Here is a 52,654-nt window from a genome sequence, read left to right on the forward strand (position 1 = left end):
CGGCCAGGCTAGTGCCGTGAGCCGCGAGCACCGCCCGCGTAGACTCGCGGCCGTGAGCGCATCCCACGGTACGAAGGCGGTCGTCGCGGCGTTCCTCGCGAACACGGGCATCGCCATCACGAAGTTCGTCGCCTGGTTCTTCTCCGGATCGGCGTCGATGCTCGCCGAGGCGATCCACTCGGTCGCCGACGCCGGCAACCAGCTGCTGCTCCTGCTCGGCGGCCGCCTCGCGAAGCGGAAGGCCGACGCCGAGCACCCGTTCGGCTACGGCCGCGAGCGCTACGTGTGGGCGTTCATCGTCGCGCTCGTGCTCTTCTCGGTCGGCGGCCTCTTCTCGATCTCTGAGGGCATCTCGAAGCTCCAGCACCCGCACGAGCTCGACATCATCTGGCTGCCGCTCGTCGTGCTCGGCATCGCGATCGTGCTCGAGAGCCTCTCGTTCCGCACCGCCATCAAGGAGTCGAACAAGGTGCGCGGCAAGGCCCGCTGGGTCGACTTCATCCGCAAGGCGAAGAGCCCCGAGCTGCCGGTCATCCTGCTCGAGGACCTCGCGGCGCTCCTCGGCCTCATCTTCGCGTTCATCGCGGTCGGCCTCACGGCCATCACCGGCAACCCGCTCTTCGACGCGATCGGCACGATCGTGATCGGCGCGCTGCTCGTCGTCGTCGCGGCCGTGCTCGCCGTCGAGATGAAGTCGCTGCTCATCGGCGAGGGCGCGACGAAGGAGGACACGGCGCGCATCGCGGGCGTGCTGAACGCGGCGCCCGGCGTCGAGTCGGTCATCCACATGAAGACGCTCTACCTCGGCCCCGACGAGCTCATGATCGCCGCGAAGGTCGCGTTCCCGCCCAAGAGCGACATCGAGCACGTCGCGACGACGATCAACGAGCTCGAGTCGCGGCTGCGCGCCGAGATCCCGCACGCGCGCGTCATCTACATCGAGCCCGACCTCTACCTCCACCGGCCCGAGATCGCGCCGTCGACCGATCACATCGTGATCCAGTCGGGCAACTGACGAGCCGGATGCGTTTGTGTAGGCTGTCTGCATGGACTTCCTGCACTCGCTGCTGCTCGCCGGCCACTTCATCGGCCTCGCCCTGCTCGTCGGCACGTTCTTCGTGCAGATGCGCGCGAAGGCCGGCCACAACTTCACGCTGCTGCTGATCGGCGGCGCGCTCCAGCTCGTCACGGGCGTCTCGCTCTACGGGCTCGCCATGGCGAACGACACCGACGTCAACCACATGAAGCTCGGCATCAAGGGCGTCATCGCGCTCGTCGTCTTCGTCGCCGCGCTCGTCGGCTTCCTCCGCCAGCGCTCGATGCGCGCCGAGAAGTCGCGCCTTGCCGCCGGCGGCGCCGTCGCGGCGGCCGACGTGGCGCTCGAGCGGAAGCTCATGCCGTTCTTCCACGCGGCCGGCGGGCTCGCGCTCGTGAACCTGCTCATCGCGGTCTTCTGGCGCTGAGGTGACCGGAGGGGGTGGGTCGAGCTCGTCGCCCTCCTCACCATCCTGGGCGTGACGATCGCGCTCGTGCTCGCAGGTCCCCGCTCGTGGCACAGCCCCTCGACGCAGCGAGCCCGCCGCATGGGCGGCGGGCTCGGCGTCATGGACGAGATCTGGCGCCCGCACGCCTATGAGCAGCGCATCGCCGACGAGCGGCGCGAGGAGGCTGGCGACCAGGTCGAGGACCTCGACCCGGAGGACCCGCGCCGCCCTCCCGGCGACTGAGGGTCGACTCGATCGCTTCCCGCCGACTCGACCGGCTGTCGCCGCGGCCGCGCCGCGCCGTCAGCGGCGCTCGGCGAAGAAGGCGCGCAGCTGCGCCTCCGCCTCGGCGGCGAGCACGCCCGAGACCACTTCGACGCGGTGCGGCAGCCGCCGCTCGCGCAGCAGGTCGACGACGCTCCCGGCCGCTCCCGCCTTCTCGTCCCAGGCGCCGAACACGACGCGCTCGACGCGGCTCGCGAGGATCGCGCCCGCGCACATGACGCACGGCTCGAGCGTGACGACGAGCGCGCATCCGTCGAGCCGCCACGCGCCTCGCCGCTCGGCCGCCTCGCGGAGCGCGACGACCTCGGCGTGCGCCGTCGGGTCGTGCCGCAGCTCGCGCTCGTTGCGCCCCGTGCCGATGACGGCGCCGGTTGCGTCGACCACGACCGCGCCGACCGGCACGTCGGCGGTGCGCTCGGCCGCCGCCGCCTCGTCGAGCGCGAGGCGCATGAGCGCCTCGTCGCGTGCCGCCGGCCGCATCCGCCCTCCTCGTCGGGGCGCACCGCAAGCAGGCGGCCCACTACCCTGAACCCTATGCGAGTCCACGTCGCCGACCACCCGCTCATCACCCACAAGCTCACCGTGCTGCGGGATGCGCGCACGCCGTCGCCGACCTTCCGGTCGCTCGTCGGCGAGCTGATGACGCTGCTCGCGTACGAGGCGACGCGCAACGTGCGCGTGACCCCGAAGGAGATCGAGACGCCGGTGACGGTCACGACGGGCGTCGAGATCGCCGAGCCGCGACCGCTCGTCGTGCCGATCCTGCGCGCGGGCCTCGGCATGCTCGAGGGCATGACGGCGCTCGTGCCGACCGCCGAGGTCGGCTTCCTCGGCATGGCGCGCAACGAGGCGACGCTCGAGCCGACGACCTACGCCGAGCGGCTGCCCGACGACCTGTCGGACCGCCAGTGCTTCGTGCTCGACCCGATGCTCGCCACCGGCGGCTCGCTCTCGGGCGCGATGCAGTTCCTCTTCGACCGCGGCGCCGTCGACGTCACCGCCATCTGCCTGCTCGGCACGCCTGAGGGGCTCGAGCGCGTCGAGCGCGACATGGACGGGCACGACGTGACGATCGTGCTCGGCGCCCTCGACGAGGGGCTCGACGAGCGCGGCTTCATCGTGCCGGGGCTGGGCGACGCGGGCGACCGGCTCTACGGCACCGTCGGCGACTGACGCTCGCGCCCGAGCGTTCGCGGCTCCCGCGCCGCTTTCCGTCATAGTTCGTCACATCGTTGCGTCGTTTGACTTCCGACGCTCGAAGCCGCGATACTGACAGGCATGACGACCACCTTCGGCCCCCAGTCCGTCCTCGCGACGAACGGGACGAACGGCATGATGATGCCGATGGTCGACATGCGTCGAATGTGTGCTTGAGCCCAGCTCGCACCAGCCCGACCGCTCCGCATCGGAGTCGCTGACGCATACCCGTCGCACCCCGTGAGGCCCTGAGCAGGCCCTCGAGCGGTCCCCGGACCCGTCGGTCCGCGCACCACCCCTCGACTCCTCGAGTCGGCAGCATGCATCGCCCCTCCTCGCGGGCGCTGCCGACCGCACGCCGGAAGGCCCACCCATGACCATCACCGCTCTCCCCACCCGCACTGCCCTTCGCCGTCAGCTCGGCCGCCCCTCGCTCGCCCAGCCCCGCACGAGCGGCTCGAGCGCCCTCAAGCCGCAGCCCACCGCATCCGCCCCGAGTCCGACGGCCGCGCCGCGCACCGCCGTCCGCGCCGTCCCCGAGGGCACCGAGGCCCGCGGCTTCGTGCTCTACGTCGGCCTCGGCGAGGACGCCGCCGCCGAGGACCGCGTCGAGCTCGCGCGACTCGTCACCGAACTGCGCGCGCTCACCTCGAAGCTCGCCCCGAGCGCCCAGACCCACGCCGCCGTCGCCCTCGCCCCGGCCGGCGCCGGCGGACGCGACGTCGACGTCGTGCGGCGCGCGCTCGGCGACCCCGCGGTGCAGCAGCCCGCCGCCGAGACCGACCCGGGCATCGTCATCGACCTGACCCGCAAGCGCGTCGCGATCGGCGACGAGATCGCGCCGCTCACCTACCGCGAGTTCGAGCTGCTGCAGCACATCGTGCTGCGCGAGGGCTCGACGGTCGGCCGCTGCGACATCATCGACGCGCTGTGGGACGCCGACGCCGACGACCGTCCCAACGAGCGCACGATCGACGTGCACGTGCGGCGCCTGCGCGCGAAGCTCGGCGCTTACGCCGAGATCATCCGCACCGTGCGCGGCGCGGGCTACCGCTTCGACGGGCACGCCGACGTCACGGTGCTCGCCTCCGGGCCGAGCCCCGACCGCTTCTGACCAGCGCCCACAGCCCATTCACAGGTAGAACTGGGTCGGTTCGTTACCCATCCGTTATACGTTCGTCGCACGTCGATCGTAGTGCTGTGGCGATCGGCGGAAGCGGAGGCAGCAGCCTCACTTGGTGCAAGGGACTGGGGCCGGTCGGGAGAACCCGATCGGCCCTCTTGCACGCCCGGGCAGGTCAGCCGAGGTGCTCGGCGAGGAACGCGGATGCGCTGCGCCGGAAGGCGCCCGAGGTCGGCGCATTCACGTGGTCGCGACCGGGGATCTCCTCGAAGCGGCCATCGGCCAGCAGCGGCAGCAGCTCGCGGGTGTCGTCCGCGCGGGTGTCCTTCGCGCCCGTCATGAGCAGCGTCGGCACGGCCGGCGGCGCTTGGGCCGGGTCGAAGAGCGTGCGCGAGACCTCGCCCGCGAGCGTGACGAGCGTCGCGGGGTCGTGCTCGGGGAACACCGCCACGAGGTCGACGATGAACGACTCCATGGGGCCGGGCTCCGCCTCCCCCGCGAGCGCTCGGCGCGCGAGGTCGAGGTCGAAGCGCTCGAACGGGTCGCTCGCCGGCAGCCCGCCGAGCACGAGCGCGCGGAACGCGTGCGGCCGGGTGCCGGCATGGCGCCACAGCAGCCGCGCCCCCATCGAGTAGCCGATCGCGCCGGGCGGCTCGTCGAGCGCGAGCTGCTCGAGCACCGCGTCGACGTCGGCGACGAAGCGCGGCACGTCGTAGCCGGTCGAGGGCCGGTCGCTCTCGCCGTGGCCGCGGAGGTCCATCGCGATGCCGCGCAGCCCCGCCTCGGCGAGCGCCGCACCCCAGCCGCTGCCGATCCAGTTGCGCCTCGCGTTCGACGAGAAGCCGTGGATCATCAGCACCGGTGCGCCGTCCGGGTCGCCGAGCTCGTGCAGGGCGATCCGCACGCCGTCGGGCGCCATCGCGAACACGGTCATGCTGCTCCTCGGTCGGGGGCGGATGCGGTGCGTCGGGTGACGAGGGGCGGTGCCCGTCGAGCCCTAGGCTAGCGACGAGAGAAGGGTGCTGCGTTGGCGCGTTCCGTCCTGTTCATCAAGCACATCGAGTACGAGACGGGCGGGCATGCGACGACGCTGCTGAGCCACCTGCCGACGCGCGAAGCGGTGCTCGAGACCGCGCTGCCGCCGCTCGACGAGATCGCCGGCATCGTGATCACGGGCGGGCAGATGAGCGCCGCCGAGGTCGACCGCTACCCCTCGCTGCAGGCGACGGCCGATCTCGCGCTGCGGGCGATCGACGCCGAGATCCCGGTGCTCGGCATCTGCCTGGGCCACCAGATCATCGGTCGCGCGCTCGGCGGCGTGCACCGCGAGGGCGTCGTCAACGCCGTCGGCATCCTCGACATCGAGCTCCTCGAGCCCGATCCGTGGCTCGGCGACCACGTCGGCCCGCTCGGCGCCATGCGCTGGAACAGCGACATCGTCTCCCTCCCGCCCGGCGCGCAGCTGCTCGCGCGCAGCGCGACCGTCGACAACGACGCCTTCCGCTACGGCTCGGCGCTCGGCATGCAGTTCCACCTCGAGGCGGACGACCGGGTCATGCGGCTGTGGGACTCCGTCGCGTCGCCGACGCTCTCGGAGCTGCGCGCCCCGGCTGCGGTGGCCGAGTGGCGCGCGCACCTCGCGACCGACGAGACCCTGCTCGGCGTCGTCGAGCGGGGCTTCGGCGCCTTCGCGGAGGCGTGCGCGGCCCGACTCTAGCTCCACGGCCGCCGGCGCTCACGCGTCGAGCGACTGCGGCGCGGGCGCGGCGGTCGCGGCCCCGGACGGCGACCGATGCCAGCCCCATGCGGCGGCGCCGACCCCGGCGAGCACGGCCGCGCCGAGCAGTCCGAGCGGACCGCCCAACGCCGGCACGGCATCCGGTGCCGCGATCAGCAGCATCGGCGCGAGCGCGTTGAAGATGCCGTGTGCCGCGGCGACCGGCAGCACGCTCGCCGTCGCCTCCCGGATCGCCGAGAGCACGAACGACATCGCGATGCAGAACAGCACCATCGCGGGCACGCCGAGCAACGGGTCGCCGTAGTTGTAGCCCTGCAGGATCACCGGCGCGTGCCAGAGGCCCCAGACCGTGCCGATGACGAGGTTCGCCCGCACGGCCCCGAGGTGCCGCAGCGCATCCCACAGCAGGCCGCGCCATCCGTACTCCTCGCCGAGCCCGACGAGGCCGTTGACCGTCCAGCCGGCGAGGATCGCGCCGAGCACGCTCACGAGCAGCAGCGCGGCCAGCGGCGGCGGCGTGCCCGCGGCGTCGGCTGCGGCCTGGCCGAGGAGGCGTTCGGCGCCCGCGACGAGCTCGGCATCGGTCGTCGCGAGCCCGCCGACACCAGGGATGCCGAAGGCGTTGCCGAGGAGCAGCTGGATGCCCGCGTAGAGGACGACGAAGGCCAGCACGGCGACGACCGGCGCGAGCAGGAAGACCAGCACCGGCCGAGTGCTCCGCCGCGGGAGGCGCAGCCGCTCGCGCCGGATGCCGCGCTCAGCGATGACCGCGGCGACGAGCGGCGAGGGCATGAGCAGCGCGCCCAGGACGACGATGCCCGTGACGGAGTCGAGCGGTGTGCGCGTGAGGTGGAGCCCGGCGCCGACGACCATCGACCAGCCGAAGACGATGAGGAGGAAGGTCGCGACGACGCGTGCGGGGGCGGGACGCTCCTGCCGGATCGGCGCGGCGAACGAGATGGGGTCGGAGGAGGAGGGACGGTGCATGTCTGGCTCTCTGCTGGCGGCGGCACCCGCGGCGGGCGGCGAGGAAGCATCATTCTCGCGATTGAGAACATAACGTGATGCTGCTAGCGTTCTCAACTGTGAGAAAGAAGTCACCCTCGCGGGCCGAGGTCGTGCTGCACCCGCAGCGGCTGGCGATCGTCCGAGCCCTCGCGACGTCGCCCGCGACGCCCCAGGAGCTGCTCGCGCAGCTGCCCAGCGTCTCGCAGGCGAGCATCTACCGCCACCTCGCCCTCCTGCATGAGAAGGGCATCCTCGAGGTCGTCTCGGAGCGCCAGCAGCGCGGTGCGGTCGAGCGCACGTACGGTCTCGCACGTGACGCGGTCGTGAGCGCGGAGGAGCTCGCGCACGCGAGCCGAGACGACCACTTCCGCTACTTCGCGACCTTTGCCGCCGGGCTGCTCGGCGAGTACGGCACCTACCTCGAGCGCGACGAGGTCGACCTCGAGCGCGACGGCGTCGGGTACCGCGAGCACGTGCTGCAGCTCTCGCGCGACGAGCTCGTGGAGATGCTCGCCGAGCTGCGCGCCGTGCTCGCCGCTCGGGCCGACAACGCACCGGGCCCTGATCGCGAGCCGCGCCTCATCGCCACCGTCACCATGCCCATCACCCGCAAGGGAGAGACCCGCCATGACCATGACCGCTGACGCCCGCCTGGCGGCCACGATGCGCCGCAACGCGCTCCTCGTGCTGCCTGTGCCGGTCGTGCTCGCGCTCGCCGCCCTCGCGCTCGTCGGACCGCCGCCGGTGCTGCCGCTGCTGCTGGGTGCCGCCGGCTGGATGCTCGCGCTCGTCGTGCGGCAGCCGGTGGCGCTGATCGCGACGCGCACGACGACGACCGAGCGCGCCGCCACGATCGTCGGCTGGTTCTCCGGGCCCGCCGAGGAGCTCGTGCGGCTCGGCCTCGTGCTCCTGGCGCTGCGCTCGTTCGAGGATGCCGTCTGGGCGGGCTTCGGCTGGGCGACCATCGAGGTGCTGCTCATCGTGGTGAACGGGATCGCGGTCGCGGGGCTCATGACGAAGGATGACCCGAAGTCTCGGGAGGCTCGCGAGCTGCTCGAGGCGCAGGGCATGCTTGGCGCGCGGCACTCCGTCTGGGGCGTGCTGGAGCGCGTCAGCGCCACCGCACTCCACGTCGCCTTCACGCTGCTGCTCTTCGCCGACCCGTGGTTCGTGCTGCTGACGCTCCCCGCGCACTCGGCGATCAACATGGTGATGTCGCGGTTCGCCAAGGACCGGCTCGCGGCGACCGAAGCGGTGTTCGCGGCGGTGAGCGCGGTCGCGCTCGTCGTGGGCGCGATGCTCGCGACCGCCTGAGCAGTTGCTCAAGCGGGCTGCGCCGAGCCGCGGGCCCTGGTAGGCACGGCCTCGTGACCATTCGCGAGCGCGCCCCGGGACGCGCGGAGCCCACGCTTCGGGCGACGCGGTCGGCGCGGCTGTGGCTCGCGGGCCTCGGCGGCGCGTGGTCGCTCTTCAGCACTCCGCTCGTCGCCGGCGATTGGGGCGCGACGTGGGTCGAGGCGCTGAGCGTGAGCGAGCCGTGGCGCGGCCTGCGGGCGAGCGTCGACGACCCGTACATCGTGTACGGCGCACTCGGCGGGCTGTCGTTCCTCGCCATCGGGCTCGCCCTGCTGCCCGATCTGCGACGGGCTGGCTGGGGAGGCAGTCTGCTGTGCTGGCTCGTGCTCGCCGGGGCGGTCGTCACGCCGATCAGCTACCTGAGCACCCCGGCCGACGCGCCCACCCACGCGCTGTGGGGCAGCGAAGGACCGCTGCTCGTGGCCGTCGGGCTCGCGGGGGTGCTCGCCGCGATCACGGCGGGGTGCCGCTGGCCGACCTGGACGCGGATCCTGCTCGGCTGCTCGCTGCCCGTGCTCATCGTGGGTGTGCTCGTCACCGGCTACTACCCGCACGGCCCGCTCGCGGCGCTCGCGATCGAGGCGGTCGCGCTCATCCTCGGGGCGCCCGGCGCAGGAGCCCGCCACCGACCGCCGCCGGCGCGCTAGACCACGGGGCGCAGCAGCCCCACGGGCTCGTCGGCGCTGCGCTGCACGAGGCCGAGCGGCTCCGCGAGGCGCTCGAGCGTGCCGGCGGGCAGCGCGCCGGCCCGCTCGAGCATCGCGAGGGCGACCGGTGCGCCAGCTCGCCGCGCGCCGTCGGCGCTCTTCACGACCGCGGTCGTGCCGTCGGGGGCGACCATCGCCTGCGTGCCCTCCGCGCCGAACTTCGTCGCGCATCCGGTGCCCTCGATCACGACCGCGTCGGGCCGGCCCGCGCCGTCGATGAGCGTGGGATGCGCCCGCATGGCGTCGCCGACGAAGCGGTGCCCGCCCGCGCCGTCGGGCGCGAGGCGCCGGAAGGCTCGCGCGAGCCCGACCGGGGTGGTCGCGAAGACGAGCGCCCCGCAGCCGTCGCGCGCGATGCCCGGCACGCGCTCGCCCGTGGCGCCGTCGATCCCCTCGCGGAGCACCGAGGTCAGCGGATGCGACTCCTCCCAGTACCCGTCGGGCACGCCGAGCGCGCGCGCCGCGGCCGCGAACGCGATGTGCTTGCCGACGCACATGTGCGCGAACCGCCGCTGCGTGCCGTCGGGCGCCTGCATCGGCGGGCAGCGCAGCGATTCCTCGTCGACCGCGAGGGCGGCCGCCATCGCCTGGGCGGTCGCGACGTGCTCCTCGTCGGCCCAGTGGCTCGCGCTCGCGAGCGCGGCGTGCGCCGGCTCGAGCGCGACGAGGCCCCGCTCGAGCAGCGTCGCCGCGAAGAGCGGCTTGAGCGCGCTGCGCGCGAGGAACGGGCGCTCGACCGGCCCGTGGGCCTCGATGACGCGCCCCTCAGGGTCGATGAGCACAGCGACACCGCGGTGCTCCGACTCGACGAATCCGTCGCGCTCGACGACGGCGAGGAGCTCGGTGGCTGGCATTCGCCCAGGCTAGTGCGCGACGCCTGCGCCTTCGATGCGGAGCAGCCGCTGCTTCGCCTCGACGCCGCCGACGTACTGCCCGAGCGCACCGTCGCTGCGCACCACCCGGTGGCACGGGATCGCCACCGGGAGCGGGTTGCGGCGGCACGCCGTGCCGACCGCCCGCACGGCTCGCGGCGAGCCCGCGGCCGCCGCGACCTGCGCATAGCTGCGCGTCTCGCCGTAGGGGATCTCGCGCAGCCGCTCGATCACGTCGCGACCGAAGCCGCGCGCGAGCGAGAGGTCGAGGGGCCCGACGAAGGCGCGAGCACGACCCGCGATGAGGTCGTCGATCGCGCGCGCCGCTGCGTCGAGCCGGTCGGGCGCCTCGAGGATGCGCGGGCTGAGCGAGGTCGCGAGCCGCTCGAGGGTGGCGTCGGGCGCTGCGCCGTCGAAGGTCACCGAGACGAGGCCCGCCGGCGTGCTCGCGAGCAGCAGCGCGCCGAGCTCGGTGTCGAGCGAGCGGTAGGCGACGTCGAGCAGCCCGCGCTCGGCGGCGCGATCCGCGAGCCTCGCGCGCAGCTCGGCGACCCGATCGGCGGAGGGCTCGAGCGGCGCGGCGGGGAACGGCACGCCCGACGAGAGCGGCTCGGTCATCGCTCCTCCCCCATGAGCACCCGCAGCCGCCGCACGCCGTCGGACGACGCGCGACGCACCGCATCCGTCGAGGACTGCAGCTGCGCCGCGACCTCGGCGAACGGCAGCCCGCCGAGGTGGTGCAGCACGACCGCCTCGCGCTGGCGCTGCGGCAGCTGCGCGAGTGCGCGGGCGAGGTCGAGGTCGCGGGCGCGATCGGGGGCGATGCGCTCGGGCAACTCGCCGACGACGAGCCGCGAGCGCCGACGCAGCACGTCGATCGCCTTCCGGTGCGCGATCGTCACGAGCCAGCCCTCGATGCGGGCGTCGTGCGCGAGCGTCGGGTAGGCCTCGAGCGCGGCGAGGAACGTCTCGCTCCAGGCGTCGTCGGCGTCGGCCTCGTCGAGCAGCGCCCGGCACACCCGCCAGACGCGAGCGCCGTGCCGCTCGACGATCCTCTCGAACGGGGCACGGCTCACGCGACCGAATCTAGCCGCGCGCGCCGCTCGTGATCGAGCAGGAAGCGCTTGCGCTCGACGCCGCCGGCGTAGCCGGTGAGCGCGCCGGTCGAGCCGACCACGCGGTGGCACGGCACGACGATCGAGAGCGGGTTGCGGCTGTTCGCGAGCCCGACGGCGCGCACGGCGGTCGGCTGGCCGATCCGGGCGGCGATCCAGCCGTAGGTGCGCGTCTCGCCGTAGGGGATCTCGCGCAGCGCATCCCAGACGCGCAGCTGGAACGCGCTGCCGGCCGGGTCGAGCGGCAGCTCGAACGACTCGCGGTCGCCCGCCCAGTACTCGGCGAGCTGGCGCACGGCATCCGCGAACACCGCGTCGTCGCGGTCGCCGAAGCCGGCCGGGTCGGGCGCGGGCCGGTGCTCGGGCATGTAGACGCCCGAGAGCGCGCCGTCGCGAGCGACGAGCGTCAGCTCGCCGATCGGGCTGTCGATGGTGGTGTGGGTCATGGCCGCATTCCTCTCACACCTTGCCAACGCGCGAGCGGCCGGGAATGTGAGGTTGTGGATAGGGACGGATGCGCGGGCCGCGCTCGCGCGCCGCCTAGGCTCGAAGCATGGAGATCGCGCTCGTCCGGCACGGCCAGACGGACTGGAACCTCGCCGGCCGACTGCAGGGCACGAGCGACATCCCGCTCAACGAGACGGGCATCGCCCAGGCGCACACCGCCGCGCGGCTGCTCGCCGCCGAGACGCCCGGCGACGGCCGTTGGGATGCCGTGGTCTCGTCGACGCTCGAGCGCGCGGCGGTGACGGCCGACATCATCGCCGCGGAGCTCGACCTCGAGGTCGGCGGCCGCTTCGCGAGCCTCATCGAGCGCGCCTACGGCGAGGCCGAGGGGCTCACGAAGGACGAGGCGATCGAGCGCTTCGGCACGGACTGGCCGGGCGAGGAGGACTTCGACGACCTGCAGCGGCGCGCGGTCGCGGCGATCGACGACGTCGCGGCACGCAATCCCGTCGGAGCGCTCGTGATCGTCTCGCACGGCACGTTCATCCGCGCCTTCGCCGACCACGTCACCGGGCTCGAGACCCGCACGCCCGACAACGCGCACTCCGTCCGGTTCCGCGGCACGCCCGGCGCGTGGACGCTCGTCGACGGGCTGGTGCTCGCGTGAGCCTCGACGCGCTGCGCGCGGCGCTGCCGGCCCACGTGCTCGTCACCGACCCGATCGCGCTCGACGTCGCGCGCGCCGACAAGTCGGGCCATCGCGCCCTCGCGGCGCCGATCGCGATCGTCGAGGCAGAGGCGGTGGAGCACGTGCAGGCAGCGCTCCGCTGGGCGAGCGAGCACCGCGTGCCGGTCGTGCCTCGCGCCGCGGGCACGGGCCTCGCGGGCGGCGCGATCGCCGGCGAGGGCGAGCTCGTCGTCTCGGTCGACCGCATGCGGCGCCTGCTCGACGTCTCGCTCGTCGACCAGTCCTGCGTGGTCGAGCCGGGCATCCGGAACGCCGAGCTCAACGAGCTGCTCGCGGCTGACGGCCTGTGGTGGCCGCCCGACCCGGCGAGCCGCGCGATCTCGACCGTGGGCGGCAACATCGCCACGAACGCCGGCGGGCTGCTGTGCGCGAAGTACGGCGTGACGCGCGAGTGGGTGCTCGCGCTCGACGTCGTGCTCGCCGACGGCAGCCTCATCTCGACCGGCCACCGCACCGTCAAGGGCGTCACCGGGCTCGACCTCACGGCGCTCATGATCGGCTCGGAGGGGACGCTCGGCATCGTCGTCGGCGCGACGCTCAAGCTGCGTCCGCTCGTCGAGGGCGGCATCTGGACGGTCGGCGCGTTCTTCGACGACGAGGCCATCGCCGCCGCCGCGTGCACCGCGGTGACGGCCGCGCGCATCCGCCCCGCCATCATGGAGCTCGTCGGTCGCGATGCCGTCTCGATGCTCGCCGCCTACACCGGCCAGCCGATGGAGGGCGCGTTCGTGCTCGTGCAGACCGACGACCTCGGCGCCGCCGCGACGTCGGAGGCGGTCGCCGGCATCCTCGCCGCGCACGGCGGGCGGGTCGAGCGCACCGACGACGCAGCGAGGTCGGATGTGCTGGTGCAGGTGCGCAGGCAGGTGCACTTCGCGCTCGAGTCCTTCGGCACGGTGCTCGTCGAGGACGTCTCGGTGCCGAGGTCGCGGCTCGCGGACATGTTCCGCGCGTGCGACGAGGCGTCCGCTCGGCACGGCGTGCGGCTCGCGACGACGGCGCACGCCGGCGACGGCAACCTGCACCCGACCTTCGTCTTCGACGGCACCGAGCCGAGCGACGAGATCTGGGCGTGCGCGAACGAGGTCTTCGAGGCGGCGATCGCGATGGGCGGCACGCTCACGGGCGAGCACGGGGTCGGGATCCTGAAGCGCCGCTGGCTCGTCGACGAGCTCGGCGAGCGGCAGCTCGAGCTGCAGCGCGCGGTGCGCGCGGCGTTCGATCCGCTCGGCATCCTGAATCCGGGCAAGGCCGTCTGAGACGAGTCGAGGGTCCGCGTCCGAGCGGACGCGAACCCTCGACAGCCGAAGCGGTGGGTCAGCGGACGGCGACCAGGTCGCACACGAAGATGAGCGCCTCGTTCGGGCCGATCACGCCGCCCGCGCCGCGCTCGCCGTAGGCGAGGTGGGGCGGGATGACGAGCTTGCGGCGGCCGCCGACGCGCATGCCGAGGATCCCCTGCTCCCAGCCCTTGATGACCATGCCCACCCCGAGCGGGAACTCGAGCGGGGCGCCGCGGTTGTAGGAGGCGTCGAACTCCTCGCCGGTCGAGTGCGTCACGCCGACGTAGTGCACGCTCACCTGCTTGCCGTTCACCGCCTCCTCGCCGTCGCCGACGGTGATGTCGGTGATCTCGAGGTCAGCGGGCGCGGGGCCCTCAGGGGCGTCGATCTCGGGCTTCTCAGTCATGCGCCCATCCTCGCACGCGCCCGCCCGAGTGCCTCCGCGCATCCGACCACCCGACCTCCAGCCTGCGCGCGTAGCCTGGGGCCACTCGCCCGTCGACGGAGGGCGCGACGCGAACTCAAGGAGGACTCCATGGCCATCACCTCGAACGCGAGCACCAGCTGGAACGGGCCGCTCAGCAGCGGCTCCGGCACGACCACGCTCGGCACCGGCTCGAGCTTCGACCTCACGTGGAAGGCGCGCGCCGAGGAGGGCGGCGCCTCGACGCCCGAGGAGTTCATCGCCGCTGCGCACGCCTCCTGCTACGCGATGGCCCTCTCGCACGCGCTCGAGGAGGCCGGCCACGCGCCCGAGTCGCTCAGCACGAGCGCGAAGGTCTCGTTCGAGCCCGGCAAGGGCATCACGACGAGCGTGCTGACGGTGAGCGGGAAGGTGCCCGGTATCGACCAGGAGCAGTTCGCGAAGCATGCCGAGGAGGCCAAGGCCGGCTGCCCGGTCTCGCAGGCCCTCGCGGGCATCGAGATCCAGCTCGAGAGCGCCACGCTCGAGGGCTGAGAAAGCCATCGCGGAAGTGGGTGCGATGCCTTACATTCAGCAGTAGACCCGCGCAGGGGCCTCGACGGACCGGCGAGGGAACCACCCACCACCACTCGCAAAGGAACGCCAATGGGCTTCAAGCAGCTTCCCACCCACCTCCTCCTCTCGCCGCTGGGCGAGGATGACTTCATCATCATGGGCGGAGAGGACGACTTCATCATCATGGGCGGCGGCAGCTCCAAGTAGCCTCGCCCCGACCCCCGCGGCCGCGGTGCTGACAGCGATGTCGGCCCGCGGCCGCGCTGCGTCCGGGGGGGCTGCCCGCTCAGCGCGACGGCGGCGGGATGAGCGCGAGCAGCTCCCACACGGTGTGCGCGGCGGCGAGCCCGGTGATGCCCGCGTGGTCGTGGGCGGGCAGCACCTCGACGACGTCGCCGCCGACGATGTCGAGCCCGCGCAGCTCGCGCAGCACGCCGAAGAGCTCGCGGGTGCTGATGCCGGCGACCTCCGGCGTGCCGGTGCCGGGCGCGTGCGCCGGATCCAGCACGTCGATGTCGATCGACACATACACCGGCCCGGTGCCGAGGCGGTCCCCGATGCGCTCGGCGAGCTGCTCGGGCGAGTGACGGGCGAAGTCGTCGCTCCGGATGATCGCGAACCCGGCTCGCACGTCGTCGTCGAGCTCGATCGGGTCGTAGATGCCGCCGCGGATGCCGACGTGCTGGCAGTGCTCGAGGTCGAGCAGCCCCTCCTCCGCGGCGCGGCGGAACGGCGAGCCGTGCCAGATGCTCGCGCCGTGCAGCGTGTCCCACGTGTCGAGGTGCGCGTCGAAGTGGAGCACCGCGAGCGGCCCGTGGCGCTCGGCGGCCGCCCGCAGCAGCGGCAGCGCGATCGTGTGATCGCCGCCGATCGCCACGACCGTCGTGCCGCCCTGCACGAGCGCCCGCGCCTGCTCATGGATCGCCTCGACCGCGGCCTCGATGTCGTAGGGGCCCACCCGGAGGTCGCCGCCGTCGACCACCTGCCGGTCGCGGAACGGGAACCACTCGTGCACCTGGTGGTACGGATGCAGCTGGCGCGAGTGCTCGCGCACGTGCGCTGGCCCGAAGCGCGCGCCCGGGCGGAAGCTCGTGCCGGAGTCGAACGGGATGCCGACGACGGCGACATCCGCGTGCTCGACCTCGTGCAGCTGCGGCAGCAGCGCGAAGGTGGCGATGCCCGCGTAGCGCGGCAGCCCCGGGTCGTCCCGCTGACCGATCATGTCGTCTCCCTGTCCGGCCCGGTCGAGGCCGCGACCGTGCCGGATGCGGTCGCTCTCGTCGCGATTCTGGCACGCGGCAGTCGCCCTCGTGCCACCGAGCGACCCGGCTGCGAGCACAGCGAGGAGCACGAGAGAATGGTGGAGGAGGTGCGGCAGTGGACCACCAGGGCACGCAGGGCGACGGATCGGCGATCGACGCGATCGAGCGCTATGCGCGCCGGGCTGCGCGCATCGGCAGGATCGCCGCCGAGGAGCGCACCTCGCACGAGGAGGCGCACGAGATCGCTCGAGCGACGGCGGTGCTCGCGGCGCGCGACTACGGGCGCGACGCCGCGCGGGCGCGGCTCCGCCGCTCGCCGCTCCTGCACGGCCTCCTCGCGGTCGTCGTGCTCATCCCGGTGGCGAGCGCCTTCATGCCCGACGGCCGCGGGCTCACGCTCTTCTCCCTGCTCTCGCTCGTGTACGTCGCCGTGCACGTGGCCGAGCTCACCGTCGGCAGCCCCCTGCACCGCTTCGCCGGCCGGCTGCCCGCCGCGGTGCAGCAGTTCCTCTCGCCGCACCAGGTGCTCTTCGAGCAGGCGGTGCTGCACGCCTACACCGAGCGGAGCCGCGAGCTCGGCGCGGTCGGCTGCTCGTGCGGCGTGCACGACGACGCCCCCTGACATCATCCGCAGGGACGACGCGCGATCCGTCGCCGGTGCGATGTGGCGCCACGCTCGCGTCGGCTGTGATGGAGGAATGAAGAGACGCCTCCCCGCCATCGCCGCGCTCGCCGCGGCCTCGCTCGCCACGGCCGCCCTGACCGGCTGCACGAGCTTCACCGACACGCTCGAGCGCGTCCACAGCGAGTCGTTCGACACGCGCGCCGCGGCGTCCGAGGGCTGGGTCGGCGTGACGATGCCGGAGTGGCTCCCGGAAGATGCGTCGAGCATCCGCACCACGGCGACCACGGACGAGAGCAGCGCGGTCATCGCGTTCACCGGTGGTGAGCCGAGCGGATGCGCGGAGGGCACGCGCTCGACGCTCCCGTTCGACGGGCGCTACGGCGGGTTCGCGGACGCGAGCGAGCTGCCCGAGACGGTGCTCTGGTGCGGACCGTACGAGGTGCACGAGACGACCGAGGGGTGGCTCGCCTGGTTCAACGCCACCGAGGAGGGGCAGACGCCCGAGTCCTGAGCGCCGGTGCCAGGCTCAGCCCCTCGGGTGGCGCTCCCGCTCGAACGTCAGGTCGAGCGACCACGAGGGTCGCTCGCCGTCGGCGTGCAGCCGCTGCGAGTGCGGCTCGAGGCTGCGCCGGGACACCGCGCCCCGGAACACCGCGGGCACCGTGAAGTCGTCACCGCTCGCGAGCAGCCGTCCCCGTGCGTCGAGGAGGAGTGCGTGGCGCACCACGCCTTCGTCATCCGGGGCGCTCGTCCACCGCAGCTCAGTCGCCGACGGCCACCGCTCGAGCAGCCGCGCTCGCAGCCGGTTCACCGCGTCCGCCGCGAGACCCTCGGCCATCCGCTCGTATGCGGCTCGAGCGACCTCCGGGTCGGGCGTCAGCTCGCTGTAGTCGAAGTCCATGGTGCTCGCGATCCTGGCACCGCGCTGAGCAGTGCCCGTCCCGACGCGCGAGCGATCGCATCCGCGACCTGACGGAGGCCGCCCGTGTGACGCGGGCGGCCTCCGTCGGGCTCTGCGCGGCGATCGTGGTCGCTGACTCCGCTAGGGCCGGCTCGGCGGCATGCCGGGGCCGCCGGCGCCGCCGCGCCCGCCACCCGCGCCACCGCCCATCCCTCCACCGGTCGCGGTGCCGAGCGCGACCTCGGTCGGGGTCTGATCGACCACGACTGTCGCGCGGTCGCCCGACAGGTCGCCACTCGAGAACACGACGTTCGAGAAGGCGCTCTCGGCCACGAAGCTCGCGATCGAGGAGCCGTCGGCGTCCTGGATCTCGATCGTGGATCCCGCTTCGCCGCTCGCCTGCGCCTGCAGCCAGTCCTGAGCGGACCCGGCGTCTGGCGACTTTGCCATGCCTGCCGAGCCGACGGCGAGGAGCGTGCCGCCCGAGACCGTGAGGCCTCCGTTCGCGTCGAGCGCGCCGTTGCCGTCGCTCGTCGGACCCCAGACGACCACCGTGCCGCCCGAGATATCGATCGAGCCGTTGGAGTCGAGGCCGTCGCCGCCGGAGCGGAGCGTCACCTCACCACCCGTGATGGCCACGAGCTCGCCCGAATCCGCCATGCCGCCCATGCCGCCTCCGGCTGCGTCGGTGCTGGATGAGCCTGCAGACCCGTTGATCGCGTCGTCGGCGGCGGTGACGTCGATCGCACCCCCGTCGATCTGCACGAGCGCAGACTCGAGACCCTCGTCCGAGCCCTCGACGGTCACCGAGCCGCCCGCGATCGCGAGCGCGACGTCGGCGTGCAGACCGTCGCCCGTCACGTCGACTGTGACCGTGCCGCCCGCGATGAGGATGTCGCTCACGGCGTTGAGGCCGTCGTCGCCGGCCGCGGCGGTGATCGTGCCGCCCTCGATGCGGATCCAGCCCCGCCCTGCCTCGTGGGCGTTGTCGCTCTGCAGCGCATCACCGCCGGCCTCGAGCCGCAGCGCGCCCTCCTCGATCTGGATCGAGTCCTTGCCGCGCAGCGCTTCGTCGCCAGCGGTCACCTCGATCGAGCCGCCGACCACCGCGAGGTCGTCCTCGCTCGTGATGCCGTCGCCCGACGCATCCACGACGAGCGACCCGGCGCCCGAGAGGGTCAGATCTGCCTCCGAGAAGATCGCCGCGTTCGCGTCGACGTCCTCGGCATAGGCGGTCGAGTCGGCGATCGCGTTCCCGCTGCCCGCCGCGAGGTGGATCGCGACGTCATCGGCCGTCTGCACCTCGATCGCCGGGCCGTCGGCCGTCGTGATGCTCGCGCCCTCGAGCACGAGCACGACCTGCGCCTCCTCGGGCGCCGCGACGACGACCCGGCCGGCGAGCTCGCCCGAGAGCCGGTAGACCCCGCCCTCAGTGATCGTCACGACGCCGTCGGCGCTCGTGACCCCGGTCGCGGCCTGCGCGCCCGAGCCGGTGAGGACGACGTCGATCGCGTCGTCGATGCTCCACTCGTCCTCGCGCACGACGGTGCCGTCCTCGTTGGCCGCCGAGAGCTCGTCGAGCGTGGCGCTGACGACCGAGGCGGTGGTCGCGGAGGTGGTGGCCGACTGACCGGATGCCGTCGTGGTGAGCCCCGCCTCGGCGGCGGTGCAGCCAGCGAGCAGGATGCCGCTCGCGACGATCGCGAGCGCCGGCGCGAGGCGCCGCTGGAGTCTGGTGTGCATGGTTCTCTCTCTTCTGGTGATCGATGGCCTACGCGGCGGACCGCTCGGCGTCGGTGAAGCAGCGGCGCAGGACGCCGTGCCAGCGGTTGGAGGGCAGGTCGGGGCGCAGCGCGGCGAGGCCGGTGGCGAACTTGCTGACGCGGTCGGGCCGATGCCCCGCGCGCCAGAGCAGCCGGTCGACCGGTCCTGGGCCACCCGCGGCCTTCGTCTCCACGATCACGAGACCGGGCGTGCGCAGCGTCGTGCCGTCGTCGAGCTGCCAGGCGAGCGCGGTGTCGACGGTCGCGCGAGTGAGCCGGTCGGGCAGCAGCAGCGTCGTGCGCCGATAGGTGGTCCGGATCACGGGGGCGAGCGGCGGTGCGGGGAGCCCGACCGCAGCGAGCCCCTCCTCCGCGTACTCGCGGCCGTCGTCGGTCAGCACGTCGCGATTCTCCGGCGCATACTCGATGCGCTCCTTGACGGTGGCGCCTCGGCCGCCGCGGGTCTTGAGCTCGAGGAACGCTCGGTTCGAGTCGACGTACGTGCGGGTGCGCAGCTTGAAGCGGCGGCGCCGGCCGTGCGCAGCCAGGCGGTACGCGAGCAGATCGTCCGAGTCGAAGTAGCACGAGGCGTAGGCGAGCGAGCGCTCCCCCTCGATCTCGAGTGCGAGCGTGCCAGCAGGCAGCAGGTCGAGCATCCGGGCGGCGTCGTCGGCGTCGAGCGCGTACTTGCGGTCGACCCGGGTCAGCAGTGCCGCGGATGCGGTGAGCTCGTCGAGCGACACTGGGTCGAGTCGCGCTATGGCGCGGTCGACGCCGCTCACGCTGCGACCGCCAGGCGTGCCGCGGACGTGGGGCTCCAGCGCACGTCGACGAGGGTCGAGTCGTCGATCAGGTCGAGCTCGACGACGGTCGCGCGGTGCACTCGGCCGCCGAGGATCTCCTCGAGGTGCGCGACGAGCTCCGTCTCGGCGACGATCGCGCGGTCGATGCGCACCATCTGCTGACGGTGCGCGGCGAGCAGGCCTGGATGATCGATGACCGCCATCGCGGCGACAACCAGGGCGATGAGCCCGCACGCGACGGGCAGGTTCGCGCCGCCGAGCCCCGCGACGAGCCCGATCGCGAGCGAGGCGAAGTAGTAGGCGACTTCGCGCTGCGATATCTCGGTCGACCGAAGCCGGATGATCGACAGCACGCCGAAGAGGCCGAGCCCGACGCCGATCGAGGCGGTGGCGCTCGCGAGCACGAGGCTGACGGCGAGCACGCCGATGTTGACGCCCACGAAGGCGACGAGCAGGTCGCGCCGTCGGTGTCGGCGGAAGTAGATGCCGAAGGCCAGCAGGGCGATCGCGATGGCGTCGATGCCGATGAGGATGAGGTCGTTCACGAGTGCTCCAAGCGGGGAAGGGTCGGTTCGGTCGAGTGGATCGGGGTGGTCGGGGCGTCGGCCGCTGCTCGGCTCGGCGGCGCTCGGCGCGCGCGGACGAAGACCCCGAAGCGCAGGGCGAGGTAGGTGAGCACGGCGAGCGCGGCGTCGATGCCGAGCTTCGCGAGCAGCAGGGATGCTCCGGCCGAGACCGCGAGCTGCAGGGCGAGCGCGCCGACCGCGATGGTGCCCGCAGCGAGCAGCGCGTAGCGGCGCGCCTGGCAGCGCACCGAGCCGTCGGCGGCGAACATCCAGCGACGTCCGGCCGAGAAGTGCACCGTGCCGCTCACGATGCGTGCGAGCGCAGCGGCCGGTCCGGCGGCGCCTAGGATCGCGGTCAAGGCCACGACGAGCAGCGCGTCGAGCGCGAAGCAGCCGAGACCGATGGCGGCGAAGCGCGCGATCGGCGCGAGCAGCGGAGCGGCGACCCGCACCGAGTCGCGCAGCGGCCGGAAGTGCGACGACGCATTGCGGTCGAGGTAGACGGTCGCGATCGGCACGCCGCGGATGGCCACCCCGCGGCGTGCGGCGGCGAGCAGCACCCGCTGCTCGTGCTCGAAGCGATCGCCGGGCACAGCGCCGATCCAGTGCAGGGCACCGCAGGGAAGCCCTCGCAGGCCCGTCTGCGCATCCATCACCGGCACGCCCGAGGCGAGGGCGAACATCCGCCGCGCGACCGCGTTGCCGGCACGGCTCCGCGCCGGCACGGCGCCGGTGAAGCGTCGCTCCCCCAGCACGAGGCTGCTCCCGTCGAGCGCCGACTCGACGGCGGCGACGTCCTGCGGGCGGTGCTGGCCGTCGCAATCGGCCGTGACGATGTGCCGACCGGGGTGCGCGGCGCGCACGTGCGCGATGCCGGTGCGCAGCGCCGCGCCCTTGCCGCGATTCGTGGCGTGCACGAGCACCGTGGCGCCCCGTGCTCGCACGGCGTCGAAGATCGCAGCGGCTGCCGCACCGCTGCCGTCGTCGACGACGACGATCGTCCGAGGGGCGAGCGCCTCGACGAGCCGCACGAGCCGCTCGTCGGGATCGAGCGCGCAGATGAGGATGACGGCCACGGTCAGCTCACGTAGAGGATGTCGCTCGTGGCGCGCTCGCCGCCGTTCGACGGGGCGGTGACGACCTCGCCGTCGACGACCATGGTGGATGAGCCGCCGCCGTCGAGGTTGTAGGCGGTGACGGCGCCGAGCGCCTGCAGGTGCGCTGCCAGCTCGGTGAGCGTCATGCCCGCGCTGACGTCGCTGCGTCCGTCGACCACGACGAAGGCGATGCTGCCGTCCGCGAGCACGGCGACGGCGGTGCGCGGCTGGTCGCCCTGGATCGAGTGGTTGCCGAAGTTCGTGTCGACCTCGACCGCGTCGATGCCGTCGACGACGGCGCCGTCCTCCACGAGCACGGGTCCGAACGAGAGCGTCTGCCAGGCGCCGTCCGCGAGCAGCTGCGCTCCCGTGGTGGTGGTCTCGTCGACGACCGCGGCGGTGCCGTCCCGGTAGAGCACGAGCGCCTCGCGCACGCCCTCGTCGCGGTAGAGCACGCCGTTGCGGATCACGATGCCGGTGTCGCGGAAGCCGTAGTAGTCGCCGTTGATCGCGAGGCTCGCGCCCACCTGCTCGGCGATCACGCTCGGCAGCTCGGTGATGTTCTCGCCGTAGGCGTCGTCAGCGAAGGCGCTCCGCAGCTGCGTGACGTCGTCGAGCTCGATGATCGCGGTGGTGACGGTCGCGGCATCCGAACCGGTGCCCACGGTCTCGACGGTGACCGTGAACGCAGCGCTCCCCGCGCTCTCAGCGGCCGCGACCGCCTCCTCGGCGGACGATGCGCTCACGACCTCGACGTGCTCGATGACGAAGCGGTCGAGCGCCCAGGCGACGCCGCCGACGGCGGTCATGCACGTGACGACCCCTGCGGCGATCGCGAGGCGGAAGCGCGTAGAGCGGGGACGCCGCAGGGCGGGGGTGGAAGGCGGTGCGGGGTGCATGCCTCCAGGTCTACGGATCCATCCCTGGCCGATGCAGAACCGATCCTTGGTCGTTCATGAGTGCCCTCAGGGGGCGTCGCTCGTCAGGCGAGCGGCAGCCGCACACTGAACGCGGTGCGGCCCGCCTCGCTGTCGACGGAGATCGTGCCGCCATGCGCTGCCACGATCGCGTGCGAGATCGAGAGCCCGAGCCCGGTGCTGCCCGAAGCGCGGTGCCGTGCTTCGTCGCCGCGCACGAACCGCTCGAAGAGGCGCGACTGCAACTCGCGATCGATGCCGGGCCCATCATCGACCACGCGGACCTCGGCGTGGGTGGCATCGCGCGTGAGCGACGCGGTGACGGTCGTGCCGGCGGGCGTGTGCGCGCGGGCGTTGCCGAGCAGGTTCACCATCACCTGCCGGATGCGGCCCTCGTCTCCGAGCACCTCGACCGTCTCGTCGACGTCGAGGATCCACTCGTGGTCGGGCGCGGCGACGTGCGCGTCGCTCACCGCATCCATGAGCACGAGTGCCAGGTCGACCGGCGCACGACGCAGCGGCTGGCCCGCGTCGAGGCGCGCGAGCAGCAGCAGGTTGTCGACGAGCGAGCTCATGCGCACCGCCTCCGCGCCGATCCGCTCGAGCGAGCGCTCCTGCGTCGGCGTCATCGGCGCGCCCTCCCCTTGCGACAGCTGCGCGTACCCGCGGATCGACGCGAGCGGGGTCCGCAGCTCGTGGCTCGCGTCGGCGATGAAGCGGCGCAGCTGCTGCTCGCTGCGCTCGCGCGCGGCGAGCGAGGTCTCGACGTGCGAGAGCAGCGTGTTGAGCGCTTGCCCGACGCGGCCGACCTCCGTGCGCGGGTCGGTGTCTGCCGCTCCCACCCGATCCGGCAGCTCGACCGCGCCGGCGGCGAGCGGCCGCTCGGCGACTCGCTGCGCGGTGCCGGCGACCCGCTCGAGCGGACGGAGCGCGCGCGTGACGACGACGGCGAGGCCCACCACGAGGAGCACGAGGGCCGTGCCCATCACGGCGGCGAGGATCCCGGCGATCGCGCGAGTCGTCGCATCCACGTCATCGAGCGAGCTGCCCGAGATGATGGTGCGCCCGCCCCGCGACTCGGCCGCCACGCGCACGCTCCCCAGCTCGCCGCCGAGGTCGACCGTCGTCGGCGTGCGCTCGCCGAGGTCGGCTGCGACGAGGGCGTCGAGCTGCGATGACGCGAGCGGCACCTCCTGGCCGTCGACGCCCGCGTACGTCGCGCTCGTGGCCGCGCCGGTGCCGTCGAGCACCACCTGCAGCGTACCGATCCGTGCGGCCGGCTCGAAGCCGCCGCCAGGTCCGTCCGGCCCGCCGCCGGGGTCGCCGGGACGACCGGCGGCGAACTCGAGCCCCGCGATCACCTGCTCGTCGAGCCGCTCGATCTCCGCCGAGCGCAGCGCCGACATCGTGATGATGCTCGTGATGACGAGCGCGAGCGCGACGAGGACGCTCGCGCCGGTCACGATGGTGCGGCGCAGCGTCCACGCGTGGCCGGGCTTCACGCGGGCTTGATGGTGTAGCCCACGCCGCGGACGGTGTGGATCATGGGCTCGCCGAGCGTGTCGATCTTCTTGCGCAAGTAGGAGATGTAGATCTCGACGATGCTCGACTTGCCCCCGAAGTCGTAGCTCCAGACGCCCTCGAGGATCTGCGCCTTGCTCAGCACCCGGCGCGGGTTGCGCATCAGGAATCGGAGCAGCTCGAACTCCTTGGCCGTGAGGGCCACCGGAGTGCCCGCCCGTTCGACCTCGTAGCTCTCCTCGTCGAGCACGAGGTCGCCGACCCGCAGGCGCGGATCGTCGTCCGCGATGGCGATGTGCCGGCGTGCCATGCGTCGGAGCCGCGCGATGACCTCCTCGAGGTTGAACGGCTTCGTGACGTAGTCGTCGCCGCCCTCCTCGATGCCTGCGATGCGGTCCTCGACCGCATCCTTGGCGGTGAGGAACAGCACGGGCACATCGTTGCCCGCGGCGCGGATCCGTCGCAGCACCTCCATCCCGTCGATGCTCGGCATCATGATGTCGAGCACCACGATGTCGGGGTGGAACTCCCGCACCGCGTTGAGCGCCTCCTGGCCGTTGGCGGCCGTGCGCGCCTCCCAGCCGTCGTTGGCGAGCGCCATCCGGAGCAGCTCGCTGAGGTTCGCCTCGTCGTCGACGACGAGCGCGCGCACCGGCATCCCGTCGGGGCGCACGAGGGGCGTGCGCGAGCTCTGCAGTGCCATGGACATAGTCAACCCGAATCCCGAGCGGAGACGTAGAGGAAGTGGACCGCTCCCGCACATGGTCCAAGCGGCTTGTGAGCGGAGCATTGACGATTGCTTGGCGGGGGCCAAGAGACGGTCCATCAACCACGAAGGCCACCTGCTCTCGCAGGTGGCCTTCTACTGTCTCAACACAGTGCGCGCCCGGAGGGACTCGAACCCCCAACCTTCTGTTCCGGAGCCGCCCCGACGCCGCTCGCCGCGCCTGAGCACTCACCGCACCCCGGCGTCGGCATGGTGGTGCTCGCCGGGCTGATCACCGCCCACGTCGAGCAGGTGAACGCCCGATGAGCGCGATTGACGGCCGTGACAAGCAGGGAGCCTGGCTCGAGTGTCCGGTCTGCGACGGGCGAGTCCACTGGGTCGTCGGGCTCGGCGAGGCCCGATGCGGAAGCTGCAACTCGATCTGGAATAGCGCGGGGACACCTGAGCCTGCGCCGCGCCTTGAGCGCGTCGGTGCGCTCATCGCGGACGCCGGTACGCGCCATCCAGCGCGCCCCGAGGGACTCGAACCCCCAACCTACTGATCCGGAGTAAGACGCGCTCGGAGGGTGCTCGCACGTGCCGCATGGATGCTCCTGAGTCCCTGATCCCTCGACCTCCGGAGCGCCATGACGTCACGAGTCATCCACCCCGACTGGCCCGACACCATCGCCGCCTACCTGCACGCGCAGGCCGCCGCCGGTCGCCCGCCGTCCACCCGCGAGACGCGCCGGCAGCACCTCACGCACCTCGCCAGGCGCGTCGAGAGCGGCCCGTGGGCGCTCACGTCCGCGCAGCTGGCCGCCTACCTCGGCGCGCAGGGCTGGGCGCGCGAGACGCTCCGCGGGCGCCGGATCACGCTGCAGTCGTTCTACCGGTGGGCCATCGCGAGCGGCTGCACCGAGCACGACCCGACCGAGCCGCTCGAGCGGATCGCGCCCGGGCGGCCGAACCCGCGCCCGGTGCCGGACGACGTGTACCTCGAGGCGCTGTGGCGCGCCGACGACACCGAGCGGCTGTGGATCGACCTCGCCGCCGAGCACGGCCTGCGGCGAGCGGAGATCGCCGGCATCCACGCCCGCGACCTCGTGCCGACCCTGCTCGGCTACGACCTGCGCGTGCACGGCAAGGGCGGCAAGCCGCGCATCGTCCCGCTCACCTCCCCCATGGCCTCCGCGCTGCTTGCGCTCGCCGAGCACGGCGGGTGGCTGTGGCCGGGCGAGGAGATGGGGCACGTCTCGGCGCGCTGGCTCGGCAAGCGCGTGAACCGGCTGCTGCCGGGTGACTGGACCATCCACAAGCTGCGGCATCGCGCCGCGACGCGCTTCTGGGTGCACTCGGGCGGCGACCCGTACGTGGTCGCGGATCTGATGGGCTGGGCGAACCTCGCGATGGTGCGCACCTACGTCGCGCTGCCCTCGGATCGGCTGCGCAGCGTCGTCGAGCGCGCCAGCCGGGCAGGTGAGAGGCAGCGCGTAGGGTGAGCCGCATGAAGCGCCTCGCCCTCGTCGCCGCCGTCCTGCTGCTCACCGGCTGCGCCGCCGCCGAGCCCGCGCCCGACCCGCGCGCCGAGGTGCAGCGCGCGGTGCTCGAGGAGCTGATCCCGCCCGGGGTCGCGACGAGCGCGGCCGAGGGCGACGAGGCCGCGCTCGAGTTCGTCGACGGCATGCACGGGCTCGCCGAGCAGCTCACGACGTCCATCGTCGACGACGGCATGTGCGGGTCGGCAGCGTACGTGACCGGGCTCGGGGGCAGCCCTGAGCTCGAGGCCGCCCACGAGCGCGGCTGCGCGGTCGCCGCCGAGCACGGGATCGAGTAGCCGGCTAGTCGAGCGCGTGGCGGCCCTTCGGGACGTTGAAGCGCGCCAGCACGGTCGAGCCGAGCCCGATGAGTGCAGCGGCGAGGTTCAGCCACAGCTGCAGCTCGTCGTCGGTGAGGAAGCCCATCGCGACGAGGATGCCGCCGATCGCGAGGGCGGTGACGTACAGGTGGGCGCGGAGGTCGGGGCTCTCGACGATGCGCCCCTCTCCCGGTCGGTTCTCGGTCATGGTGTTGCTCCGATCTGGTTGGCGAAGGTGAGGATGGCGGTGCCGATCGACGCGAGGCCGACGACGATGGAGACGATGAGCGCCGCGTTCGCGCGCGTCTGGTCGCCGGCCTGCGCGAGGCGGGTGGCGTGCTGCGAGGTGATGTTCTCGACCACGGCCAGGCGTGCCGCGTGCGCGGCGAGCGCCTTGTCGTGCTCGGTGTGGACGGCGCGCGACTCGTCGATGTCGGCTTCGACGGCGCGGATGCGCTCGTCGTGGGCGGCGAGGGTGCCGGCGAGCATGCCCTTGATCTCCGCCACGTCGCGCATCAGCTGCATCTGGTCGGCTGACGAGAGCTCCATCAGGTCAGCAACCGCCGGGCGTGCTCGTCCACGATGCGGCGGGTGAGGTCGTCGACGTCGATCTCGCCGAGCTCGGCCGGCTCGATCGCGTGCACGGCCGCGAGGGTCGCGACCACGTGCGACTTCACGACGTCGGCGAACGTCCAGCCGTTGCGGTCCCGCTCGGCGTAGAGGGCGTGCACGGCCGCGAGCTGGTCGCGCATGCCCGGCAGCGCCTCGAGCGCGCGCTGCACGGTGGTGAGCACCTCGGAGTGGGCGGCGGTGCGGTTGTTGATGTCGACGACCGCGTTGCGCACGAGTTCCTGGTCGTAGTCGCTGAGAGCCATGAGCAGGCCTTCCGGTTCGGGATTCGGGACGTGGAGGGCGGCCTTGTCGCGCGAGGGCGCGAGCGAGGCCTTGGAGCCGGTGGGATCGGGCGCGTCGCGCAGCAGCGGCCACGGGTCGATCTCCTGGTTGATACCGGGGTAGTGCAGCTCGAGGTGCGCGTGCACGCCGTCCGCGTTGCCGGTCATGCCGACGCGGCCGAGCAGGCTGCGGCCGGCGGTGACCTGCGCGCCGACCTTCACGCTCATCGAGTCGAGGTGCCCGACCCACCAGCGCCGCCCGGACGGGGCGAGCACCATCACGTTCCGGCCCGCGGTCTTCGAGACGCCGGCGATCACCACGCGGCCCGACTCGGGCGCCCAGAACTCCTCGTTGGCGCCCTTCGCGATCGGGGTGAGGTCGATGCCGCCGTGCGTGGGCCGCTTGGCGGTGCGGAACATCGCCGCCGGGTACATAAAGACCCGGTCGCGGCGCATCGGGAAGACGATGCTCATACCAGCAGCGCCTCCGCGAAGACGATGGTGAGGTCGGCGTTCACGGTCGTCGGCGCCCACGAGAGCTGCACGTCGCCGTTGGTCTTGATGACGCCGCGGGTGATGTCCGACTGCAGGTTGAACATGTAGAGGATCGGGGTGTCCTCGATCGGGCGGAAACCGCTCGGGAGGGTGCCGAGGACGGTCCAGTTCGGCGGCACGGCCTTGGCGTTGACGGTGCCGATCAGGTGCAGCCGGTCCCCCGCGCGCCGATAGCGCAGCGGCGTCGAGGCGACGCCGGCGATCGAGTCGGTGTTCGCGACCTCGAAGTAGGTGCTGTTGAGCGGCAGGTTCGCCCACGGGGTCGCGGCGTTGAAGCCGCCCAGCCACAGCTCGAGCTGGTCGAGGCGGGAGCGGGTCTGCTGCGACTCGGTCGCCGCCGCCTGCTGGCCGAGGTTGAGGACGTCGTGCATCGGCTGGCGCGGGTCGTCGCTGCCGTAGATGTACTGCCCGGAGTCGGGGTCGATGTAGCCGGCGGGCATGGTCACTCCTCGGTGATGATGGTGAAGGTCACGGTGGGCTCCTCGTCGATGGCGAAGTGGATGGCCTGCGCCGTCGCGCCGCGGTCGGTGAGGAGGTCGACGAGGGTGGACTCGTCCAGCGGCGTCATGACGGTGGCGAGGTTCTTCCAGCGCGCGAGCCGGTTGACGTAGAGCCGTGCGAGGCCGGTCTGCGGCTGCCCGGAGTACTCGAACGTGCGGGGCCGGGTCGCGTCACGCCAGTCGGTGATGCCGGGCGCGAGCGCGACCTCGGCGTGGGTGCGCTCCTCGCCGCTGACGCGATCGGTCCACGTCCACACGATGCGCACGGCGTCGGCGTAGCGGTTGAAGTCCTGCTCCCCCGCGCCGCCGAGCTCTTCCACCCAGTCGAGCCAGTCGGTGGAGACCTCGCCGACGGCGCCCTCGGCCCAGCCGCGCAGCAGCATGGTGTTGGTGGTCGCGTCGTAGCGGTAGGACATCTCGGCGGCGACGCGCAGCTGGTTCCACCACTCCCAGGCGGTCTCGCCCGGCTCCCAGGGGCGCATCGCGGCGGCGGGGATGAGCGCGGAGTGCGCGGTGACGCCCAGCGGCAGGCGCACGTAGCGGGACAGTTCGAGCAGCACGTCGGAGAGCCGGTGGCGGGCGGGCGCGACGGTCGGGGCGGGTAGCCACGGCTCGCCGAGGTTCTCGATCTCGGTCAGCAGTCCCTCGATCGTGAGCAGCTCGACGGTGAGGGTGCGGGCGCGGCGGTCGCGGCGCACCCGGCCGGGCCAGCAGTGCCAGGCGGCGCGCTTGTGGGTGATGCGGTTGCCGTCGGGGTCGAGCATGTTGCCGGGGTACTCGACGAGCGTCTCGAGCGGCCAGGCGGCGTCGCCGAGCTTCGTGCCGGCCATCGCGCCGGTGCCGAGCGTGCCCGGCGGGCTGGTGTGCCACAGGTCGCACACGATCCGCAGCGGCTCGCGCGAATTCTCGGCGATCGCGGCCGTGGCTGGATCGTCCAGCGCGAGGATCGCCTCGCCCGCGCCCTGCGGCGACCAGGACCGGTCGAAGCCCCACGAGGAGCCGAGCATGAGCGGCGCGCGGCCGGCGGGCGTGTGGAGGCTCCACTCCTTGCGCAGCACGCTCATGTCGGCACCACCGTGCGGTGGAAGTCGAACTCGACGGTCCACGCGCCGTCGGAGCGCGCCTCGCGGGTCCGACGGATCGCGCCTGCGGGCACGAGCTGCAGTGGCGTGCCGAGCCCGCCGTGCGAGTCGCGCATCTGCAGGGTGTGCGGGGCGCCGGATGAGAGCGAGCGGTAGGCGGCCTCGGCGCGGTCGCCGGGCCGTCCCTTGCCGGTCTCGCGCACGAAGTGCATGGTGAGGGTTCCGCGCGCGTCGCGGCCGGGTCGGACGGTGACGTAGGGTGCGCGGGCGGGGTCGGCGGTGACCTGCACGACGGTGCCGGCGGCGGCGGCCTCCTCGTAGCCGGGCACGAGGTCGATCCAGTCGACCGCGGTGCCTGCGCGCAGCAGCTGCGCTTCGGGCGTGTAGATCCCGTCCGGCCCGAGCGAAGCGGAGGCGTGCGGGGCGCCGTCCCACACCCAGCCGGGGCTGTCGCCGTCGAAGTAGGCGGGCGCCTCGGGCAGCTGCGCGACGATCACCGCGTCGAGGTCGAGAGTCGCGTCGGCGGGCACGGTGAGCGGGAAACCCGTCGAGGCGACGAGCTGCGCGACCAGCCGCATCGACGCGGAGCCCGCCGGGGCGGTGACGGTCGCCACCTCGCGGTTCATGGGGCCGACCTGCAGCGGTGTGCCGCCGTGCGCGTACAGGTAGGCGCCGATGAGCGAGCCGCCGGCGTCGCGGAACTCGAAGCGGGTGCGCACGTAGGCGCCGACCTGGTTGCTGCGCGCGCGGTAGGCGACTGTGACGGGACCGGCCGACAGCGGCATGCTGTCGAAGGCGATGCCGAAGTTCGACTGCGAGGCGGTGGCGCGGGCGCGCAGCAGGCAGTTGCCCTGCGGCGCGTCTGCGGGGATCGCGATGCGGGTGAGCGTGCCGCTGCCGGTCCACAGCGAGTAGCCCGCTGCGTTGAGCTCGATCGACGGGTTGGGAGCGATGTTGCGGATGATCGGCATGGCTCAGCCCTCGTCGATGACGTTGATGCCGCGGCGGGTGGCAATGTTCACGTACGCGGTGCGGTTGAGGTTGCGGTTGAGGTAGTTGCGCAGCGGGTCGTCGAGCACGCGCACGTGCACGTTCGCCGTGGCGTCGGGGATGCCGTAGAGGCGGCGCTCGATCGCGTCGACGTTGGCGGTCGCGCGGCCGGTCTCGGCGTCGACGTAGACGGTGGTGCCGTCGGGGAGCGTGTAGACGGAGTCGCCGAACTCGTCGACCTCGCGGGTGGCGCCCTCGGTGGTCTCGGCGAGGTTGCGGAGGTAGTCGGACATGATGCCGGCGCGCTCGGCGCCCGCGTCCATCTCGCCGGTGATGCCGTTGAGCGCCCGCTGCGCCTCGGCGGCCTCGCTGGTCATGTTCGCGAGGTTCGTGCCGACGTCGTCGTAGGGCACGCCCTCCATCGCCGCCGCCTCCGCCTCGGCCGCCGCGGTGACGTTGCGCTGCGCCTCCTCGAGCGCCCAGTGCTGCCCCGTCATCGCGGCCACGGCCGTCTGCACCGAGACGCCCCACAGCTCGGCGTTGCGAGTGGCGGTCTTGTACTGCTCGCCGTCGGTGAGGATCGCGTTGGCGGCGGCGACGTACTGCTGCGAGTCGAGCACGCGCGAGCCCGCCTCGATGTAGGCCGAGGCCCACTCGTCGATGCGCGCCTCGGACTCCTCCTGTGCGGCCGCGATGTCGTCGAAGCCCGCCATGGCGAGGCCGATGCCCGCGGCGGCGGCGAGGCCGGCGACGGCGCCCGCGGGGCCGAACCCGGCGAAGGCGTTGGCTGCGACCTCCTGGAAGGCGTCGCCGATCGACTCCGCCGAGCCGTCGAACGATGCGGCGGCCTCGCGGGCGGTGGAGTTCGCCTCGTCCTTGAAGTCGTCGACGCCCGCCTTCGCGCGGTCCATCCCGTCTTCGTAGTCGCGGCCTGCGCGGCGGCCGGCGTCGCCGAAGTCGCGCGACTTCTTGGCCGCGTCGTCGATGCGGTCCTTGAGGGTGCGCATCTCGTCGGAGAGCTGGTCGGTGTCGCGCTGCGAGTCGCGCATCGCGTCCTCGAGCTTGCGGCCGGCGTCGTCGCCGGAGTCGCCGACCTCGTCGAGCACCTTGGCGACGTCCTCGAGCGGGTCGAGCATGCCCGTCTTGACGTTGCGCTGGAAGTCGCGCGTCTCGGAGGCGATCGCGATGCTGATGCCCTTGGCCATGGTCTACCTCCTCTCGAATGCTTCGTAGATGCCGCGCGTGATGGTCTGCACCCACAGGGACGCGATGCGCGGGATGATCTCGGCCGCCGCCGGGTAGACGGTCCAGCCCTCCCTGTTCGGCGGCGGGAACGCGCGCCCGATGGTGCGGGTCACCTTGTGGGTGCCGCCCTTCTTCGAGCGGCGCGTGTAGGTCTTGCGGATGAGGGGCGAGCCGAACTCGACCGGCCCGAAGTGCTCGGAGGGCTTGAGGCCGCCCGAGAGCGACCGGCCGATGTGGGCCGAGCGCAGCATCACGTTCTGGTCGGAGACCTGCGCTCGGGCGGTGGAGGCGAGCACGCGCTGCGCGAGCCGGGTGTCGGCCCGCTCGGCGACGGCGCGCCGCCACTCCGGATCGACCATCGCCTTCGTCTCGCGGCGGATGTGCCGCTTGACGTCCCGGTCGAGCACCCGCAGGGCGCTCAGGGCCGCGCGGAGCTCCGGGGAGCGCCAGACGCTGATCCTGAGCGCCACGGCGGCTACGCGCCCTCGATGACCGCGGGCGTCGGGTCGGGCAGCAGCTCGGGCTTCGCGCACTGCAGCGTCACCGACGAGGTCGCGACCTCGCGCGTGGTGCCGCCGATGCCCGGGGCGTTGATCGTGACGACGGTGCGGAAGCCGACGCCGCCGGCGTGCGGCCAGAACTCGACCGTCGCCTGCTCGCCGTCGTTCTCCCAGAGCTTCCGCCACAGGCTCGTAGCGGTCTCGTAATCGTCGGCGAACTCGAACGTGATCTGCCAGCCGCCGGCCTCGGAGTAGACCGCCGACGGCTTCATGCCGTAGAAGGTCGAGCCGGACCCCTGCGACTCGGCGCGGATCGAGCGGCACGAGCCCGCGTAGTCGTCGCCGCCGGTGCTGGCGCCGTCGAAGCGGATGATGAACTTCGCGTTCTTCAGGTAGTTGAGCCGCGCGGGTGCGATCTCAGGCATGGTCTGCCTCCTCGGGGATGGTCGTGGTGATCTCGGTCGTGATGTCGTACGCGAGGTAGCGGTCGTCGGGGCCGGTGGTGACCTTCTCGGCCAGCGACCAGTTGAGCCAGCCGATCGAGTCGAGCGCCGCGAGCACCTCGACCACGTCGTCGTCGAGGTCGTCCTCGGCGGCCTGCGGGTTGCTCTTCGGGCTCGCCATGGTCAGCACCATCTCGACTTTCAGCTGACCGGTGCCGGCCTCCTCGGCCGGGCGGATGCGCAGCTGCTTGATCTGCAGCACCGGGGTCGTGATGGTCTCGAGCGCGAGCCCATTGGGGCGCAGCTTGTACTCGGCGGGGATGACCGGGCGGAGCCGGTCGCGGAGTTCGTTGCGGAGCGTGCTCATGCGTGCGACGGCACCCCCTGGATCGGACGCAGCAGCTGCTTGATCTGCCAGTCGAGCGGGAACACGGTCATGCCGAAGCCCTCGAGCCCAGGCTCGCCGCTCGCCGGGTTCGCCAGGCCGGCGTTGTGACGGTTGCGGGCCTGCATGAGCTGCGCGGCCTTGTAGCGCTCCGGCACCGGCGCGTCGAGCGGCAGCGCGGGGGCGTAGGCGAGCACGTCCACCTTCGCCGTTTCGAGCAGCCGGTGCAGCTCGAGGTCGCTCATGTCGACGGCGTCGGCCCAGCCGGAGGCGCGCGCGGTGTCGAGGGTGTGCCAGCCGGTCGTCTCCTCCTGCACGACGATCGGGATCGGCGCGAGGCGGCGGCGGCCACCGGCGGCGTTCGTGACGGTGACGTGCACGTGCCAGACGCCGGGCACGTCGAATTCGACGCCCGCGAGCGACAGGTCGATCGAGTCGTGATCGATCGCGGCCGTGACGCCGCCGACGCTCGTGCCGTCGGGGCGCACCGCGTGCCCGGTCGCGGCGTCGTACTTCTCGAGGTCGAGCAGGGGCGTGACCTCGAGCGTCTCGGCCGGCTGATCGCCGGCGTAGTAGCTCTGCTGCATGCTCACGCCCCTGCCCTCCTCTCTGTGGTGTCGTGCCGGTCGCGGGCTACGCCGCGGCGGTGGTGACGAGCTGCAGCGCCTCGGGCCGGCGGGCACGGACGCCCACGTAGCCGAAGAGCGCCTCGTCGACGCCGCCGCGGGCGATGTCGAGCGCGTTCACGCGGATGGGCGAGCCCGGCAGGGTGAGCACCTGCGCGGCGCGCCGGGCGCCGACGAGCACGGAGCCCGCGGCGAGCGTCTCGTCGGGCACGATCGCGAAGTTGTCGAGCGTGCCTCCCGTGAGGCCGAGCGACGTCTGCAGGTACTCCAGGCCCGAGTCCTTGCCGGCGAAGAGCATCTCGTCGTAGAGGTCGTCGGCGACGAACGCGACGGTCGGGAGCGTCTTGCCCTGGCGGATCACGGCGAGCGCGCCGCGCACGAGCTTCCAGTGCGCCTCGCCGATGTCGGCGGGGCGGTCGGCCGCGGGCAGCGCGAGCGGCGTCGCCATGGCGAGCAGCTCGTCGCCGACGTAGCGCTCGGAGTTCTCGCGGTACGACTCGCCCATGAGCTGCAGGATGAACGCGACGTCCTCGACCTTGTTGAAGTCGTAGTGCTCGCGGGCGATGTCGAGGCCACCGGCGAAGCGCTGCGCGCTCTTCTCGGTGGTCGTGATCGCGGCCTTGCGCGACGGGATCTCCGTCTTGTTGCCGCTCCACTTGTCGACCAGCGGCCGCTGCGTGACGGTGCGCTGCTTGAAGGTGAGCTCGGTGAGCGCGCCGGAGTCGAAGTACTGCGAGTACGTGAGCCCGCTGGCGAGGTCACCCTCCCAGATGTCGGTCAGGTACTGCGGCACCCGGTTCGTGGCGCTGGCGATGTCGCCCGCGTTGTCGTAGGTCTGGTCGGCGAGCGCGAAGAGGCCGATGCGCTCGGCCTGCTCGACGACCTGCTGCAGGGGCCGGTCGTTGCCGGTGCGGCGCGCCTGCACGATCGCGTTGGCGAGTGCGAAGAGGCCCACGGCGGGCTCCTGCACGGTGGTGGCGGGCTGCGCAGCTGCGAAGCCCTCGGCGGTGGCAGTGGCCACGTCGTCCTCCTCGGGGTCTGCCGGCGCGGCCGGCTCGGTGTCCTCCGGCGCGGGCGCGTCGGGGGTGGTCTCGGTGACGGCCTGCTCGGGCTCGTCGGGCTGCTCCTCGGCCGGCTCGTCGCTCTCGACCGTGTCGGGTGCGGAGTCATCGGTGTCGGCGGCTGCGAAGAGCGCGGCCGAGGGGAATGCGGGCTGGGCGACGAGCGCTGCGCCGAAGAGCTTGGCGCTGAGCGCCTTGCCGCCCTTGATGCGCAGGCCGGTGACCTCAGCGGAGAGGTGCTTGCGGGTGCCGGCCTCGATGTCGGCGAGCGCGGCGTCGCCCTCGGGGCCGTCGGCGATGCGGAAGGTGCCGACGAGGCCCTGCGGGGTCTCGGCGATCGCGACGGCGCGGCCGATGGGCTGGTCGCGCTGGTGCTCGAGGTTGAAGCCGACGATGCCGGGCACGTCCTGCGGGACGGTGACGGTGCCGGCGTCGAAGGTGAAGCGGCCGACGCTCGAGCGGCACTCCTCGCCGAACGGCAGCACGAGGCCGACGGCGGTGCGCTCGTCGCGGTTGAAGCCGACGACTCCGGCGTCGATGATGACGGGATCGGTCATGGTTCAGTCCTCCACGGTGGGGCCGGTCGAGGTGGCGGCCGGGTGCGGGGTCGGGTTGAAGTCGAAGCGCACGCGCTGGCCGTGGGGCACGATGTCGTCCTGCGAGAGGCGGTCCTCGAGCGGCGCGGTCCAGTAGGAGAGGCGCTGCGTGAACTCCTGCCGGGTGCCCTCCTGCGTCTCGTAGTTGAGCGACGCCTTGGGCAGCGCCGCGCCGAGCATGGCGGGGTTGAGGTTCGTGAAGTTCGCGATGTCGAGCTTGATCGCGTTGCGGCCCTCGACGAGCAGCTTCGGCTCGCTGGAGGGGGCGAAGGTGGCGGTGATGCGCTTGGGCAGGCCCATGACCGCGCCGTCGTCCTTGCGGCGCTGCGCGGCGACGGCGGAGACCCACTGCTGCATCTCGTCGGGCGTCATGCCGTTGTCCTCGGTCTCCTGCAGGAGCAGGCCGGGCAGCGGTGTGCGGGCCTGGATGCGCCAGGCGCGCTCGATGTCGAGGGCTCCGCGGATCGTGTCGGAGGCGACGGCGAGCAGGCCCTCGAACGGGCCGGGGAGGTAGACGACCTCGAGCGCGTCGGCCTTGCGCCACCGCTCCGGCGAGCGGGACTCGAGCAGCTCGATCTCGAAGGCGTCGTTGAGGCGCCACAGGTCGCGGGCGACGTACTGGGCGTCGAGCGGGAAGCCGTCCGCGCCGCGCGTGGTCGCCCACAGCGCGTCGCCGTAGAAGAGCCAGTCGTCGAGCGTGCGGGCCATGCGCGACCAGGGGCCGGCGATCGAGTTCGTGCGCGCGAGCCACTGTGGCTGCGGCTCGACCATCTCCTCGCCGCGCAGCGCGCGCAGCGGCACGTGCGCGAGTTCGCCGAGGATGATCGAGCGGGCCGCGACGACGGCGGGAACGGTCATCGCCTGCGCCCGCGTGACCGGGCCGGTGGTGCCCCAGATGTCCTCGTAGACGAAGGGCTGCAGCGCCACGTCCTGCGGCGCCCACGGGGAGGCGATGCCGCTCACCGCACGGGTCGTCGTCTCGAGCACGCCGAGCGAGGCCGCCGCGTACGCGGTGCCGCCGCCGAGGAGACGCTCGAGCCATGCCATGTCGACGATGTTCCGGAGGATCGCCGACAGTAGCCGCGGGCGTGTACAGCGTCAGCGTGTCGCGCGAGCGAGCGCGCGCGCTCGGGCTTCGCCGGCGGCGGCCGGTGCGATGTCGTGCACCTGCTCGAGGTGCCGCTCACCGGAGGCGCGGGCGGCGTCCTCGGAGAAGTGCAGCGACTGCCAGGCGGGGCCGCAGGCGGCGCAGCTCGTGACGACGCTCTCGCCGTCGTTGTAGCCGCGCCAGGCGCGGTCGTGCTTGATGCGGGGAGTGCTCATGCGACGGCGATCACAATCTGCTCGGTGTCGGCCTCGGTGCCGGTGGAGCGGGCGTAGTGCTGGTCGAAGTTGCGCAGCGCGCGCGTGGCGGCCACGAGCGGGGTGATGTCGGCGCCCGCGGTGGCGGCGTTCCACAGCCAGACGCCGCGGTCGCCGCGCGTCTCGCGCTTGGATGCCTGCTCGATCGCGTTCTGCAGCGGCTGCTGACCGGTGTGCCGGAGCATGCCGCGCTCGATGTCGCGCAGGAACTGCACGCATCCGGCGGCCGTCTCACGGTAGAGCTGCACGCGCAGTCGCGGGCGCGGCCGCAGCCGCTCCGCCTCCGTCGCGGTCGCCAGGCCGTCGCCGATCGGGTCGTAGGCGCAGGTCGTCTGGTACTTGAGCGTAAGGCGCTGCAGCTCGGCGGGCAGCCACTTCGTGCCGAGGCGGTGCTCGACGACCTCGACGTAGGCGTGCCCGTCGCGGTCGCGCCAGGCGGCGGCGATCGCGGCGACGGAGCCGCCGGGCTTCACGTCGAAGCCGAGCGCGAGGCGGGCGGGGCGGGCGGGGAACGCGGGCAGCTTGCCGGCGTCCCACAGGTCGGGGTCGATCACGACCTCGCCGATGGTCTCGGGCCACATCGAGAGGTACTCGCGCGCCCACTGCGGCCGGCTCATCTCGCGCCAGCGCTCGCGCATCTTGTCGAGCGTGGTGAGGGTGCCGACGCCGGGGTGGTTGTCGAGCACGAGCTGCATCGCGCTCTCCTCGTCGTCGATGAGATCCCAGGGCGTGTCGGGGTCGGCGGCCCAGTCGAGGCCGCCCATGGCGTCGGAGCCGTTGCGCAGCTGCTGCAGGAACGTCCACATGGGGCCGATGCGCGCCTCGCCCGCGGTGCCGGAGACGACGACCATCGAGTCGGGGCGCGTGTCCTGCAGCGGCAGGATGCCCGCGAGCAGCTCGTCGCCCTCGAGCGGGTCGATCTCCTGCGCCTCGTCGATCCACGAGACGTCGGCCGCCTCGCCGCGGTAGGCGTTCGCGTCGGGCTTGAGCACGAGCAGCTGCGAGCCGTTGTCGAAGTAGATGCCCTTGCCGACCTCGCCGCGCATGATCTTGAAGCCGCGCCCGGACGTGGGACGCTCGGGCTCGATCTCCTCGAGCAGCTCGTCGCCGAAGAGCGCGACGTGCCGGCGCACGGCGGCGGGCTGGTACTGCTGGCCGCGCAGCCACGGCGGCAGGTGCAGGTCGTCGGGCGGGTTGATGCGGTCGAGCGTCGAGGCCCACTCGCGCAGGCGCCGCGAGCCCGCGACGCCGTTCTGCGCGCTGAACGTGGCCATGTAGCCGGGGCGCGCGGCCAGGCGGCCGAGCAGCCACAGGAAGATGCTCGTCGTCTTGGACGCGCGGCGGGCGACCTCGATCGAGACCTTCTCGTAGCCGGCGTTGAGCGCGTCAGCGATGAGCAGCTGCTGCGGCTGCAGCGCTCGACGCGGCGGCTTCATCGCCGCGAGGCCGCGCATCGCCTCCTCGTCGTCGAGGTCGACGAGCTCGAAGCCCATGAGCCGCGCTCCCCCCAGGAACTCGAGGCGCAGCTCGGCCGTGTCGTCGAGGCGTCCGGCCCACCTCGGCGCGATCGCGCGCGATCGCACCTTCTCCCATAGATCGAGAGAGAATTCCGTGCTGCCTCCGGGCGGGGGTAGTGGCGACATCTCAAAAAGCCTTCGCTTCGGCCTCGGCGACGCGCGCCGCGGAGTCGGCGAGCATGATCCAGGCGTGCGCGAGCGCATCCTTCTCGTCGGCGTCCGCCCTCTCCTCGGCCTCGATCAGCAGACGGTTCGCGCGCTCGAGCGCGAGCTGACCGAGCACGAGCGCGGGGCTCTTCGGGTCGGTCATGTGCCCGGCATCGAACAGCGCCATCACAGCACCTCGGCTCGGTCGGCGACGACGAGGCCGGCGCAGCCCCATGCGTGCATCGCCCTCACCAGCGCCGGAGCCCCCGCGAGGCTCGGCTCGTGGCGGCGCGCTGCGAGTTCGTCCGCCGCGCGCCGAGCGCTCCCCCGGCTGACTGGTTGCAGGCTCGCTCGCACCATGGGCACCACGTGTGCGAGGGGCCGCAGTTCGCGATCGTGGTCTGCCCGCCCTGCGAGGCTGGCACTCGGTGCCCGACCTGCCAGCGCATCGCGGTCGTGACCGGGTGCGGGCAGTCGACGCAGCGCTGCGGGAGCATCGCGTAGATCTGCTCGCGCACCTTCGGCGCCTTCGTGGTGTGCTTCGCGGTGCGGTGATGCCGACTCACGGCGGCTCCTCTCGATGCTGGATGCGATGCCGACGCCGACCATCCCGGCGACGAACGCGGCGCACGGGATCACGATCCACAGCGCGAGCCACTGGTCGAACGTCATGCCCACGGGTCGGCCACCTCTGCGTCGCCGGGCTCGTCGTCGGCGAGCAGCTCGTCGTCGGTGGGCTCGGTGGGTGCGAGGCCGAGGTCGCGCTCGAGGTCGACGAGGCGGGCGCTGACCGAGCCGAGGCGCTCGAGCACGCTGTTGAGCTCGGACTCGAGGCGGCCTCGGGCGGCGTCGAGCTGCGTCTGCTCGGTGATCGCCTCGACGCGGTACTGCTCGAGGATGGTGCGGGTGGTGGCGGTGATGGTCATCGGGTCTCCTGTCGGGTGCCGGCAGCGGCGTGTACCTGCTGCGCGAGGTGGTGGATGCGGGCCGCGGTGCTGCGGAGGATGGGCGCCTGCACGCCGGAGGTCGCGGCGGCGCGGTGGATGCGCACGGCTCGCTCCTCGAGGGCCTCGGCGAGCATGAGCGCGTCGCGAGGCGTGAGCGTGACGTCGACCGTCGAGGGGCTGCGGCGCACCTTCGGCTCGACGCGGCGCTGCACGGCGGCGGCGCGCTTCGTGCGGGTCGCGTAGTAGGCGTCCCGGTCGGCGACGTAGAGCGCGCGCCCGTCGCGGCAGCGCTGGCACCTGCAGCCGTGGGTCGTGTAGCAGGTGGTCGAGTCGTCGTGCCGGTGGCTCTTCGGGCAGGTCTTGACGCTCATGCTGCTCGACGCTCCTGGCCGCAGTCGGCGCACCATCCGTAGGTGCGGTTCCACCGGTGCGGCTGCCCGGTCGTGTCGCACAGCGCCTCGCGCGCGATTGCTTGAGTAGGCGAAGGAATATCTTGTGAAGGGTTAGTGGATGGTTCGGGCGTCGCTGGCGACACCCCCCCCACGTCGCTGGCGACACCCCCTGTCGCTGGCGACACCCCCTCGATCGGCAGCGGCTCCTGTCCGTTGCGCATGCGGTGGTTGCGCGATCCGTCGCACCCCACCGGGCATGTCAGCAGGAAGTGGTAGAGGTTCGGCCGCATGTGCGAGGCCGTCTGCCGGTCGCCGCCGGCGTTGATCTCGCGCTTGATCTCGCGCAGCTCCTCGAGCCGGGCGAGCGCCTTCTGCACGTTGCGCGGCGAGATGTGCGCGTAGCGGGCCAGGCGCGCGACCGAGGGCCAGGCTCCGCCGTCGCCGTCGTGGTTCGCGATGCCGAGCAGCACGAGCTTCGCCGCGCCCTCGGCCTTGGAGTGGTTGAGCGCGATCGCCATGGCCTCGACGCTCATGCTGCGCGCCGCTCTGCGAGGGCCTCCACGTCGGCGCGGTGGTAGAGCACGGCACCGGTCGTGCCGGGCAGCTGCATCGCGGGCTCGAGGGGCAGGCGGGCCAGGTGGCGGCGGCTGACGCCGAGGATCGCGGCGGCTTCGGCGCGGCCGATGAGATCGGGAGTATCGGGCATATGCACAGCCTACGCCCATGTCTAGACATATGCCTAGAACTACGCGTTGCCGCGTGTCCTGAGGGCACGCTGAGACTGGGCGAGTGGCGGCTGTGGGCGCTATGTCCTATCTTGGACGACATGACAGACACCTTCGTTCCGTCGCTCGCCCCGATCACCGGTGGCGGCAGCATCCCCACGTGGTCGGTCGCCGACCGCCTGCGCAAGGCCCGGGAGTACGCGGGACTCGAGCAGACCGAGCTCGCGCGCTTCACGGCGCTGAGCCGCGCCACGATCTCGGCGGCCGAGAACGGCCGCACGCACCTGCGCTCGTCCAGCCTGCGGCTGTGGGCGATCTCCACCGGCGTCTCGCTCGAGTGGCTGGAGACGGGAGAAGCCCCGCCGGCGACTGCCGACGGGGCTCCTGAGACTGCTGCGCGCCCGGAGGGACTCGAACCCCCAACCTTCTGATCCGTAGTCAGATGCTCTATCCGTTGAGCTACGGGCGCTTGGCCGAACGGCCAGGGATCAGACTACCTGATCCCCGGCCGTCAGCGCGAATCGAGCCGCGTCAGGAGGACGCGACCAGGCTCACAGGGGGCGGATGTTCGCAGCCTGCGGGCCCTTGTTGCCCTCGACGATCTCGAACTCGACTGCCTGAGCCTCCTCGAGGGTCTTGAAGCCGCTGGACTGGATCTGGCTGTAGTGAGCGAACAGATCCTTGCCGCCGTCATCCGGAGCGATGAAGCCGAAGCCCTTGCCGGAGTCGAACCACTTGACGGTGCCGGTTGCCATATTTCCTTCAATCATGCTGTGCGGCCGGAGCCGCATTCAAAAGCGCCGAGCAAGATCTGCCCTGCGCCGCTCTCAGCGTAGCGTCGATGGCCGTCGCCGCGCTGAGAACTTTTCCGCCGGCTCGCGCCGGAGGACGAGCGAGGCCCCGCATTCCAGAAGGAAGCGGGGCCTCAGTCCGTGGAGACGGAGGGATTTGAACCCTCGGTCCCCTATTGGGGACTCCACCTTAGCAGGGTGGTGCACTAGGCCGGACTATGCGACGTCTCCGTGGCCCGCGGTGGGCAGGCCGACGGCAAGTCTAGCAAAGCGGGGGATGGTCTCGATACGCGGGCTGCGCGCGCTGCTCGACCGACGGCGGTCAGCCGCCGAAGGGCACGACGCACGACTCCTGCGACGCATCCTGACCGATGACGCCGTCGAGCTCGTCCGTCGGGGTCGGCGTCGGCGTCGTCCCCGGAGCCGCGCTCTCGGTCGGCTCGGGCGTCGCGGTCGGCTCCGGGGTCGCGGTTGCGGTGGGCCCGGTCGTCGGCGCGGGCGTCTCGTCGGTCGATCCCACACCGAGCGAGTCCTCGCCGAGCTCGATCGGCAGGTCGAGCCGGATGCGCCGCATGAGCTCCTCGGCGCGCTCCTCGTCGGGCACGACGCGCGCCCCCTGGTAGACGTTCGGGTAGAGCACGAACTGCATCGTCTCGAGCGGGATGTCGGCGAGCACGCGCGCCATCGACACCATCGTGCCGATGTCACCCAGGCCCGACGAGAGCGTCATGTTCTCGATCGCGACCTGCGAGATGGCGTAGAGCCGCGTGAAGTCGGTGAGCACCGCGTCCGACTGCAGCGTGCGCACGAGCGACGAGAGGAACACCTGCTGCGACGAGATGCGCGCGAGGTCGGAGCCGTCGCCGACGCCGTGCCGGGAGCGGAGGAACTGCAGCGCCCGCTCCCCCTCGAGCTCGTGCACGCCGGCCTCCTCGATCTGGAGGCCCGTCCACGGATCGTCGATCGGGCCGGCGAAGCAGACCGGCACGCCGCCGACCGCGGTCGACATGTTGATGACGCCCTGGAAGGTGATCATCGCCGCGTACGGCACGTCCATGCCCGTGAGGCTCTCGACGACGGTCGCGACGCACGCGAGGCCGCCGCGGCCGAGCGCCTGGTTGAACTGCACGTTCCGCGCGGCGGGCACCGTCTCGCCCGTCTCCGGGTCCTCGCACGCCGGGAAGTCGACGAGCAGGTCGCGCGGGAAGGAGACCACCCGCGCGCGGCTGTGGTCCTCGTTGACGTGCAGGAGCATCGTGACGTCGTTGAGCTTGCCGCCGTCGTAGGCCGACTCGCCGAACTCCTCGCCCTGCCCCTCGCGCTGGTCGGAGCCGACCATGAGGATCGTGAACCCGCCCTCGTAGGGCGCGAACCCGGCCTGCGCGGGCGGCACGTCGGCCGCGAGGTCGACGGTCGTGATGCCTGTCGTGACCCGCAGCACCGAGATGCCGACGACGCCGACGACCGCGGTGAGCACGACGGCCATGCCGAGCGCGATCCAGCGGAAGACGTGCGCCACCCCGGAGTGGCGGCGCAGCCGCCCGTGGCGCGGCGTCATCGACGAGGTGTCGACGACGGTCGTCGCGCGCTCGGCTGCCATGGGGCGCCCTCCAGGTCTCGGTCTCGTGCGGAGGGCGTGGGATTCGAACCCACGAGGCATCGCTGCCCACCGGTTTTCAAGACCGGCTCCATCGGCCGCTCGGACAGCCCTCCAGGCGCCTCGCGCGGGCTGGGAGCGCGGCGGGGGCCTCGGGTGATTGTACGGCGCGAGGGGATGCGTCGACTACGAGCGGACGAGCAGCCCCTCGAGCACCTCGGCGAGGCCGTCGTCGTGCACGTCGGAGGTCGACTCGTTCGCGGCAGCCCTGACCTCGTCGGGCGCCTGCCCCATCGCGACCGCGCGGCCGCCGCCCGCGGCCACCCACTCGAACATCTCGATGTCGTTGCGCCCGTCGCCGACGGCGACGATGCGCTCGCGCGGGATCTCGAGCAGGCTCGCGACCCGCTCGAGACCCGTCGCCTTCGTCACCCCGTCGGGCGCGATGTCGAGCCACGACGAGTAGCCGATCGCGTAGGAGACCTTGTGGAGGCCCATCCGCTCGACGATCTCGAGGAACTCGTCGACCTCGTGGTCGGGGCTCATCACCACGACGCGCATCGCGGGCTGCTGGAAGAGGTCGTCGAACTCGACCTGCTCGGCCTCGTCGAGGTTCCAGTCGTGCATGCCGTTCGTGTAGCGACGGTGGCCGGTCGCGTCCTCGACCATGTAGGCGCCGCTCGGCAGCCCCTGCGAGATGGTTCGGAGCGCCTCCTCGGGGTCGAAGGTCTCGACGTGCAGCGGCTCGTAGCGGCCGTCCTTGCGCTCGAGCACGAGCGCGCCGTTCGCCGAGACGAGGTGGCTCGGCTCGATGCCGAGCCGCTCGGCGGTCGACTCGGTCGTCGACTGCGAGCGGCCGGTGGCGAGCACCACGACGTGACCGGCGTCGACGACCGCGCGGATCGCATCCGCCACTCGGGGCGAGAGCGAGTCGTCCTCGTGCACGACGGTGCCGTCGATGTCGAGCGCGATGAGCAGCGGCTCCATCAGGCACCCACCGCCGCGGTCTCGACCGGCTCGATGACCGAGAGTCCGCCGAGGTAGGGCTGCAGCGCCGCGGGCACGCGCACCGAGCCGTCGGCCTGCTGGTGCGTCTCGAGGATCGCGACGAGCCAGCGGGTCGTGGCGGCGGTGCCGTTCAGCGTCGCGACCGGGGCGGTCTTGCCGCTCTCGGTGCGGTAGCGCGTGCCGAGCCGACGCGACTGGAAGGTCGTGCAGTTCGAGGTCGAGGTGAGCTCGCGGTACTGCTGCTGGCTCGGGATCCACGCCTCGATGTCGAACTTCCGCGCGGCGGAGGAGCCGAGGTCGCCCGCGGCGACGTCGATCACCCGGTAGTCCAGCTCGCACGCCTGCAGCATGCGCTCCTGCAGGGCGCGCATCCGGTCGTGCTCCGCCTCGGCCTCGTCGGGGCTGACGTACGAGAACATCTCGAGCTTGTTGAACTGGTGCACGCGCAGGATGCCGCGGGTGTCGCGGCCCGCGGAGCCCGCCTCGCGGCGGTAGCACGTCGACCAGCCGGCGTAGCGCTTGGGCTCGTCGACGTCGATGATCTCGTCGGCGTGGAAGCCCGCGAGCGCGACCTCGGAGGTGCCGGTGAGGTAGAGGTCGTCGGCCGGCAGGTGGTAGACCTCGTCGGCGTGCTCGCCGAGGAAGCCCGTGCCGCGCATGATCTCGGGGCGCACGAGCGTGGGCGTCGTGAGCGGCGTGAAGCCGTCGGCGAGCACCTGGTCGAGGCCGAGCAGCATGAGCGCGAGCTCGAGCCGCATGCCGATGCCGGTGAGGTAGTAGAAGCGGGAGCCGGCGACCTTCGCGCCGCGGGCGATGTCGAATGCCTTCAGGCTCTCCCCGAGCTCGACGTGGTCGCGCGGCTCGAAGTCGAACGAGCGCTCCTCGCCGTGGGTCGCGAGGGTGACGAAGTTCGCCTCCTCGCCGGCGGGCACGTCGGGGTGCACGAGGTTGCCGAGCCGCGAGACGGCGGTGTCGAAGGCGGCCTCAGCCTCGGTGACCCGCGCCTGCGCCTCCTTCACGCCCGCGGCGAGCGCCTTGCCCTGCTCGATGAGCGCTGGGCGGTCCTCCTTGGCGGCCTGGCCGACGAGCTTGCCGTGCGCGTTCTGCTCGGCGCGCAGCCGCTCGAACTCGGTGATGGCGGCGCGGCGGGCGGCCTCGGCGGTCAGCGCCTCGTCGACGTGCGAGACGGGGTCGCCGCGGCGCTCCTGGCTATCGCGCACGAGGTCGGGCTGGTCGCGCAGCAGCTGGGGATCGATCACCCCTCCAGTCTAGGAGCCGCAGGTGAACGGACCGTCGGAGGCGACGACGGGCCTCGGCGACCGCCCCGGATGCACGGGGTACTGTGCCGACATGCGCGCAGGCATCGTCTACAACCCGGTGAAGGTCGATCGCGACACCCTCGCCCGGCAGGTCGAGACCGCCGAGCCGATCGAGTGGTCGGAGCCGCTCTGGTTCGAGACGGATGCGGACGACTCCGGCCGCGCGGCCGTCAGGGCGGCGCTCGCCGAGGACATCGACCTGCTCATCGTCGCCGGCGGCGACGGCACGGTGCGGGTCGCGGCCGACGAGATCACGAGCACCGACGTGCCGCTCGCGATCGTGCCCGCAGGCACGGGCAACCTGCTGGCCCGGAACCTCGGCATCGACGTGACCGACGTGGTCGAGGCCCTCCGGACCGCGTTCGGCGGCGCTGAGCGCGAGATCGACCTCGGCGAGCTCGAGATCCAGGCGCCCGACGGCACGCGCTCGAAGCACGCCTTCGCGGTCATGGTCGGCTTCGGCCTCGACGCCGAGATGATCGACAAGACCGACGAGGGACTCAAGAAGAAGGTCGGCTGGCTCGCCTACGTGGATGCGGCCGGTCGCGTCATCTCGTCGCTCGACAAGGTGCGGGTGGCGGTGCGGCTCGACGGCGGCCGCACGACCCGCTCGACGGTCAACACGATGCTCATCGGCAACTGCGGCACGGTGACGAACGGCATCATCATCCTCCCCGACGCCGCGATCGACGACGGCATGCTCGACATCGCGCTCGTGCGCCCGCGCGGCGTGCGCGGTTGGGCGCAGGTCGCCGGCTACATCGCCCGCAACAACCTCATCGTCACGAAGCTGCTGCGCCGCCGCGGCCACCTCGGGCGGCAGCGCACCGGCGCGGCGCTCGGCTACGGGCAGGCGAAGGAGACGCAGGCGCGGCTCGACGAGCCGCGCGCGGTGCAGGTCGACGGCGACGTCGTGGGCGAGGCGATCGCGCTGCGCGCGGGCATCCGCGAGGACGCCCTGCGCGTGCGGGTGCCGGCCGAGCACGCGCGCGACGAGGGCCCAGCGGTCTGACGCCCCATCCGTTCGTCGAGCAGCCCGGCCCCTTCCTCTCCGTTGGTCGAGCAGCCCGGCCGCAGGCCGGGCGTATCGAGACCGGGTCGACCGCGGCGACCGGCGTGGTCTCGATGCGCGCCCTTCGAGCGCACTCGACCAGCGGGTTGAGGGCGGCGGCTGCTCGACCAGCGGGTTGAGGGCGGCGCTCCTCGACCATCGGAGGGGCGGGCGCTCCTCGAAGCGCGGGAGAGGCGGAGGTCAGGCGTCGGGCTCGCCCGCCACCAGGCCGCGCAGCCAGTCGCGCGCCTCGACGAACGAGCGGTCGGTGTAGCGGCGCTCGACGTGGATCCGCTGCCCGTCGGCCCGCGGGTACGAGCCCAGGAACGCCACCGACGGGGAGAAGCGCTTGAGGCCGAGCAGAGCATCCGCCACCCGCTCGTCGCGGATGTGCCCGTCGGCGTCGATGACGAAGCGGTAGCGGCCGAGCCGGTCGCCGATCGGCCGCGACTGGATGAGCGAGAGGTTCACGCCGCGGGTCGCGAACTGCTCGAGCATGTCGAGCAGCATGCCCGGCTCCTCGCTCGGCAGCTCGACGACGAGGCTCGTCTTGTCGGCGCCGGTCGGCTCCCCCGGAGCGCCCGCGCGACCGACGAACAGGAAGCGCGTCACCGCATCCGGGTTGTCGCCGATCCGGTCGGCGAGCACCTCGAGCCCCTCGACCCAGTCCCGGATCGTGGGCGTCGAGAGCGCCGCCTGCGAGCCGCTCACGCCGAGGTCGGCGGCGGCCGAGACGTTCGACGCGGCCGGCAGGTGCGCGCGGCCGGGCAGCTCGCGCTGCAGCCAGCCGGAGCACTGCGCCCATGCGACGGGGTGCGCCGCGACGACGCGGATGTCGTCGAGGTGCGTGCCGGGCAGCGCGACGAGCGAGAAGTTCACGCTCACGACGTGCTCCGAGAGGATGCGCAGCCCTGGCGTGGCGGCGAGCGCGTCCTGCGCTGCGGTGACGCCGCCCTCGATGGAGTTCTCGATCGCGATCATGGCCGCGTCGGAGCGGCCTTCCGCGACGGCCGCGAGCGCCTCGGCGACGTTCGCGACCGGCACGCGCTCGGTCTGCTCGAGGCCGGGCACCTGGTCGAGCGCCGCCTCGGTGAACGTGCCGCGGGGTCCGAGGAACGTGACGGCGCGAGGGTGGTTCATGGCTCAAGCCTAGGTCGGGCCCGCATGCGCGCCGCGCTCACGCGGCGGCGAGCGACCGGATCGCGGCGAGCGTCCGCTCGATGTCGGCGGGCGTCGTCGCCCACGACGACATCGCGCAGCGGAGCGCCGCGCGGCCCCGCCACTGGGCGCCGGTGACGACCGCGGTGCCCTCGGCGAGGATCGCGGCGCCGAGCGCCGTCGTCTGCTCGTCGGAGGGCATCCGGAACATCACCTGGGTGTAGCCGACCTCGTGCAGCAGCTCGATGCCGCCGATCTGCGCGAGGCCCTCGGCCATCGCGACCGCGTTGTCGTGAAGGCGCTCGATGAGCTCGGCGACGCCCGCGCGGCCGAGGCTGCGCAGCGCCGCCCACGCGGGCACGCCGCGGGCGCGGCGCGAGAGCTCGGGCGTGACGTCCCACGGGTCGAGGCCGGTGTAGACGAGGTAGTCGCCGCCCGTGCGGAGCGCCGCGATCGAGTCGGCCGGGTCGCGCACGATCGCCATGCCGCAGTCGTACGGCACGTTGAGGGTCTTGTGCGCATCCGTCGCCCACGAGTCGGCGGCCTGCATCCCGGCGGTCAGGTGCGCCAGCCGCGGGCTCGTCGCCGCCCACAGCCCGAAGGCGCCGTCGACGTGCACCCACGCGCCGCGGTCGTGCGCGATCGGGATGAGCGCGGCGAAGTCGTCGAAGGCGCCGGTGTGCACCTCGCCCGCTTGCAGGCAGACGATGAGCGGCTCCTCGCTCTCGCCGAGCGCCGGCTCGAGCTGGTCGGGCAGCATGCGGCCCTCGTCGTCGGCGGCCACGACGACGATGTCGGCGCGGCCGAGCCCCAAGAAGCGCACCGCGCGGTCGATCGAGCCGTGCCGGTCGGCGCCCACGACGACGCGCACGCGCGGTGCGCCGCGGAGGCCCTGCTCGCCGAGGTCCCAGCCCGCGCGGGTGAGCACGGCGCTGCGCGCGGCCATGAGGCACGCGAGGTTCGCGACCTGGCCGCCGGTGACGAAGCCGACGCTCGCGCCCTCGGGAAGCCCGAAGAGGTCGAGCATCCACTCCCCCGCGACGCGCTCGAGCGCGACGGTCGTGGGCGTGAGCATCGCCGAGCCGGAGTTCTGGTCCCATGCCGCGACGAGCCAGTCGGCCGCGAGCGCCGCGGGGAGCGTGCCGCCGATCACGAAGCCGAAGAAGCGGGGGCCGGGGATCGCGACGAGGCCCGGGCCGGCGCCCGTCGCGAGCTGCTCGACCACCGCCGCCGGGTCGCGCCCGTCGTCCGGCAGCGGCCCGCCGAACACCTCGAGCATCTCGCCGAGGCTCGCGCGCGGCCACACCGGTCGGTCGTCGAGCGAGGTGAGCCAGTCGAGCGCGGCGGCGTGGGCGGCCTCGAGCGCCCGCTCACGGTCGTCCGCGCCATCGCGTGCGTCCACGGGCGCCAGTGTGGCACCGGTGTCGGGCATCGACAACGGACGAATTCCGCGGGGTCGGCCGCTCACCGGCTGGGCCGACAGGGATATGCGCAAGTGCTCGAAAGCGCGGCACATTCGAGCCACTCGGCATATACCTGTCCGCGGAGGGGCGGCGTCCGGCGGGCGACCTGCCGTCGCCCAGCGGCCGGTGCTTTGATGGGGCCATGAGCAGAGCCGGCACGGTTGCCCAGCCCCAGGACCTCATCGACGTCGCCGCCCTCGAGCGCGCCTACTTCGAGCTCGTGCCCGACGTGACGGACCCCGACCAGGCGGTCGCGTTCGGCACGAGCGGGCACCGCGGCAGCGCGTTCGACGCCGCGTTCAACGAGACCCACATCCTCGCGATCACGCAGGCGATCTGCGAGTACCGCGCCGAGCAGGGCATCACCGGTCCGCTCTTCATCGGCCGCGACACCCACGGCCTTTCGCTCCCCGCCGAGCGCACGGCGCTCGAGGTGCTCGTCGCCAACGGCGTGCGGGTGATGGCGGATGCGCGGGGCTCGGTGACCCCGACGCCGGCGGTCTCGCGCGCGATCCTCGCGTACAACCAGGACGCATCCGCCGGGGATCAGGCCGACGGCATCGTCGTCACGCCGAGCCACAACCCGCCGCGCGACGGCGGCTTCAAGTACAACCCGCCGCACGGCGGGCCGGCCGACTCCGACGCGACCGGCTGGATCGCGAAGCGCGCCAACGAGCTCATCGCGGGCGGCCTCGAGGGCGTCAAGCGCGTCGAGGTGGCCGGCGGCAGCGACCCGCGCGTCGAGCTGTACGACTTCCGCGAGGAGTACGTCGCCGCGCTCGGCCGCGCGATCGACTTCGAGGCGATCAAGGCGTCGGGCATCCGCATCGGCGCCGACCCGCTCGGCGGCGCGGCGGTCGACTACTACGGCGCGATCGCCGAGCGGTACGGCATCGACCTGACCGTCACCAACCCATCCGTCGACCCGACCTGGTCGTTCATGACGCTCGACTGGGACGAGAAGATCCGCATGGACTGCTCGAGCCCCAACGCGATGGCCTCGGTGCTCGCGCGCAAGGACGAGTTCGACATCCTCACCGGCAACGACGCCGACGCCGACCGGCACGGGATCGTCACGCCCGACGGCGGCCTCATGAACCCCAACCACTTCCTCGCGGTCGCGATCGAGTACCTCTTCGCGCACCGGCCGCAGTGGCGCGCCGACGCGGCGATCGGCAAGACGCTCGTGTCGTCGTCGATGATCGACCGGGTGGCGGATGCGCTCGGTCGCCGGCTCTGGGAGGTGCCGGTCGGCTTCAAGTGGTTCGTGCCGGGGCTCGTCGACGGCTCGGTCGGCTTCGGCGGCGAGGAGAGCGCCGGCGCGTCGTTCCTCCAGGCCGACGGGACGGTGTGGACGACCGACAAGGACGGCATCCTGCTGTGCCTGCTCGCGTCGGAGATCCGCGCGGTGACGGGCAAGTCGCCGTCGCAGCTCTACGGCGAGCTCACGGCGCGCTTCGGCGCGCCCGTGTACGAGCGGGTGGATGCGCCGGCGACGCGGGAGCAGAAGGCGCGGCTGGGCAAGCTCACCGGCGACGCGGTCGCGGCGACGGAGCTCGCGGGCGACCCGATCGTGGCGAAGCTCACCGAGGCGCCCGGCAACGGCGCCGCGATCGGCGGGCTCAAGGTCGTGACCGAGCGGGCGTGGTTCGCCGCGCGGCCGTCGGGCACCGAGGACGTCTACAAGATCTACGCCGAGTCGTTCGCCGGCCCCGAGCACCTGCGGCAGGTGCAGGCGGAGGCGAAGGCGATCGTCGGCTCGGCGCTCGGCGGCTAGTCCGTCCGTCGACGGGGGCTGCTGCGCCCGAAAGGGGCTGGCGCGCCCGCCCCTGTCGGGCGGAACGGCCCCGGTCGCGGGAGGCGCTCGCGCGCGCGGCGAGCCAGGCGGGCGTGGGCGGCCACGCGTAGCGTGGCTCGCATGAGCGAGCCGTTCACGTTCCGCGCGACCGACGAGGAGCTCGAGCGGCTGCAGCGCAGGCTCGACGAGTCGACGGTGCCCGCGCCGACGCCCGGTGCCCACGGCATCCCGATGCCGACCCTCGAGCGCCTGCTCGACCGCTGGCGCGGCGGCTTCGACTGGCGCGCGGCGGAGCGACGCCTCTTCGCGCTCGAGCACCGCGTCGCGACCGTCCAGGGCACGCGCATCCACTTCGTGCACGTGCGCGGTGGCCGGACGGGCCGCCTGCCGATCGTGCTCACCCACGGCTGGCCCTACTCGTTCGCCGAGATGCTGCCGCTCGCCGAGGCGCTCCGGGACGAGCTAGACGTCGTCATCCCGTCACTGCCCGGCTACGCGTGGTCGGAGCCGCTGTCCGAGCCGTTCACGGAGGAGGCCGTCGCCCGCCGCTGGCGCGCACTCATGGTCGACGAGCTCGGCTACGAGCGCTTCCTCACCTACGGCGAGGACGTCGGCGCGGGTGTGAGCGACTGGCTCGCGGGCGGACATCCGGATGCGGTGGCGGGCCTGGTGGCGACGCACTCGTCGTTCGGCGCGCGGGATCGCGACGAGTCGCTCACACCCGAGGAGGAAGCCTTCTTCGCACGCTTCGACGCGGAGGGGCCGCTCGCCGCCGGCTACGCGCACCAGCAGGGATCGCGGCCCGACACGACCGCCGCGGCGCTGCTCGACTCCCCCGTCGGGCTGCTCGCGTGGATCGGCGAGAAGCTGCTCGAGTGGGCGGGCGACGAGGCGCTGCCCGACGACACCGTGCTCACGACCGTGACGCTCTACTGGCTGACGCGGTCGATCGGCACGTCGTTCCGGCCGTACAGCGACGCGGGCGGCGCGCCGCATCCGCTCGTGGACGCGCCCGCCGCGGTGCGCGTACAGCGCCGCGAGCGCGACTACCCGCGCTCGCTCGCCGAGCGCTCATACCGCGACCTGCGCTCCTTCTCGGTGCTCGAGCGGGGCGGGCACTTCCCCGCGCTCGAGACGCCGGCCGAGGTCGCCGCCGCGGTGCTCGAACTCGAAGCGCTCGCGCGCTGAGCGCAGCCCGTCAGTGGGCGGCGCCGAGCTCGACGAGCAGCACGCCGATCGCGATGAGCGCGATGCCCGCGAGCATCGTGCGCGTGAGCGGCTCGCGGAAGAGCACGCGGCTCAGCACCGCGGTGAGCGCGACGCCGACCGCGGTCCAGATGCCGTAGGCGACGCCGAGCGGCATGCCGTTCGCGAGCGACACCGACAGCAGCGTGAAGGCGACGAGGTAGCAGCCCGCGACGACGAGCGCCCACCGCCGCTTGGGCCGCTCCCCGACGGTCGCCATGCGCAGCGACAGCGTGCCGCCGACCTCGGCGACGATCGAGCCGATGAGCGCGAGCCAGGCGATCACGAGGCCGCCTCCTGCGCATCGCGCTGCGCGCGCTGCGAGCCGACCTCGACGAGCAGCACGCCGCCCACGATGAGGACGATGCCCGCGCCCATGAGCGGCGTGAGCGCCTCACCGAACAGCAGGGACGAGGCGACGGCCGTGATGACGACGCCGCACGCGCCCCAGATGCCGTAACCGACGCCGAGCGGCATGCCCGCGCGGAGCGCGAGGCCGAGCGCGGCGAAGGCGCCGAGGTAGCCGAGCGCGACGACGGCGTAGAGGGCGGGGGCGTCGAGGGCGGCCTTCAGGGAGAGGGTCGCGGTGACCTCGAGGGCGATGGCCGCTGCCAGGAGGAGCCAGCGCGTCACGGGCCGATCCGTCTCGATACGCGGCCTGCGGCCGCTACTCGACGAGCGGGAGGGCCTGCGGCCGCTACTCGACGAGCGGGAGGGCCTGCGGCCGCTACTCGACGAGCGGGAGGGCCTGCGGCCGCTACTCGACGAGCGGGGGTTGGAACGGCCGCTACTCGACGAGCGGGGCGTGTCACGGGGCGAACGAGTCCGTCACGATGCGCACGTCGGGACCCAGCGCATCCGTCACGAGCTCGATGCCCGACTCGACCGTCAGCTCCT

The 52,654-nt window shown here is 72.7% G+C and carries 67 protein-coding genes and 3 tRNA genes (1 of these 70 only partly in view); 20 read left to right on the forward strand and 50 right to left on the reverse strand.

The features are described from left to right. The first annotated feature begins 52 nt into the window (after positions 1–52). The 3 genes from JQT67_RS09495 to JQT67_RS09505 are packed head-to-tail and all read left to right on the forward strand — an operon-like array spanning position 53 to position 1,727. Positions 53–1,015 (forward strand): cation diffusion facilitator family transporter, encoded by a 963-nt coding sequence (locus JQT67_RS09495; protein ID WP_208064448.1) that lies wholly within the window; start codon positions 53–55, stop codon positions 1,013–1,015. A gap of 31 nt (positions 1,016–1,046) precedes the next feature. Then, positions 1,047–1,463 (forward strand): hypothetical protein, encoded by a 417-nt coding sequence (locus JQT67_RS09500; RefSeq protein ID WP_208064449.1) that lies wholly within the window; start codon positions 1,047–1,049, stop codon positions 1,461–1,463. 51 nt (positions 1,464–1,514) lie between these two features. Next, on the forward strand, positions 1,515–1,727 hold the full coding sequence (locus tag JQT67_RS09505; protein WP_208064450.1) for a hypothetical protein: 213 nt from the start codon (positions 1,515–1,517) through the stop codon (positions 1,725–1,727). Positions 1,728–1,787: 60 nt separating this feature from the next. Here the strand turns inward: JQT67_RS09505 and tadA are convergent, their stop codons facing one another. After that, positions 1,788–2,249: a tRNA adenosine(34) deaminase TadA gene (tadA, locus tag JQT67_RS09510; RefSeq protein WP_208064451.1), complete on the reverse strand. Its 462-nt coding sequence runs from the start codon at positions 2,247–2,249 to the stop codon at positions 1,788–1,790. 54 nt (positions 2,250–2,303) lie between these two features. Between tadA and upp the strand changes: the two genes are divergently transcribed. Together upp and JQT67_RS09520 are read left to right on the forward strand one after the other, a co-directional pair. Then, positions 2,304–2,942: a uracil phosphoribosyltransferase gene (gene upp / locus JQT67_RS09515; RefSeq protein ID WP_208064452.1), complete on the forward strand. Its 639-nt coding sequence runs from the start codon at positions 2,304–2,306 to the stop codon at positions 2,940–2,942. 397 nt (positions 2,943–3,339) lie between these two features. Next, a complete protein-coding gene (locus JQT67_RS09520) occupies positions 3,340–4,080 on the forward strand; it encodes a winged helix-turn-helix domain-containing protein (RefSeq protein ID WP_208064453.1) in 741 nt (246 codons plus the stop codon). Positions 4,081–4,264: 184 nt separating this feature from the next. Here the strand turns inward: JQT67_RS09520 and JQT67_RS09525 are convergent, their stop codons facing one another. Further along, on the reverse strand, positions 4,265–5,023 hold the full coding sequence (locus JQT67_RS09525) for an alpha/beta fold hydrolase (RefSeq protein WP_208064454.1): 759 nt from the start codon (positions 5,021–5,023) through the stop codon (positions 4,265–4,267). Positions 5,024–5,116: 93 nt separating this feature from the next. Between JQT67_RS09525 and JQT67_RS09530 the strand changes: the two genes are divergently transcribed. Further along, complete coding sequence (locus tag JQT67_RS09530) at positions 5,117–5,806, forward strand: type 1 glutamine amidotransferase (RefSeq protein ID WP_208064455.1); 690 nt, start codon at positions 5,117–5,119, stop codon at positions 5,804–5,806. 18 nt (positions 5,807–5,824) lie between these two features. Here JQT67_RS09530 and JQT67_RS09535 read toward each other — a convergent pair whose 3' ends face one another. Further along, positions 5,825–6,814 (reverse strand): CPBP family intramembrane glutamic endopeptidase, encoded by a 990-nt coding sequence (locus JQT67_RS09535; RefSeq protein WP_208064456.1) that lies wholly within the window; start codon positions 6,812–6,814, stop codon positions 5,825–5,827. A 98-nt stretch (positions 6,815–6,912) separates the two neighbouring features. On the opposite strand from JQT67_RS09535, the gene JQT67_RS09540 reads away from it, so the two are divergent. The 3 genes from JQT67_RS09540 to JQT67_RS09550 are packed head-to-tail and all read left to right on the forward strand — an operon-like array spanning position 6,913 to position 8,838. Beyond that, positions 6,913–7,479, forward strand: coding sequence for a helix-turn-helix domain-containing protein (locus JQT67_RS09540; RefSeq protein ID WP_208064457.1), 567 nt, complete (start codon positions 6,913–6,915; stop codon positions 7,477–7,479). Then, positions 7,463–8,149: a hypothetical protein gene (locus JQT67_RS09545; RefSeq protein WP_208064458.1), complete on the forward strand. Its 687-nt coding sequence runs from the start codon at positions 7,463–7,465 to the stop codon at positions 8,147–8,149. The genes JQT67_RS09540 and JQT67_RS09545 overlap by 17 nt, the downstream gene beginning before the upstream one ends. 53 nt (positions 8,150–8,202) lie before the next feature. Next, a complete protein-coding gene (locus JQT67_RS09550; RefSeq protein WP_208064459.1) occupies positions 8,203–8,838 on the forward strand; it encodes a hypothetical protein in 636 nt (211 codons plus the stop codon). Here JQT67_RS09550 and JQT67_RS09555 read toward each other — a convergent pair. Genes JQT67_RS09555 through JQT67_RS09570 form a run of 4 tightly spaced genes read right to left on the reverse strand, consistent with a single transcriptional unit; the run spans position 8,835 to position 11,331 of the window. After that, positions 8,835–9,752: an asparaginase gene (locus tag JQT67_RS09555; protein ID WP_208064460.1), complete on the reverse strand. Its 918-nt coding sequence runs from the start codon at positions 9,750–9,752 to the stop codon at positions 8,835–8,837. The two genes, JQT67_RS09550 and JQT67_RS09555, sit on opposite strands and share 4 nt — an antisense overlap. Before the next feature lie 9 nt (positions 9,753–9,761). Further along, complete coding sequence (locus JQT67_RS09560) at positions 9,762–10,388, reverse strand: methylated-DNA--[protein]-cysteine S-methyltransferase (RefSeq protein WP_208064461.1); 627 nt, start codon at positions 10,386–10,388, stop codon at positions 9,762–9,764. Continuing rightward, positions 10,385–10,846, reverse strand: a complete 462-nt coding sequence (locus JQT67_RS09565; RefSeq protein WP_208064462.1) for an RNA polymerase sigma factor — start codon at positions 10,844–10,846, stop codon at positions 10,385–10,387. The genes JQT67_RS09560 and JQT67_RS09565 overlap by 4 nt, the downstream gene beginning before the upstream one ends. Further along, positions 10,843–11,331 carry a methylated-DNA--[protein]-cysteine S-methyltransferase gene (locus JQT67_RS09570; protein WP_208064463.1) on the reverse strand — a complete coding sequence of 163 codons (489 nt, stop codon included), beginning with the start codon at positions 11,329–11,331 and terminating at the stop codon, positions 10,843–10,845. Before JQT67_RS09570 ends, JQT67_RS09565 begins: the two co-directional genes overlap by 4 nt. 107 nt (positions 11,332–11,438) lie before the next feature. Between JQT67_RS09570 and JQT67_RS09575 the strand changes: the two genes are divergently transcribed. After that, positions 11,439–11,999 carry a histidine phosphatase family protein gene (locus tag JQT67_RS09575; protein ID WP_208064464.1) on the forward strand — a complete coding sequence of 187 codons (561 nt, stop codon included), beginning with the start codon at positions 11,439–11,441 and terminating at the stop codon, positions 11,997–11,999. After that, positions 11,996–13,339 (forward strand): FAD-binding oxidoreductase, encoded by a 1,344-nt coding sequence (locus JQT67_RS09580; protein WP_208064465.1) that lies wholly within the window; start codon positions 11,996–11,998, stop codon positions 13,337–13,339. Before JQT67_RS09575 ends, JQT67_RS09580 begins: the two co-directional genes overlap by 4 nt. Positions 13,340–13,397: 58 nt before the next feature. Here JQT67_RS09580 and JQT67_RS09585 read toward each other — a convergent pair whose 3' ends face one another. Beyond that, positions 13,398–13,769 (reverse strand): FKBP-type peptidyl-prolyl cis-trans isomerase, encoded by a 372-nt coding sequence (locus JQT67_RS09585; RefSeq protein WP_026372692.1) that lies wholly within the window; start codon positions 13,767–13,769, stop codon positions 13,398–13,400. A gap of 129 nt (positions 13,770–13,898) precedes the next feature. On the opposite strand from JQT67_RS09585, the gene JQT67_RS09590 reads away from it, so the two are divergent. Then, positions 13,899–14,321, forward strand: coding sequence for an OsmC family peroxiredoxin (locus JQT67_RS09590; protein WP_021010445.1), 423 nt, complete (start codon positions 13,899–13,901; stop codon positions 14,319–14,321). 307 nt (positions 14,322–14,628) lie between these two features. Here the strand turns inward: JQT67_RS09590 and speB are convergent, their stop codons facing one another. After that, complete coding sequence (gene speB, locus JQT67_RS09595; RefSeq protein ID WP_208064466.1) at positions 14,629–15,564, reverse strand: agmatinase; 936 nt, start codon at positions 15,562–15,564, stop codon at positions 14,629–14,631. Between the two features lie 155 nt (positions 15,565–15,719). On the opposite strand from speB, the gene JQT67_RS09600 reads away from it, so the two are divergent. Both JQT67_RS09600 and JQT67_RS09605 read left to right on the forward strand, forming a co-directional pair. Then, a complete protein-coding gene (locus tag JQT67_RS09600) occupies positions 15,720–16,226 on the forward strand; it encodes a hypothetical protein (RefSeq protein WP_208064467.1) in 507 nt (168 codons plus the stop codon). Between the two features lie 76 nt (positions 16,227–16,302). After that, positions 16,303–16,740 (forward strand): hypothetical protein, encoded by a 438-nt coding sequence (locus JQT67_RS09605; protein ID WP_208064468.1) that lies wholly within the window; start codon positions 16,303–16,305, stop codon positions 16,738–16,740. 15 nt (positions 16,741–16,755) lie between these two features. Here JQT67_RS09605 and JQT67_RS09610 read toward each other — a convergent pair whose 3' ends face one another. From JQT67_RS09610 to JQT67_RS09645, 8 genes are all read right to left on the reverse strand, one after another. Further along, positions 16,756–17,130: a hypothetical protein gene (locus tag JQT67_RS09610; protein ID WP_208064469.1), complete on the reverse strand. Its 375-nt coding sequence runs from the start codon at positions 17,128–17,130 to the stop codon at positions 16,756–16,758. Positions 17,131–17,271: 141 nt separating this feature from the next. Beyond that, positions 17,272–18,873: a carbohydrate-binding domain-containing protein gene (locus tag JQT67_RS09615; RefSeq protein ID WP_208064470.1), complete on the reverse strand. Its 1,602-nt coding sequence runs from the start codon at positions 18,871–18,873 to the stop codon at positions 17,272–17,274. A 28-nt stretch (positions 18,874–18,901) separates the two neighbouring features. Beyond that, positions 18,902–19,636 carry a polyphosphate polymerase domain-containing protein gene (locus tag JQT67_RS09620; protein ID WP_307864290.1) on the reverse strand — a complete coding sequence of 245 codons (735 nt, stop codon included), beginning with the start codon at positions 19,634–19,636 and terminating at the stop codon, positions 18,902–18,904. Positions 19,637–19,671: 35 nt separating this feature from the next. After that, a complete protein-coding gene (locus JQT67_RS09625; protein ID WP_208064472.1) occupies positions 19,672–20,241 on the reverse strand; it encodes a DUF4956 domain-containing protein in 570 nt (189 codons plus the stop codon). Further along, positions 20,238–21,338 (reverse strand): glycosyltransferase, encoded by a 1,101-nt coding sequence (locus tag JQT67_RS09630; RefSeq protein WP_307864291.1) that lies wholly within the window; start codon positions 21,336–21,338, stop codon positions 20,238–20,240. Before JQT67_RS09630 ends, JQT67_RS09625 begins: the two co-directional genes overlap by 4 nt. A gap of 2 nt (positions 21,339–21,340) precedes the next feature. Beyond that, positions 21,341–22,258, reverse strand: coding sequence for a phosphodiester glycosidase family protein (locus JQT67_RS09635; protein WP_208064473.1), 918 nt, complete (start codon positions 22,256–22,258; stop codon positions 21,341–21,343). Positions 22,259–22,341: 83 nt separating this feature from the next. Then, on the reverse strand, positions 22,342–23,778 hold the full coding sequence (locus tag JQT67_RS09640; protein ID WP_307864292.1) for an ATP-binding protein: 1,437 nt from the start codon (positions 23,776–23,778) through the stop codon (positions 22,342–22,344). Beyond that, positions 23,775–24,506 carry a response regulator transcription factor gene (locus JQT67_RS09645; RefSeq protein ID WP_208064474.1) on the reverse strand — a complete coding sequence of 244 codons (732 nt, stop codon included), beginning with the start codon at positions 24,504–24,506 and terminating at the stop codon, positions 23,775–23,777. The genes JQT67_RS09640 and JQT67_RS09645 overlap by 4 nt, the downstream gene beginning before the upstream one ends. A 644-nt stretch (positions 24,507–25,150) precedes the next feature. Between JQT67_RS09645 and JQT67_RS09650 the strand changes: the two genes are divergently transcribed. Both JQT67_RS09650 and JQT67_RS09655 read left to right on the forward strand, forming a co-directional pair. After that, a complete protein-coding gene (locus JQT67_RS09650) occupies positions 25,151–26,005 on the forward strand; it encodes a tyrosine-type recombinase/integrase (protein WP_208064475.1) in 855 nt (284 codons plus the stop codon). Positions 26,006–26,010: 5 nt separating this feature from the next. After that, positions 26,011–26,340, forward strand: coding sequence for a hypothetical protein (locus JQT67_RS09655; RefSeq protein ID WP_208064476.1), 330 nt, complete (start codon positions 26,011–26,013; stop codon positions 26,338–26,340). A 4-nt stretch (positions 26,341–26,344) separates the two neighbouring features. Here JQT67_RS09655 and JQT67_RS09660 read toward each other — a convergent pair whose 3' ends face one another. The 21 genes from JQT67_RS09660 to JQT67_RS09760 all read right to left on the reverse strand — a co-directional run bounded on the left by JQT67_RS09660 (position 26,345) and on the right by JQT67_RS09760 (position 40,308). Beyond that, positions 26,345–26,569: a hypothetical protein gene (locus tag JQT67_RS09660; RefSeq protein ID WP_208064477.1), complete on the reverse strand. Its 225-nt coding sequence runs from the start codon at positions 26,567–26,569 to the stop codon at positions 26,345–26,347. Further along, a complete protein-coding gene (locus JQT67_RS09665) occupies positions 26,566–26,877 on the reverse strand; it encodes a hypothetical protein (protein ID WP_208064478.1) in 312 nt (103 codons plus the stop codon). Before JQT67_RS09665 ends, JQT67_RS09660 begins: the two co-directional genes overlap by 4 nt. 32 nt (positions 26,878–26,909) lie before the next feature. Next, the gene (locus tag JQT67_RS09670) at positions 26,910–27,728 is read right to left on the reverse strand and encodes a M23 family metallopeptidase (RefSeq protein ID WP_208064479.1); all 819 of its coding nucleotides are present in this window, start codon (positions 27,726–27,728) and stop codon (positions 26,910–26,912) included. Further along, on the reverse strand, positions 27,725–28,249 hold the full coding sequence (locus JQT67_RS09675) for a hypothetical protein (protein WP_208064480.1): 525 nt from the start codon (positions 28,247–28,249) through the stop codon (positions 27,725–27,727). The genes JQT67_RS09670 and JQT67_RS09675 overlap by 4 nt, the downstream gene beginning before the upstream one ends. A 2-nt stretch (positions 28,250–28,251) precedes the next feature. After that, positions 28,252–29,373 (reverse strand): hypothetical protein, encoded by a 1,122-nt coding sequence (locus tag JQT67_RS09680; RefSeq protein ID WP_208064481.1) that lies wholly within the window; start codon positions 29,371–29,373, stop codon positions 28,252–28,254. Next, complete coding sequence (locus JQT67_RS09685; protein WP_208064482.1) at positions 29,370–30,362, reverse strand: hypothetical protein; 993 nt, start codon at positions 30,360–30,362, stop codon at positions 29,370–29,372. The genes JQT67_RS09680 and JQT67_RS09685 overlap by 4 nt, the downstream gene beginning before the upstream one ends. Before the next feature lie 3 nt (positions 30,363–30,365). After that, a complete protein-coding gene (locus JQT67_RS09690; RefSeq protein ID WP_208064483.1) occupies positions 30,366–31,586 on the reverse strand; it encodes a hypothetical protein in 1,221 nt (406 codons plus the stop codon). 3 nt (positions 31,587–31,589) lie between these two features. Beyond that, positions 31,590–32,096, reverse strand: coding sequence for a hypothetical protein (locus JQT67_RS09695; RefSeq protein ID WP_208064484.1), 507 nt, complete (start codon positions 32,094–32,096; stop codon positions 31,590–31,592). Between the two features lie 5 nt (positions 32,097–32,101). Beyond that, complete coding sequence (locus JQT67_RS09700; RefSeq protein ID WP_208064485.1) at positions 32,102–32,551, reverse strand: hypothetical protein; 450 nt, start codon at positions 32,549–32,551, stop codon at positions 32,102–32,104. Further along, the gene (locus JQT67_RS09705; protein WP_208064486.1) at positions 32,544–32,936 is read right to left on the reverse strand and encodes a hypothetical protein; all 393 of its coding nucleotides are present in this window, start codon (positions 32,934–32,936) and stop codon (positions 32,544–32,546) included. Before JQT67_RS09705 ends, JQT67_RS09700 begins: the two co-directional genes overlap by 8 nt. Then, the gene (locus tag JQT67_RS09710) at positions 32,933–33,547 is read right to left on the reverse strand and encodes a hypothetical protein (RefSeq protein WP_208064487.1); all 615 of its coding nucleotides are present in this window, start codon (positions 33,545–33,547) and stop codon (positions 32,933–32,935) included. Before JQT67_RS09710 ends, JQT67_RS09705 begins: the two co-directional genes overlap by 4 nt. Positions 33,548–33,587: 40 nt before the next feature. Next, the gene (locus tag JQT67_RS09715) at positions 33,588–35,198 is read right to left on the reverse strand and encodes a hypothetical protein (protein ID WP_208064488.1); all 1,611 of its coding nucleotides are present in this window, start codon (positions 35,196–35,198) and stop codon (positions 33,588–33,590) included. A gap of 3 nt (positions 35,199–35,201) precedes the next feature. After that, positions 35,202–36,284 carry a phage portal protein gene (locus tag JQT67_RS09720; protein WP_208064489.1) on the reverse strand — a complete coding sequence of 361 codons (1,083 nt, stop codon included), beginning with the start codon at positions 36,282–36,284 and terminating at the stop codon, positions 35,202–35,204. Between the two features lie 51 nt (positions 36,285–36,335). Then, complete coding sequence (locus JQT67_RS09725; RefSeq protein WP_208064490.1) at positions 36,336–36,560, reverse strand: hypothetical protein; 225 nt, start codon at positions 36,558–36,560, stop codon at positions 36,336–36,338. Further along, positions 36,557–38,182 carry a hypothetical protein gene (locus JQT67_RS09730; protein WP_208064491.1) on the reverse strand — a complete coding sequence of 542 codons (1,626 nt, stop codon included), beginning with the start codon at positions 38,180–38,182 and terminating at the stop codon, positions 36,557–36,559. Before JQT67_RS09730 ends, JQT67_RS09725 begins: the two co-directional genes overlap by 4 nt. A 61-nt stretch (positions 38,183–38,243) precedes the next feature. Then, positions 38,244–38,453, reverse strand: coding sequence for a hypothetical protein (locus JQT67_RS09735; RefSeq protein ID WP_208064492.1), 210 nt, complete (start codon positions 38,451–38,453; stop codon positions 38,244–38,246). Continuing rightward, positions 38,450–38,935 (reverse strand): hypothetical protein, encoded by a 486-nt coding sequence (locus JQT67_RS09740; protein WP_208064493.1) that lies wholly within the window; start codon positions 38,933–38,935, stop codon positions 38,450–38,452. Before JQT67_RS09740 ends, JQT67_RS09735 begins: the two co-directional genes overlap by 4 nt. After that, complete coding sequence (locus JQT67_RS09745) at positions 38,932–39,189, reverse strand: hypothetical protein (protein WP_208064494.1); 258 nt, start codon at positions 39,187–39,189, stop codon at positions 38,932–38,934. The genes JQT67_RS09740 and JQT67_RS09745 overlap by 4 nt, the downstream gene beginning before the upstream one ends. Further along, a complete protein-coding gene (locus JQT67_RS09750) occupies positions 39,186–39,581 on the reverse strand; it encodes a hypothetical protein (protein ID WP_208064495.1) in 396 nt (131 codons plus the stop codon). The genes JQT67_RS09745 and JQT67_RS09750 overlap by 4 nt, the downstream gene beginning before the upstream one ends. Further along, positions 39,578–40,135, reverse strand: a complete 558-nt coding sequence (locus JQT67_RS09755) for a helix-turn-helix domain-containing protein (protein WP_208064496.1) — start codon at positions 40,133–40,135, stop codon at positions 39,578–39,580. Before JQT67_RS09755 ends, JQT67_RS09750 begins: the two co-directional genes overlap by 4 nt. Continuing rightward, entirely contained in the window at positions 40,132–40,308 is a 177-nt protein-coding gene (locus tag JQT67_RS09760) for an AlpA family transcriptional regulator (RefSeq protein WP_208064497.1), read from the reverse strand. Before JQT67_RS09760 ends, JQT67_RS09755 begins: the two co-directional genes overlap by 4 nt. Positions 40,309–40,428: 120 nt before the next feature. Here JQT67_RS09760 and JQT67_RS09765 point away from each other — a divergent pair, with 120 nt between their 5' ends. After that, positions 40,429–40,758 (forward strand): helix-turn-helix domain-containing protein, encoded by a 330-nt coding sequence (locus JQT67_RS09765; RefSeq protein ID WP_208064498.1) that lies wholly within the window; start codon positions 40,429–40,431, stop codon positions 40,756–40,758. Here the strand turns inward: JQT67_RS09765 and JQT67_RS09770 are convergent. From JQT67_RS09770 to serS, 7 genes are all read right to left on the reverse strand, one after another. Next, positions 40,724–40,796: transfer RNA gene (locus tag JQT67_RS09770), tRNA-Arg, on the reverse strand. The genes JQT67_RS09765 and JQT67_RS09770 overlap by 35 nt on opposite strands. An 82-nt stretch (positions 40,797–40,878) precedes the next feature. Beyond that, complete coding sequence (locus tag JQT67_RS09775) at positions 40,879–41,082, reverse strand: cold-shock protein (protein ID WP_026372698.1); 204 nt, start codon at positions 41,080–41,082, stop codon at positions 40,879–40,881. 178 nt (positions 41,083–41,260) lie between these two features. Next, positions 41,261–41,349 (reverse strand) — tRNA-Ser (locus JQT67_RS09780). A 91-nt stretch (positions 41,350–41,440) separates the two neighbouring features. Beyond that, positions 41,441–42,718 carry an LCP family protein gene (locus tag JQT67_RS09785; protein ID WP_021010438.1) on the reverse strand — a complete coding sequence of 426 codons (1,278 nt, stop codon included), beginning with the start codon at positions 42,716–42,718 and terminating at the stop codon, positions 41,441–41,443. A 28-nt stretch (positions 42,719–42,746) separates the two neighbouring features. Next, positions 42,747–42,831, reverse strand: a tRNA-Ser gene (locus tag JQT67_RS09790). Positions 42,832–42,901: 70 nt separating this feature from the next. Beyond that, complete coding sequence (locus JQT67_RS09795) at positions 42,902–43,702, reverse strand: HAD family hydrolase (protein ID WP_208064499.1); 801 nt, start codon at positions 43,700–43,702, stop codon at positions 42,902–42,904. Further along, positions 43,702–44,982 carry a serine--tRNA ligase gene (gene serS, locus JQT67_RS09800; protein WP_208064500.1) on the reverse strand — a complete coding sequence of 427 codons (1,281 nt, stop codon included), beginning with the start codon at positions 44,980–44,982 and terminating at the stop codon, positions 43,702–43,704. The genes JQT67_RS09795 and serS overlap by 1 nt, the downstream gene beginning before the upstream one ends. A 91-nt stretch (positions 44,983–45,073) precedes the next feature. On the opposite strand from serS, the gene JQT67_RS09805 reads away from it, so the two are divergent. Next, complete coding sequence (locus JQT67_RS09805) at positions 45,074–46,054, forward strand: diacylglycerol kinase family protein (protein ID WP_208064501.1); 981 nt, start codon at positions 45,074–45,076, stop codon at positions 46,052–46,054. Positions 46,055–46,294: 240 nt separating this feature from the next. On the opposite strand, the gene pheA is transcribed toward JQT67_RS09805, so the two are convergent. Together pheA and JQT67_RS09815 are read right to left on the reverse strand one after the other, a co-directional pair. After that, a complete protein-coding gene (gene pheA / locus JQT67_RS09810) occupies positions 46,295–47,233 on the reverse strand; it encodes a prephenate dehydratase (RefSeq protein ID WP_208064502.1) in 939 nt (312 codons plus the stop codon). 37 nt (positions 47,234–47,270) lie between these two features. Next, positions 47,271–48,653, reverse strand: coding sequence for an aminotransferase class V-fold PLP-dependent enzyme (locus JQT67_RS09815; protein ID WP_307864293.1), 1,383 nt, complete (start codon positions 48,651–48,653; stop codon positions 47,271–47,273). Positions 48,654–48,856: 203 nt separating this feature from the next. Between JQT67_RS09815 and pgm the strand changes: the two genes are divergently transcribed. Both pgm and JQT67_RS09825 read left to right on the forward strand, forming a co-directional pair. Further along, a complete protein-coding gene (gene pgm / locus JQT67_RS09820; protein WP_208064504.1) occupies positions 48,857–50,491 on the forward strand; it encodes a phosphoglucomutase (alpha-D-glucose-1,6-bisphosphate-dependent) in 1,635 nt (544 codons plus the stop codon). A 141-nt stretch (positions 50,492–50,632) separates the two neighbouring features. Then, positions 50,633–51,700, forward strand: coding sequence for an epoxide hydrolase family protein (locus tag JQT67_RS09825; RefSeq protein ID WP_208064505.1), 1,068 nt, complete (start codon positions 50,633–50,635; stop codon positions 51,698–51,700). A gap of 10 nt (positions 51,701–51,710) precedes the next feature. Here JQT67_RS09825 and JQT67_RS09830 read toward each other — a convergent pair whose 3' ends face one another. The 3 genes from JQT67_RS09830 to JQT67_RS09840 all read right to left on the reverse strand — a co-directional run. Next, positions 51,711–52,040 (reverse strand): multidrug efflux SMR transporter, encoded by a 330-nt coding sequence (locus JQT67_RS09830; RefSeq protein ID WP_208064536.1) that lies wholly within the window; start codon positions 52,038–52,040, stop codon positions 51,711–51,713. After that, positions 52,040–52,390, reverse strand: coding sequence for a multidrug efflux SMR transporter (locus JQT67_RS09835; RefSeq protein WP_208064506.1), 351 nt, complete (start codon positions 52,388–52,390; stop codon positions 52,040–52,042). The genes JQT67_RS09830 and JQT67_RS09835 overlap by 1 nt, the downstream gene beginning before the upstream one ends. 175 nt (positions 52,391–52,565) lie before the next feature. Further along, a protein-coding gene (locus tag JQT67_RS09840; RefSeq protein WP_208064507.1) for a CapA family protein crosses the window boundary here: on the reverse strand, positions 52,566–52,654 show its end. 1,165 nt of this gene lie beyond the right edge of the window; the window shows 89 of its 1,254 coding nt (coding positions 1,166–1,254); the start codon falls outside the window, past its right edge; it ends in the stop codon at positions 52,566–52,568.

It is taken from the genome of Agrococcus sp. TF02-05, from assembly GCF_017565345.1.
GTDB lineage: Bacteria > Actinomycetota > Actinomycetes > Actinomycetales > Microbacteriaceae > Agrococcus > Agrococcus pavilionensis.

Bases quoted from the DNA above. Each gene is read 5' to 3' on its own strand.
- JQT67_RS09500 (WP_208064449.1), top strand. From the start codon at position 1,047: ATGGACTTCCTGCACTCGCTGCTGCTCGCCGGCCACTTCATCGGCCTC.
- tadA (WP_208064451.1), bottom strand. From the start codon at position 2,249: ATGCGGCCGGCGGCACGCGACGAGGCGCTCATGCGCCTCGCGCTCGAC.
- upp (WP_208064452.1), top strand. From the start codon at position 2,304: ATGCGAGTCCACGTCGCCGACCACCCGCTCATCACCCACAAGCTCACC.
- JQT67_RS09520 (WP_208064453.1), top strand. From the start codon at position 3,340: ATGACCATCACCGCTCTCCCCACCCGCACTGCCCTTCGCCGTCAGCTC.
- JQT67_RS09525 (WP_208064454.1), bottom strand. From the start codon at position 5,023: ATGACCGTGTTCGCGATGGCGCCCGACGGCGTGCGGATCGCCCTGCAC.
- JQT67_RS09535 (WP_208064456.1), bottom strand. From the start codon at position 6,814: ATGCACCGTCCCTCCTCCTCCGACCCCATCTCGTTCGCCGCGCCGATC.
- JQT67_RS09545 (WP_208064458.1), top strand. From the start codon at position 7,463: ATGACCATGACCGCTGACGCCCGCCTGGCGGCCACGATGCGCCGCAAC.
- JQT67_RS09555 (WP_208064460.1), bottom strand. From the start codon at position 9,752: ATGCCAGCCACCGAGCTCCTCGCCGTCGTCGAGCGCGACGGATTCGTC.
- JQT67_RS09560 (WP_208064461.1), bottom strand. From the start codon at position 10,388: ATGACCGAGCCGCTCTCGTCGGGCGTGCCGTTCCCCGCCGCGCCGCTC.
- JQT67_RS09570 (WP_208064463.1), bottom strand. From the start codon at position 11,331: ATGACCCACACCACCATCGACAGCCCGATCGGCGAGCTGACGCTCGTC.
- JQT67_RS09575 (WP_208064464.1), top strand. From the start codon at position 11,439: ATGGAGATCGCGCTCGTCCGGCACGGCCAGACGGACTGGAACCTCGCC.
- JQT67_RS09585 (WP_026372692.1), bottom strand. From the start codon at position 13,769: ATGACTGAGAAGCCCGAGATCGACGCCCCTGAGGGCCCCGCGCCCGCT.
- JQT67_RS09590 (WP_021010445.1), top strand. From the start codon at position 13,899: ATGGCCATCACCTCGAACGCGAGCACCAGCTGGAACGGGCCGCTCAGC.
- speB (WP_208064466.1), bottom strand. From the start codon at position 15,564: ATGATCGGTCAGCGGGACGACCCGGGGCTGCCGCGCTACGCGGGCATC.
- JQT67_RS09605 (WP_208064468.1), top strand. From the start codon at position 16,303: ATGAAGAGACGCCTCCCCGCCATCGCCGCGCTCGCCGCGGCCTCGCTC.
- JQT67_RS09610 (WP_208064469.1), bottom strand. From the start codon at position 17,130: ATGGACTTCGACTACAGCGAGCTGACGCCCGACCCGGAGGTCGCTCGA.
- JQT67_RS09615 (WP_208064470.1), bottom strand. From the start codon at position 18,873: ATGCACACCAGACTCCAGCGGCGCCTCGCGCCGGCGCTCGCGATCGTC.
- JQT67_RS09635 (WP_208064473.1), bottom strand. From the start codon at position 22,258: ATGCACCCCGCACCGCCTTCCACCCCCGCCCTGCGGCGTCCCCGCTCT.
- JQT67_RS09645 (WP_208064474.1), bottom strand. From the start codon at position 24,506: ATGTCCATGGCACTGCAGAGCTCGCGCACGCCCCTCGTGCGCCCCGAC.
- JQT67_RS09650 (WP_208064475.1), top strand. From the start codon at position 25,151: ATGACGTCACGAGTCATCCACCCCGACTGGCCCGACACCATCGCCGCC.
- JQT67_RS09655 (WP_208064476.1), top strand. From the start codon at position 26,011: ATGAAGCGCCTCGCCCTCGTCGCCGCCGTCCTGCTGCTCACCGGCTGC.
- JQT67_RS09660 (WP_208064477.1), bottom strand. From the start codon at position 26,569: ATGACCGAGAACCGACCGGGAGAGGGGCGCATCGTCGAGAGCCCCGAC.
- JQT67_RS09665 (WP_208064478.1), bottom strand. From the start codon at position 26,877: ATGCGCGACGTGGCGGAGATCAAGGGCATGCTCGCCGGCACCCTCGCC.
- JQT67_RS09670 (WP_208064479.1), bottom strand. From the start codon at position 27,728: ATGAGCATCGTCTTCCCGATGCGCCGCGACCGGGTCTTTATGTACCCG.
- JQT67_RS09675 (WP_208064480.1), bottom strand. From the start codon at position 28,249: ATGCCCGCCGGCTACATCGACCCCGACTCCGGGCAGTACATCTACGGC.
- JQT67_RS09680 (WP_208064481.1), bottom strand. From the start codon at position 29,373: ATGAGCGTGCTGCGCAAGGAGTGGAGCCTCCACACGCCCGCCGGCCGC.
- JQT67_RS09685 (WP_208064482.1), bottom strand. From the start codon at position 30,362: ATGCCGATCATCCGCAACATCGCTCCCAACCCGTCGATCGAGCTCAAC.
- JQT67_RS09690 (WP_208064483.1), bottom strand. From the start codon at position 31,586: ATGGCCAAGGGCATCAGCATCGCGATCGCCTCCGAGACGCGCGACTTC.
- JQT67_RS09700 (WP_208064485.1), bottom strand. From the start codon at position 32,551: ATGCCTGAGATCGCACCCGCGCGGCTCAACTACCTGAAGAACGCGAAG.
- JQT67_RS09705 (WP_208064486.1), bottom strand. From the start codon at position 32,936: ATGAGCACGCTCCGCAACGAACTCCGCGACCGGCTCCGCCCGGTCATC.
- JQT67_RS09715 (WP_208064488.1), bottom strand. From the start codon at position 35,198: ATGACCGATCCCGTCATCATCGACGCCGGAGTCGTCGGCTTCAACCGC.
- JQT67_RS09720 (WP_208064489.1), bottom strand. From the start codon at position 36,284: ATGGCATGGCTCGAGCGTCTCCTCGGCGGCGGCACCGCGTACGCGGCG.
- JQT67_RS09725 (WP_208064490.1), bottom strand. From the start codon at position 36,560: ATGAGCACTCCCCGCATCAAGCACGACCGCGCCTGGCGCGGCTACAAC.
- JQT67_RS09740 (WP_208064493.1), bottom strand. From the start codon at position 38,935: ATGACGTTCGACCAGTGGCTCGCGCTGTGGATCGTGATCCCGTGCGCC.
- JQT67_RS09745 (WP_208064494.1), bottom strand. From the start codon at position 39,189: ATGACCATCACCGCCACCACCCGCACCATCCTCGAGCAGTACCGCGTC.
- JQT67_RS09750 (WP_208064495.1), bottom strand. From the start codon at position 39,581: ATGAGCGTCAAGACCTGCCCGAAGAGCCACCGGCACGACGACTCGACC.
- JQT67_RS09755 (WP_208064496.1), bottom strand. From the start codon at position 40,135: ATGAGCGTCGAGGCCATGGCGATCGCGCTCAACCACTCCAAGGCCGAG.
- JQT67_RS09760 (WP_208064497.1), bottom strand. From the start codon at position 40,308: ATGCCCGATACTCCCGATCTCATCGGCCGCGCCGAAGCCGCCGCGATC.
- JQT67_RS09765 (WP_208064498.1), top strand. From the start codon at position 40,429: ATGACAGACACCTTCGTTCCGTCGCTCGCCCCGATCACCGGTGGCGGC.
- JQT67_RS09775 (WP_026372698.1), bottom strand. From the start codon at position 41,082: ATGGCAACCGGCACCGTCAAGTGGTTCGACTCCGGCAAGGGCTTCGGC.
- JQT67_RS09785 (WP_021010438.1), bottom strand. From the start codon at position 42,718: ATGGCAGCCGAGCGCGCGACGACCGTCGTCGACACCTCGTCGATGACG.
- JQT67_RS09795 (WP_208064499.1), bottom strand. From the start codon at position 43,702: ATGGAGCCGCTGCTCATCGCGCTCGACATCGACGGCACCGTCGTGCAC.
- JQT67_RS09805 (WP_208064501.1), top strand. From the start codon at position 45,074: ATGCGCGCAGGCATCGTCTACAACCCGGTGAAGGTCGATCGCGACACC.
- pheA (WP_208064502.1), bottom strand. From the start codon at position 47,233: ATGAACCACCCTCGCGCCGTCACGTTCCTCGGACCCCGCGGCACGTTC.
- pgm (WP_208064504.1), top strand. From the start codon at position 48,857: ATGAGCAGAGCCGGCACGGTTGCCCAGCCCCAGGACCTCATCGACGTC.
- JQT67_RS09825 (WP_208064505.1), top strand. From the start codon at position 50,633: ATGAGCGAGCCGTTCACGTTCCGCGCGACCGACGAGGAGCTCGAGCGG.